Annotated in this window: 52 protein-coding genes and 1 tRNA gene (2 of these 53 cut by a window edge); 24 read left to right on the top strand and 29 right to left on the bottom strand. The window is 58.0% G+C overall.

Features of this window, described 5'->3' with window-relative positions:
- From IEW18_RS12000 to rpmH, 9 genes are all read right to left on the bottom strand, one after another.
- Positions 1-558, bottom strand: the 5' portion of a protein-coding gene (locus tag IEW18_RS12000; protein ID WP_188558087.1) for a hypothetical protein. 648 nt of this gene lie to the left of the window's left edge; 558 of the gene's 1,206 nt are visible here — the first part of the coding sequence; it begins with the start codon at positions 556-558; its stop codon lies beyond the left edge, outside the window.
- Between the two features lie 59 nt (positions 559-617).
- Positions 618-1,457, bottom strand: a complete 840-nt coding sequence (locus IEW18_RS11995) for an ion transporter (RefSeq protein WP_188558086.1) — start codon at positions 1,455-1,457, stop codon at positions 618-620.
- A gap of 18 nt (positions 1,458-1,475) precedes the next feature.
- Positions 1,476-2,813 (bottom strand): APC family permease, encoded by a 1,338-nt coding sequence (locus IEW18_RS11990; protein ID WP_188558085.1) that lies wholly within the window; start codon positions 2,811-2,813, stop codon positions 1,476-1,478.
- Positions 2,814-3,127: 314 nt separating this feature from the next.
- A complete protein-coding gene (locus IEW18_RS11985) occupies positions 3,128-3,637 on the bottom strand; it encodes a DUF2480 family protein (protein ID WP_188558084.1) in 510 nt (169 codons plus the stop codon).
- 70 nt (positions 3,638-3,707) lie between these two features.
- Positions 3,708-4,415 (bottom strand): tRNA (adenosine(37)-N6)-threonylcarbamoyltransferase complex dimerization subunit type 1 TsaB, encoded by a 708-nt coding sequence (gene tsaB / locus IEW18_RS11980; protein ID WP_188558083.1) that lies wholly within the window; start codon positions 4,413-4,415, stop codon positions 3,708-3,710.
- A gap of 33 nt (positions 4,416-4,448) precedes the next feature.
- Positions 4,449-5,009, bottom strand: a complete 561-nt coding sequence (locus tag IEW18_RS11975; RefSeq protein ID WP_188558082.1) for a hypothetical protein — start codon at positions 5,007-5,009, stop codon at positions 4,449-4,451.
- 73 nt (positions 5,010-5,082) lie between these two features.
- On the bottom strand, positions 5,083-6,792 hold the full coding sequence (locus tag IEW18_RS11970) for a S41 family peptidase (RefSeq protein ID WP_188558081.1): 1,710 nt from the start codon (positions 6,790-6,792) through the stop codon (positions 5,083-5,085).
- A 94-nt stretch (positions 6,793-6,886) separates the two neighbouring features.
- Positions 6,887-7,312: a ribonuclease P protein component gene (locus IEW18_RS11965; protein ID WP_188558080.1), complete on the bottom strand. Its 426-nt coding sequence runs from the start codon at positions 7,310-7,312 to the stop codon at positions 6,887-6,889.
- A 46-nt stretch (positions 7,313-7,358) separates the two neighbouring features.
- The gene (gene rpmH, locus IEW18_RS11960) at positions 7,359-7,517 is read right to left on the bottom strand and encodes a 50S ribosomal protein L34 (protein WP_088845492.1); all 159 of its coding nucleotides are present in this window, start codon (positions 7,515-7,517) and stop codon (positions 7,359-7,361) included.
- A gap of 235 nt (positions 7,518-7,752) precedes the next feature.
- Here rpmH and IEW18_RS11955 point away from each other — a divergent pair, with 235 nt between their 5' ends.
- Together IEW18_RS11955 and IEW18_RS11950 are read left to right on the top strand one after the other, a co-directional pair.
- The gene (locus IEW18_RS11955; RefSeq protein ID WP_188558079.1) at positions 7,753-9,486 is read left to right on the top strand and encodes a M61 family metallopeptidase; all 1,734 of its coding nucleotides are present in this window, start codon (positions 7,753-7,755) and stop codon (positions 9,484-9,486) included.
- A 187-nt stretch (positions 9,487-9,673) separates the two neighbouring features.
- A complete protein-coding gene (locus tag IEW18_RS11950) occupies positions 9,674-10,480 on the top strand; it encodes a hypothetical protein (RefSeq protein ID WP_188558078.1) in 807 nt (268 codons plus the stop codon).
- Between the two features lie 79 nt (positions 10,481-10,559).
- On the opposite strand, the gene IEW18_RS11945 is transcribed toward IEW18_RS11950, so the two are convergent.
- The 3 genes from IEW18_RS11945 to IEW18_RS11935 form a co-directional block, all read right to left on the bottom strand.
- Entirely contained in the window at positions 10,560-10,829 is a 270-nt protein-coding gene (locus tag IEW18_RS11945) for a hypothetical protein (RefSeq protein WP_188558077.1), read from the bottom strand.
- Between the two features lie 134 nt (positions 10,830-10,963).
- Positions 10,964-11,899: a PfkB family carbohydrate kinase gene (locus IEW18_RS11940; RefSeq protein WP_188558076.1), complete on the bottom strand. Its 936-nt coding sequence runs from the start codon at positions 11,897-11,899 to the stop codon at positions 10,964-10,966.
- Positions 11,900-12,059: 160 nt separating this feature from the next.
- Positions 12,060-12,133, bottom strand: a tRNA-His gene (locus IEW18_RS11935).
- A 266-nt stretch (positions 12,134-12,399) separates the two neighbouring features.
- Here IEW18_RS11935 and IEW18_RS11930 point away from each other — a divergent pair.
- Positions 12,400-13,830 carry a DEAD/DEAH box helicase gene (locus IEW18_RS11930; protein WP_188558075.1) on the top strand — a complete coding sequence of 477 codons (1,431 nt, stop codon included), beginning with the start codon at positions 12,400-12,402 and terminating at the stop codon, positions 13,828-13,830.
- Between the two features lie 209 nt (positions 13,831-14,039).
- Here IEW18_RS11930 and IEW18_RS11925 read toward each other — a convergent pair whose 3' ends face one another.
- From IEW18_RS11925 to IEW18_RS11915, 3 genes are all read right to left on the bottom strand, one after another.
- Positions 14,040-14,498: a hypothetical protein gene (locus IEW18_RS11925; RefSeq protein WP_188558074.1), complete on the bottom strand. Its 459-nt coding sequence runs from the start codon at positions 14,496-14,498 to the stop codon at positions 14,040-14,042.
- Between the two features lie 140 nt (positions 14,499-14,638).
- Positions 14,639-15,352, bottom strand: a complete 714-nt coding sequence (gene upp, locus IEW18_RS11920; protein ID WP_188558073.1) for a uracil phosphoribosyltransferase — start codon at positions 15,350-15,352, stop codon at positions 14,639-14,641.
- Positions 15,340-16,296, bottom strand: coding sequence for a GNAT family N-acetyltransferase (locus IEW18_RS11915; protein ID WP_188558072.1), 957 nt, complete (start codon positions 16,294-16,296; stop codon positions 15,340-15,342). Before IEW18_RS11915 ends, upp begins: the two co-directional genes overlap by 13 nt.
- A gap of 121 nt (positions 16,297-16,417) precedes the next feature.
- Here IEW18_RS11915 and IEW18_RS11910 point away from each other — a divergent pair, with 121 nt between their 5' ends.
- The 7 genes from IEW18_RS11910 to IEW18_RS11880 all read left to right on the top strand — a co-directional run bounded on the left by IEW18_RS11910 (position 16,418) and on the right by IEW18_RS11880 (position 25,193).
- On the top strand, positions 16,418-18,331 hold the full coding sequence (locus IEW18_RS11910) for a hypothetical protein (RefSeq protein WP_188558071.1): 1,914 nt from the start codon (positions 16,418-16,420) through the stop codon (positions 18,329-18,331).
- Between the two features lie 347 nt (positions 18,332-18,678).
- A complete protein-coding gene (locus IEW18_RS11905; protein ID WP_188558070.1) occupies positions 18,679-19,035 on the top strand; it encodes a hypothetical protein in 357 nt (118 codons plus the stop codon).
- 155 nt (positions 19,036-19,190) lie between these two features.
- Complete coding sequence (locus IEW18_RS11900; RefSeq protein ID WP_188558069.1) at positions 19,191-21,038, top strand: ABC transporter ATP-binding protein; 1,848 nt, start codon at positions 19,191-19,193, stop codon at positions 21,036-21,038.
- A 194-nt stretch (positions 21,039-21,232) separates the two neighbouring features.
- Positions 21,233-21,637, top strand: coding sequence for a hypothetical protein (locus tag IEW18_RS11895; RefSeq protein WP_188558068.1), 405 nt, complete (start codon positions 21,233-21,235; stop codon positions 21,635-21,637).
- A gap of 15 nt (positions 21,638-21,652) precedes the next feature.
- Positions 21,653-22,234 (top strand): D-sedoheptulose 7-phosphate isomerase, encoded by a 582-nt coding sequence (gene lpcA, locus IEW18_RS11890; protein ID WP_188558067.1) that lies wholly within the window; start codon positions 21,653-21,655, stop codon positions 22,232-22,234.
- Between the two features lie 256 nt (positions 22,235-22,490).
- A complete protein-coding gene (locus IEW18_RS11885; RefSeq protein ID WP_188558066.1) occupies positions 22,491-24,029 on the top strand; it encodes a YifB family Mg chelatase-like AAA ATPase in 1,539 nt (512 codons plus the stop codon).
- Positions 24,030-24,158: 129 nt separating this feature from the next.
- Complete coding sequence (locus IEW18_RS11880) at positions 24,159-25,193, top strand: quinone-dependent dihydroorotate dehydrogenase (protein WP_188558065.1); 1,035 nt, start codon at positions 24,159-24,161, stop codon at positions 25,191-25,193.
- Positions 25,194-25,308: 115 nt separating this feature from the next.
- On the opposite strand, the gene IEW18_RS11875 is transcribed toward IEW18_RS11880, so the two are convergent.
- Positions 25,309-26,430 (bottom strand): acyloxyacyl hydrolase, encoded by a 1,122-nt coding sequence (locus IEW18_RS11875; RefSeq protein ID WP_188558064.1) that lies wholly within the window; start codon positions 26,428-26,430, stop codon positions 25,309-25,311.
- 287 nt (positions 26,431-26,717) lie between these two features.
- Between IEW18_RS11875 and IEW18_RS11870 the strand changes: the two genes are divergently transcribed.
- The 3 genes from IEW18_RS11870 (at position 26,718) to IEW18_RS11860 (ending at position 29,204) form a co-directional block, all read left to right on the top strand.
- Positions 26,718-27,467: a porin family protein gene (locus IEW18_RS11870; protein ID WP_188558063.1), complete on the top strand. Its 750-nt coding sequence runs from the start codon at positions 26,718-26,720 to the stop codon at positions 27,465-27,467.
- A 330-nt stretch (positions 27,468-27,797) separates the two neighbouring features.
- A complete protein-coding gene (locus IEW18_RS11865; protein ID WP_188558062.1) occupies positions 27,798-28,499 on the top strand; it encodes a porin family protein in 702 nt (233 codons plus the stop codon).
- Positions 28,500-28,601: 102 nt separating this feature from the next.
- Positions 28,602-29,204 carry a porin family protein gene (locus tag IEW18_RS11860; RefSeq protein ID WP_188558061.1) on the top strand — a complete coding sequence of 201 codons (603 nt, stop codon included), beginning with the start codon at positions 28,602-28,604 and terminating at the stop codon, positions 29,202-29,204.
- Positions 29,205-29,291: 87 nt separating this feature from the next.
- Here IEW18_RS11860 and IEW18_RS11855 read toward each other — a convergent pair whose 3' ends face one another.
- The 8 genes from IEW18_RS11855 to IEW18_RS11820 all read right to left on the bottom strand — a co-directional run bounded on the left by IEW18_RS11855 (position 29,292) and on the right by IEW18_RS11820 (position 40,773).
- A complete protein-coding gene (locus tag IEW18_RS11855; RefSeq protein ID WP_188558060.1) occupies positions 29,292-30,656 on the bottom strand; it encodes a dipeptidase in 1,365 nt (454 codons plus the stop codon).
- A gap of 80 nt (positions 30,657-30,736) precedes the next feature.
- Positions 30,737-31,207, bottom strand: a complete 471-nt coding sequence (locus tag IEW18_RS11850; RefSeq protein ID WP_188558059.1) for a peptidase associated/transthyretin-like domain-containing protein — start codon at positions 31,205-31,207, stop codon at positions 30,737-30,739.
- A 22-nt stretch (positions 31,208-31,229) separates the two neighbouring features.
- Positions 31,230-31,871 (bottom strand): glycerol-3-phosphate 1-O-acyltransferase PlsY, encoded by a 642-nt coding sequence (gene plsY, locus IEW18_RS11845; protein WP_188558058.1) that lies wholly within the window; start codon positions 31,869-31,871, stop codon positions 31,230-31,232.
- A 161-nt stretch (positions 31,872-32,032) separates the two neighbouring features.
- The gene (locus IEW18_RS11840) at positions 32,033-37,222 is read right to left on the bottom strand and encodes a hypothetical protein (RefSeq protein ID WP_188558057.1); all 5,190 of its coding nucleotides are present in this window, start codon (positions 37,220-37,222) and stop codon (positions 32,033-32,035) included.
- Between the two features lie 377 nt (positions 37,223-37,599).
- On the bottom strand, positions 37,600-38,436 hold the full coding sequence (gene prmA / locus IEW18_RS11835) for a 50S ribosomal protein L11 methyltransferase (RefSeq protein ID WP_188558056.1): 837 nt from the start codon (positions 38,434-38,436) through the stop codon (positions 37,600-37,602).
- 90 nt (positions 38,437-38,526) lie between these two features.
- On the bottom strand, positions 38,527-38,904 hold the full coding sequence (locus IEW18_RS11830; RefSeq protein ID WP_229728713.1) for a 7(1) septoil knot domain-containing protein: 378 nt from the start codon (positions 38,902-38,904) through the stop codon (positions 38,527-38,529).
- A 158-nt stretch (positions 38,905-39,062) separates the two neighbouring features.
- On the bottom strand, positions 39,063-39,827 hold the full coding sequence (gene tpiA, locus IEW18_RS11825) for a triose-phosphate isomerase (protein ID WP_188558055.1): 765 nt from the start codon (positions 39,825-39,827) through the stop codon (positions 39,063-39,065).
- Between the two features lie 118 nt (positions 39,828-39,945).
- The gene (locus IEW18_RS11820; RefSeq protein ID WP_188558054.1) at positions 39,946-40,773 is read right to left on the bottom strand and encodes a TspO-related membrane protein; all 828 of its coding nucleotides are present in this window, start codon (positions 40,771-40,773) and stop codon (positions 39,946-39,948) included.
- Positions 40,774-40,964: 191 nt separating this feature from the next.
- Between IEW18_RS11820 and IEW18_RS11815 the strand changes: the two genes are divergently transcribed.
- Positions 40,965-41,204 (top strand): hypothetical protein, encoded by a 240-nt coding sequence (locus tag IEW18_RS11815; RefSeq protein ID WP_188558053.1) that lies wholly within the window; start codon positions 40,965-40,967, stop codon positions 41,202-41,204.
- 77 nt (positions 41,205-41,281) lie between these two features.
- Here IEW18_RS11815 and uvrA read toward each other — a convergent pair whose 3' ends face one another.
- Positions 41,282-44,116 carry an excinuclease ABC subunit UvrA gene (gene uvrA, locus IEW18_RS11810; RefSeq protein ID WP_188558052.1) on the bottom strand — a complete coding sequence of 945 codons (2,835 nt, stop codon included), beginning with the start codon at positions 44,114-44,116 and terminating at the stop codon, positions 41,282-41,284.
- Positions 44,117-44,287: 171 nt separating this feature from the next.
- Here uvrA and IEW18_RS11805 point away from each other — a divergent pair, with 171 nt between their 5' ends.
- Positions 44,288-45,022 carry a DUF1444 domain-containing protein gene (locus IEW18_RS11805; protein WP_188558051.1) on the top strand — a complete coding sequence of 245 codons (735 nt, stop codon included), beginning with the start codon at positions 44,288-44,290 and terminating at the stop codon, positions 45,020-45,022.
- A 13-nt stretch (positions 45,023-45,035) separates the two neighbouring features.
- Here IEW18_RS11805 and IEW18_RS11800 read toward each other — a convergent pair whose 3' ends face one another.
- On the bottom strand, positions 45,036-45,728 hold the full coding sequence (locus IEW18_RS11800) for an SGNH/GDSL hydrolase family protein (RefSeq protein ID WP_188558050.1): 693 nt from the start codon (positions 45,726-45,728) through the stop codon (positions 45,036-45,038).
- Positions 45,729-46,020: 292 nt separating this feature from the next.
- Between IEW18_RS11800 and IEW18_RS11795 the strand changes: the two genes are divergently transcribed.
- The 3 genes from IEW18_RS11795 to IEW18_RS11785 all read left to right on the top strand — a co-directional run bounded on the left by IEW18_RS11795 (position 46,021) and on the right by IEW18_RS11785 (position 49,124).
- Positions 46,021-47,505 (top strand): alpha/beta hydrolase family protein, encoded by a 1,485-nt coding sequence (locus IEW18_RS11795; RefSeq protein ID WP_188558049.1) that lies wholly within the window; start codon positions 46,021-46,023, stop codon positions 47,503-47,505.
- Between the two features lie 109 nt (positions 47,506-47,614).
- Positions 47,615-48,217, top strand: coding sequence for a hypothetical protein (locus IEW18_RS11790; protein ID WP_188558048.1), 603 nt, complete (start codon positions 47,615-47,617; stop codon positions 48,215-48,217).
- 154 nt (positions 48,218-48,371) lie between these two features.
- Complete coding sequence (locus IEW18_RS11785) at positions 48,372-49,124, top strand: copper resistance protein NlpE (RefSeq protein ID WP_188558047.1); 753 nt, start codon at positions 48,372-48,374, stop codon at positions 49,122-49,124.
- A 79-nt stretch (positions 49,125-49,203) separates the two neighbouring features.
- Here the strand turns inward: IEW18_RS11785 and IEW18_RS11780 are convergent, their stop codons facing one another.
- Complete coding sequence (locus IEW18_RS11780; protein ID WP_188558046.1) at positions 49,204-50,508, bottom strand: MFS transporter; 1,305 nt, start codon at positions 50,506-50,508, stop codon at positions 49,204-49,206.
- Positions 50,509-50,764: 256 nt separating this feature from the next.
- On the opposite strand from IEW18_RS11780, the gene IEW18_RS11775 reads away from it, so the two are divergent.
- From IEW18_RS11775 to nth, 5 genes are all read left to right on the top strand, one after another.
- The gene (locus IEW18_RS11775; RefSeq protein ID WP_188558045.1) at positions 50,765-51,193 is read left to right on the top strand and encodes a hypothetical protein; all 429 of its coding nucleotides are present in this window, start codon (positions 50,765-50,767) and stop codon (positions 51,191-51,193) included.
- 98 nt (positions 51,194-51,291) lie between these two features.
- Positions 51,292-51,849, top strand: a complete 558-nt coding sequence (locus IEW18_RS11770; RefSeq protein ID WP_188558044.1) for a DUF6799 domain-containing protein — start codon at positions 51,292-51,294, stop codon at positions 51,847-51,849.
- Between the two features lie 319 nt (positions 51,850-52,168).
- Positions 52,169-52,804, top strand: a complete 636-nt coding sequence (locus IEW18_RS11765; protein ID WP_188558043.1) for an RNA polymerase sigma factor — start codon at positions 52,169-52,171, stop codon at positions 52,802-52,804.
- On the top strand, positions 52,743-52,973 hold the full coding sequence (locus tag IEW18_RS11760; RefSeq protein ID WP_188558042.1) for an anti-sigma factor: 231 nt from the start codon (positions 52,743-52,745) through the stop codon (positions 52,971-52,973). The genes IEW18_RS11765 and IEW18_RS11760 overlap by 62 nt, the downstream gene beginning before the upstream one ends.
- A 108-nt stretch (positions 52,974-53,081) precedes the next feature.
- The gene (gene nth, locus IEW18_RS11755) at positions 53,082-53,801 is read left to right on the top strand and encodes an endonuclease III (protein ID WP_188558041.1); all 720 of its coding nucleotides are present in this window, start codon (positions 53,082-53,084) and stop codon (positions 53,799-53,801) included.
- A gap of 41 nt (positions 53,802-53,842) precedes the next feature.
- On the opposite strand, the gene IEW18_RS11750 is transcribed toward nth, so the two are convergent.
- Complete coding sequence (locus IEW18_RS11750; RefSeq protein ID WP_188558040.1) at positions 53,843-55,066, bottom strand: glycosyltransferase family 4 protein; 1,224 nt, start codon at positions 55,064-55,066, stop codon at positions 53,843-53,845.
- 2 nt (positions 55,067-55,068) lie between these two features.
- A complete protein-coding gene (gldB, locus tag IEW18_RS11745) occupies positions 55,069-56,079 on the bottom strand; it encodes a gliding motility lipoprotein GldB (protein WP_188558039.1) in 1,011 nt (336 codons plus the stop codon).
- Between the two features lie 108 nt (positions 56,080-56,187).
- Between gldB and IEW18_RS11740 the strand changes: the two genes are divergently transcribed.
- Positions 56,188-56,206 carry the beginning of a porin family protein gene (locus IEW18_RS11740; RefSeq protein ID WP_188558038.1) on the top strand. It continues 653 nt past the right edge of the window, so 19 of the gene's 672 nt are visible here — the first part of the coding sequence; the start codon lies at positions 56,188-56,190; its stop codon lies off the right edge, out of view.

Here is a 56,206-nt window from a genome sequence, read left to right as displayed (position 1 = left end):
ACGGAAGAAACTGAAGTTAAGCACCGACCAGAGCGAGGCTTTCAGGGCCGTAAACAGCTTGGGATTTTCCAGGGTGGCCGGCCGCGGCACCGTCCCGACGGGCTCCAGCCCCATCAGCACGTAGGTCTGGCTGCCGGGAAACATCGTCGTGACGTTTAGGAAATCAGGGCCGCTAAAAGGGTAAAATATAGTGGGGCTGGTAGCCCGTACTGAGTCCAGCTCCGTTTGGGCCCAGGCCTCAATTTTGGCGGTGCGGGTGGTGTGGTAATTGGTCCAGCTCTTGGCGGCGTCGGCGGCGTAGGTCTGCCAGGCGGGCTGAGCCGTGAGGGGCAGTAAGCTACCGGAGCGGCTAGTGGGTAGGCCCGCAAGGTAAGCGGCTACGTCGTGGGTAGCGGAAGTATCGGGGGCGGCGGGCTTGGGCGTGGCCGCGGGTCTGGTTGCAACCGTATCGGTGGGGGTAGCCGCAGGCTGCTCGGTGGTGGCCGGTTTTTTATCGGAGCAGGATGCCAAGAAGGCCAGCATAACCGGCATGACAAGCCGGACGACGGAAAAACGCATAGGTGTTGGAGTTGGAAAGGCCCGAAAGGTAGAAAATGTAGGCCGGAGCTTTCTACCGCTTAGAGCTTCTCTCCGCACCGCCAGCAGTACTCCGCTTCGGGCCGGTGTTCCGTGGCCTGGCACACGTGGCAGATAACCTGTTTGAAAGCGGGTGGCGCGGAGGCTGGAACGGTGGGCGTAGCCATCTGGGCCGAAACAATGCCAGTAGGGACGGCAATAATGGCGTAGCCCAGTATCATGAGCACGGAAGCCAGACTTTGCCCCAGCACCGTAACCGGCGAAATGTCGCCGTAGCCGACGGTTGTCAGCGTGACGATGGCCCAGTAAATGCTTTTCGGAATGCTGGTAAAGCCATTTTGGCCTCCTTCTACCACGTACATGAGGGTGCCTATGACGACAACCAGCGTCAGGACGGCCGTCAGGAACACCAGAATCTTATAGCGGCTGGCTTTGAGGGCGCGCACGATAAACTCACCCTCGCCTACAAAGCGGCCCAGCTTGAAAATGCGGAATACGCGCAGCAGCCGCAACGTGCGAATGGTGAGCAGGTATTGGCTTCCCGGCAGCACCAAACTGATTAAAGTGGGCGCAATGGACAGAAAATCAATGATGCCCAGCAGGCTCAGGGCGTAAGTAAGGGGACGCCGTACTACCACCAAGCGGGCAATGTACTCGATTAAAAACAGCACGGTGAAGCCCCACTCCACCGCCCGGAGGTAGGGCCCATACGCGGCATTGATGCTGCGCACGCTCTCAAGCATCACTACCACTACACTGAGCAGAATAGCCCACAGCAGCGCAATATCGAAGGCTCGCCCCGCAGGCGTATCCGATTCGAAGATGATGCTGTAGGCTTTTTGCTTCCAGCTGACGGCGGCTTGGGGCGGGCGTGTTTCCATACCGTGCGAAAACTCAGGCTACGGTTGAGGGGTAGTCTGGGGTTGAGTTGAGAAGCGCTTTCCCAGGAAGTATAGCCCCAGCCCCAGGGCCAAGGTGGCTACTCCGTACATTGTTTCCTGAGGATTGCGTTGGGCAATGAAGCGCAGCGTCCAGCCGTTGAGCAGCAGAAACAGCAGCGGTGTGAAGGGGTAACCCCAGGCCCGGTACGGGCGGGGCAACGCCGGTTGGCGCCAGCGCAGAATGAACAGGCCCAGCACCGTCAGGAACGTAAACAGGCTCAAAACAAAGCCGGCGTATAGCAATACCTGCTCAAAAGTGGCCGTCAAAATGAAAAGGACAGTTAGGGCGGTTTGAAACAGGGTAGCGCGCACCGGAATGCCGGCCGAACTTAGCCGAGCCAGCGGCCGGAGAGCCGGCAGGTCCTCCCCCATCACCTGCACGATGCGCGGGCCAGCGAATATCATGGAGCTAACCGTAGATACTAGCAAAATAGCAATGGCCCCGCCCATTAGCCGGCCCGCGGTGTTTCCGAACAAGTGGCTGGCCACCACGAAACCAACTTCTAACTGGCCGCTGATTTTGGCTAGGGGCGTTGAGTAGAGGAACACAAAATTCAGCCCTACATATAAAAGGAGTACGAGGCTGGTGCCGAGCAGCAGAATGCGGGGCAGGTTCCGCTGGGGCTGCGCAACTTCACCCGTGAGGTAAACAGCCGCGTTCCAGCCTGAATAGGCGTAGGATACATACACCAACGATACGGCAAAGGCCGGACTCAAAAGCTGCTGCCAGTCGGCGGCCCCACGAGGTACAAAGTGCAGGGGCTGGGGCTGGGCTACCACCAAACCAACTCCGATAAATCCCACCAATACCAGCACCTTAATGGTCGTGATGATTACCTGCAAGCGGCTGCCGGCCCGGCGGCTGGCTACGTGCACTGCCGCCAGCCCAAGCACTACCGCTACCGACAAGGCGGCAGGAGAAACCGTCGGCCACACGCTTTGGGCGTAGCGGCCCAGAGCCATAGCCGCCAAGGCGGTAGGCGCGGCAAACCCCACCGTGGCCGAAACCCAGCCCGAGAGAAACCCGAGTGCCGGATGGTAAATGCGCGAGAGGTAGTGGTATTCGCCGCCGGAGCGGGGCATGGCGGCAGCCAGTTCGCCGTAGCTCAGGGCCCCGCACAAGGCAATAATGCCGCCTACCGCCCACAGCATCAGCAAGGCAAAGCCACTCTTGATATCCAGCACCTGAAACCCGAGGCTGGTAAATACGCCGGTGCCCACCATGCTGGCCACTACAATGGCAATACCCGTTAGAACGCTGATTTTGTACGGATCAGAAGCAATAGGTGCAGACATGAGAGCGGGGTTAAGAAGCCAAAGATGCACAATGTGCCTCCTGCATTCGTCGGCAACCTGGGTTTTACCCTCTTTCTCAACTGCCGCCGCCTTCTGCTGTACTACCCTTGCCGGGGATTCGGAACGCGTCAACACGCGCAACTTCTACCGCCGCACGAGCAGTCACCACTTCCGTTGAGACGTCGCTTGTTCTTACCTCTATATCACTGGGCCGAATAGGTGGAGATATACATGAAAACAGCTCACGTGCCTGGCACGTGAGCTGTTTCGGGAAAGGGTAAGTGGCCGAGCAGACTGCTCAGCTGGAATTGAAACTATACTTTCGGGCGCTTGTACAGCGGTACGGTACTGCATGGCTCCCCGTACATCACGCTGCTAACCACAGGGAGCAGCTTCTGCATGATGGCCACGTAGGCGTAGGTCGGGACGGGTTTTTCGCCGCAGCCTTTCACTACCACCTTCGCGTCGTGGTACTGCTCCACGTCGATGGCGGCAATGGCCTCGTGGAATAGCTCCTGCTCCAAGGCTTCGAGGTTGCCAAACACGTAGCGGTGGGCGTGCTTCTGCAGCTTAGTGGCGAGCAGCATGTAGGCCCAAGTAGGCACAATGGCGTCGGCCGAGCAGATAATGGCTACGTTTTTTCCGTCGTACTGGCTCCAGTCGTGGGTTTTGATGAACTCGCGGAAATCCTTTTCCCGCAGCATCAGTCCATGAAACAGGTTTTCCTTGATGTCATATACTACCCGCTCCCCCGGATGGATGAACTCCTCGAGGTTAAGGGTAGTAAGGGCGCTTTGCGCCACGCGGTTAATAAATTCTTCCATGCTCAGCGCCGCCGCAGCAGCGAATTAGTAAGGTGTCTTTTCCTCTTGGGGTATCAGAGTAGCGAAACCCCTACAGACCGGGTTTGTTCTTGGGAGTTGTGGTGTAGACTTCCTTGAGGTAAAACGGCTCGTAGTACGCCACGCTCTGAAATTCCTGCCGCTGATAAGCCGCCACCCCCAGGGCTCCGACTGCTATGGCCGAGGGCTCAACGCCCGGTAGGAAACTAGCCTGCGCATTGTCGACCACCAGCGGTTGAAACTTGGTGGCTCCGCTACCAAAGCATAACAACGAGTGGTGGGCTAAATGTTCGGCCAGCGTAGTTTCCTCCAGCACCAGAGGGGTAGGCGCCAGCACCTGCGTGCCATCGTGGCGGTAGAGGGCCGTGTACACCTCCATCCGGCGGGCATCCAACATGGGGCAGTACAGGTATTGCTCGGGCCGGGCAGTACCACTTGCGACCTGGTGCGCCAGACTTTGCAGGGTACTTACGGCCAGCAGCGGAATATCCAGGGCATAACACAGGCCTTTGGCCGCCGCCGCCCCAATGCGCAGCCCGGTATAGGAGCCCGGCCCGTCGGAAACGGCCACCGCTGCTACGTCCTGCAGGGTATGCAAGGTATTTTCCAGCAGCTGGTTCACCAACACGCTTAGGTGCGAGGAGTGCGACTTTTCCAGTCGGAGTTCCGATTGCCCGACCAGTTTTCCGTCCGCCACGCGGTGCAAGGCCACGGAGCAAACCGGCGAGGATGTTTCAAGGGAGAGCAGCAGGGTAGGCATGAGGCAAAGGTAAGGCGGCTCCCGGGAAGCGTATCACAGTACTTTTTCATCAGTGCCAATCTGCCTCACCGCACGCTCTTCCCACTGTTTCTCTTCCCACAGCTTATTTAAGCGGGGCTGTATAAACCAAACGCCTATTGGCCAGAAAAAGCAGAGCAAAAATCCTTTGACAGCTTGGGCAGCATCAGGGCGGCGACCGGTTTGGCTGGCATAAAGCAGAGAGCCGGGAAACCAATGAATGTGTAAGTAGGCGAAGACCACATACAAGAAGACGAACCCACCGACTCCATCGGCATGCCAATTTGTTCCTGAAATATGAAAGTGAGGATCTTCGGTAGCCGTACTGTAGCCATATGCGCTAAGCATTAGGAAGGCATCAACCAGAAACCAGTTCATATTATAGCCATCCTGCTCGGGACGAAGCCGCATCAGTTCATTTGACTGTAATATCAGCCACGTGATTAAGCAAAAGGCACACAAAAACCCCAGTATGCCACTTAGAAAGCCGTCTTCAGTGTACCAAGACAAAAAATGAGGAACAAGTAAGAACATAAATACCTGCCAATGCTTAGCACGTAGCACCACGTCATTCATTTACTTAAGTATAAATAGAAAAAGCAGCCTCAAGATGAGGCTGCTTTTTCTATTTTCAATTGCATAGAGTGTCTTACTTGCCGCCGGCCGTACTGCGTTTGGCCTCAGGACGGGTTTTAGCTTCTACGGTGCCAGGCTTGAGAAGAGCGGAGTACCGCGTCTGGTCGTTGAGCACGTTCATTGCCATCAGGATGTTGGGGTCGTCGTCGAAGCTGGCTTCCACGCTGCCCTTTTGAAAGTAGTAGCGCGACACAATTTCCTGCTCCAGCAGTTCCCGGATTTCCGGCTTGAAGCGCATCAGGTCGTTGGCCTTGTTAGTTGTCACCTTTTTGCGCATGCCTTCCAGCTCGGTTTTCACGTCCTCGTAGTGCTTTTCCTCCTTCACTTTTTTAGTGAGGTCGGCCAGGGCTTTTTCCGCGTCGGTGCTGTAGCTAATATCCTTGCCCTTGAGGTAGTCCGTGAACTTCTGGTAGTCGGCGTCGGTGAGCTTGAACTGGCGCGCGGCGGCAATGGTCGGGTGCTCGGCGCGGTAGCGGGTGGCGTAGTCAAAGAGGTAGCTTTTCTGGAGCAACACGCGGGTGATGTCCGCAATTTCACGGTCCTGCACTTCCACGTCGGGTGCTACCCCGCCGCCGTCGTACACGGTACGGCCGGCTACGGTTTTGAAGGCCGTGCGCAAGGAGTCGGGCACTTTACCCAAAGTGCCATCATCAGCGCGGTGGCTATAGTCGATTTCCTGAATGCACCGGCCGCTGGGAATGTAATATTTAGCGGTGGTTACTTTCAGTTGCGAGTTGTAGCTCAGGGGCCGGGTGGCCTGCACCAGGCCCTTGCCAAAAGTCCGCTCCCCGACCAGCACGGCCCGGTCGTAATCCTGCAACACACCCGAAACAATTTCTGAAGCCGAAGCCGAGCGGTTGCTGGTAATAACCACAATTGGAATCTGGGTGTCCAGGGGCGCATCCAGGGCTTTGTAGGTCTTGTTCCAGTCAGAAACTTTGCCCTTGGTACTCACGATATCCTTACCCTTGTCCACGAACAGGTTGGAGATATTAACGGCCTCGTTGAGCAAGCCGCCGGGGTTGTCCCGGATGTCGAAGACGAGCTTTTTGGCTCCTTGCTCCTTGAGCTTAGCCACGGCCAGCCGTACCTCCTTGCCCGCGTCCACGGTGAAACCCGACAGCTGGAAGTAGCCGATTTCGGGCGTCAGCATGCCGTAGTACGGCACATTGTCCACCTGAATTTTGTCGCGCGTGATGTTGACTTCCACGGGCGCCTCCTGGCCGTAGCGCGTCACCATCAGCTTTACCTGGGAGTTGGCCTGCCCCTTGAGCAGCTTGCTGATGTCGGAGTTGGACTTTTTCTCCACCGTCACGCCGTTGATGCTCAAAATCTCGTCACCAGGCAGCAAACCGGCCTTCTGGGCGGGGTAGCCCTCATACGCCGCCTGCACCACCGTCCGGCCGTTGCGCTTCACGACTACGGCCCCAATTCCGCCGTACTGGCCGGTGGTCATGGTACGGAAGTCCTCAATATCGTCCTCGGGAATGTAGTTGGTGTAGGGGTCCAGGGATTTGAGCATGGCATCAATCCCGGTTTTCACCAGCTTGGCCGGCGGCACCTCGTCTACATAGTACGTGTTGACCTCTTTAAAGAGGGTGGCGAAGATGTCGAGGTTTTTGGCGATTTCGAAATACCGCTCATTATCGGAAGCCGAGCGGAAAGATACGAGTAGGGCAGCCCCACCGAGCAAGGCTACGGCTGCCAAGGATTTTTTACGCATAAACGGGGCTGAAATCAACTAAACGACCCTACAGTGTGCCTCGCTCCCGGTTTCCTGTTCCAAGAAGAACAACCGGATGACGAGTCATTTGTACCTAAGAACCGGCGACTCGCGGGGGAGTTGCACCGGCTTCGGTGAGCAAACGCTCTAGCCCTGAAATTAATTTTTTTTCAACCAGCGTGAAAGGCTTTTTTTCCTTACCCGTGTAGATAATGGCCAGCCGGTCGAGGCGGTGGCCGCCGGCGGCCTCTAGCAGCCGGTATTTGTTGAGCCGATAGGCCTCGCGCAGCAGGCGCTTGAGGTAGTTACGGTCAACGGCGCGCTTAAAGCTGCGCTTGCTCACGCTCACCAGCACCTGCGGGGGCGCCAACGTAGGCGTTTCGGTGGGCAGCCAAATCAGCCGCAAGGGGTATAAACCAAAAGAAGAACCCCGGCCGAAAAGCTCTTCAATGAGCTTCTTGCGGCACAGATGTTCTTCTTTCGGAAACGAATAGGAGCGCACGCCCGGCGTTGAATCCATGGACTCAGGCTCAGAGAGCGGCGACTGCACAGAAGCCGGCAGCGGCTTAGCGCTTATGACGACCTTCGTCGGATACAGTCAGGCGCTTGCGGCCTTTGGCACGACGACGAGCGATTACGCTGCGGCCGTTAGCGGACTCCATGCGCGAGCGGAATCCGTGCTTGTTGCGGCGCTTGCGCTGCGAGGGCTGAAAAGTACGTTTCATGGTATTGTTAAGTGACTCAGTAACAGGTAAGGCCGGCAAAGGTAAGGGGTTAGATTGGAAAAGACAATGCTTTACCGTGCTTTTTCCTTTCTGACTATGTGGATTTTACCGGAAACGCCGTCATAGAATGCTGGTTGTTTTCCGCCCGCAGCCGTATGAAAACCACGGGTATCCGCCCCGCAAATTCGTAGCTTTACGTTCAGGTTTACCGGCCCTTGCTGCCGTCCGCGCTTCCATGATTCACTACCACGTCTCGTTCGAGAACCCGCTTACCTTCTACGTTCAGATTCAGATGACCTTTGAAGTAGCCAATGACGCTACTTCCGAGTTAGAACTACAGCTGCCGGCGTGGCGGCCCGGACGGTATGAACTGCAGAACTTTGCCCAGAAGCTTCAGCACGTAGTAATCGAGGATGCCGCCTCCGGCGAGGCCCTGACTTCCCGCAAAATCACCAAGGACCGGTGGCAGGTAGCCGGAGCTGCCGGCCGCACCGTGCGGGTACGCTACAACTTTTACGCCCACCAGATGGACGCCGGCGGTTCCTGGCTTGATGAAAGCCAGCTGTATCTGAATCCCGTCCAGGGCTTTATGTACGTGGAAGGCCGCCAGCAGGAAACCTGCCAGCTGCTGCTGGAGTTGCCCGAGGGCTGGCAGATTGCTTGCGGCCTGCCCCAAAGTGGCCCCAACACCTTGCAGGCCCAGAGCTTCGACCATTTAGCCGACTCGCCGCTCATTGCCAGCCCTACCCTGCAGTACCGCAACTACGAGGTAAACGGCCTACCCTTTTACATCTGGATTCAGGGCGACTGCCCGGTGGACTGGACGCGCGTGGTGGAAGATTTCCGGGCTTTTAGCGCCGAGCAGTTGGCGTTGTTCGGCTCGTTTCCGGCCCAGGACTACCACTTCCTAAACCAGATTCTGCCCTACAAGCACTACCATGGGGTAGAACACCTGAATTCCACGGTTATTACCCTAGGGCCGGCCGAGCTGCTGATGTCCGAGGGACTCTACAAGGAGTTTCTGGGGGTAAGCTGCCACGAGCTGTTTCACGCCTGGAACATCAAGAGCATCCGACCGGCCGAGATGCAGCCTTACGATTACGCCCGAGAAAACTACTTCCGCACCTGCTTTATAGCAGAAGGCATTACGACCTACTACGGCGAGTACTTGCTGGCCCGCGCCGGCGTCCGCACCCCTGAGCAATATCTCCAGGAGCTGAACACGGTGCTGCGCAAGCACTACGACGATTACGGCCGCTACCACCTTTCTGTAGCCGATGCCAGCATGGACCTGTGGCTCGACGGCTATAAGCCCGGCATACCTGACCGCAAAGTATCGGTGTACCACAAGGGGGCGCTGGTGGCCTTGCTGCTCGATTTAACTTTGCGCCAGCTTTCCGGCCACAAACGCAGCCTCGATGACGTGATGCGGCGGCTGTGGGAAGAGTTCGGCAAAACCGGCGTGGGCTACACCGAGGAAGACTACCTACGCATCGTGAAGGAAGTTGCCGGGCGCGACATGCAGGCGTACTTCGACAAGTTCATTTACGGCACGGCCCCGCTGGAGGAGCCTCTGAACCGGGTGCTGGGCTTTGTGGGTTGCCGCCTTCGCCTCGACGAGAACGTGTCGGTTTCGGAAGGCACCTACGGCTTCCGGACGGTAGTAAAGAACGAGCGCACTGAAGTAACTGACATCCTGCCAGACTCACCTGCGGCCCTGAGCCTGACCGTAGACGACGAAATTATCGCCGTTAACGGCCGGCGGGTGGATATGAATCTGCAAAATCTGCTTAGTGACGGTGCCGACCACCACGAAATCACCGTATTCCGGCAAAACCGCCTGCTTACTGTGCCCCTGGTAGCCGACTCGGCCCACCGGTACTGGCAGAAGGTAACGGTAGAGAAGCTGGCCGCCCCTACCCCTGAGCAGCAGGCTAGCTTTAAGCAGTGGCTGAAACAGGATTATTAGGGTGGCTCCATCTCGAAATATTCCCCCGGCAAAATCAGATTTTCACTTGCTCCCCTACGCAGCTCCTGCGTTTTTTACCCCAGAATATTTCGCATAATCAGTGATTTGCGGAACTCCCTGCATGCGTTTTCCTTTTCGCTCTTTGTCCACCAGAAGTCGCGCATTTCGAATCAAGCCTACCCCTATCATGTTTCGGTTTCGTACCGTGGCGGCCGTGTTGCCGCTAGCCATGGCTTTGCCGGCTTGTTCACTGCGGATGCAACCGGCTGAGAAGCCGCGCCCGGGCATTGCAGTGCCTCCACTGCCCGCGCCCAAGCCCCCGCGCATCTACCGCTTAGAGCATCTGGATACGTTGGTGCAGGTGCCGGGCCGGGTACTGCGCATCTATCCGGCGGCGCGGCCCGTGTACGAACGCCTGCCGAGCCCGCACTGGGTACTGCCGCAAGCGGCTTCGGCTGCGGAAGAGGAATCTTTTCTGGACTTTGCCGCCGAGGAGAAGCGCCGACTGCTGAAAGCCGGGCCGCGAGTATTCCGCAAAGGTCGGGTGTTATTCTTGCGGCCTACCGCCAGCCGGGAAGTTCGCTTGGTAAGCAACCCCGTGGAAGATGAGCACAATATCACTTACGAATACCTGGCTACCCTTCCCGAAATAAAGCAATGGCTGGTATCGGTGCACCTTTACGAAGGTGGCTACTACATGCTCATCGATCAGCGCACGGGGCACCGTACCCAACTGATGGCCCCTCCCGTTATTGCGCCGGATGGGCAGCATTTTGTGTGCGGCAATTCCGATGTCCTTGCCCGCTTCGAGCCTAGTGGCCTGCAACTCTGGTCTATGAACGATGGTGTGCCCCACTTGCTCTGGGAGCGGCAAACAGAATGGGGCTGTACTCAACCTCGCTGGCTTGATAATAAAACTATCCTCTTTGAGCAGGACTTCTTCGACAAAGGTGACGTAGACACACGCGTGGTGCGGCTCAAGGTTATTCCTTAGCCCGTACTACCGATTGATTATACGCTAACAGGCCTCTCTGAAATGAATCAGAGAGGCCTGTTAAGTTGTAGAGTACTATTTACTTCTGCTTTTGTTGGCTAGGGTTCGGGTTGTGGCGGGGCTTGTTGGCCTGCGTAGTCCGCTCCTGCTCACTGTCGCCGCCGCCGGGGGCATTACTTCTGGTGTGGTTGCCTGCCTCGTTGAGACCATTCTGGTTATCGTTCTGTACCTGCGTACCGCTACCACGCGTGTCGGGGTCGACGGAAGGAGCATGCTGCAGGGCGTCGGGGCCCATAGCCGAGTCGCTTTTCTGATTCGAAACCGGGGAATCTTTTTTATGCTTAGACATGGCAGTAGAGGCTTAAGGATGAGAAATGTATTCTCTTTTACCCTGTTGCTTTCTACAAGGTTGCCAAAAGCAAACGGCCCCGTGCCGCTCTGGCTAAACCAGTAGCGCACAGGGCCGCTCAGAAAAGGCTGCTTTTAAGCAGTTTGTACAGCCGAAGTAGGAATTACCGCTACTAAGTCAGCAAACTGCTGCTCGCGGGCTTCAATTTCCTCGGTGGTCAGATTCAGCAGGCGCTCCGTACCGAATTTTTCCACGCAGAACGACGCCATGGCCGAGCCGTGAATCACGGCACGCTTCATATTGTCGAAGCTGATGTCGTCGGTAGCGGCCAAGTGGCCGATGAAGCCTCCCGCGAAGGTGTCGCCGGCGCCGGTTGGGTCGAACACTTCTTCCAGCGGCAAGGCCGGCGCGTAGAACACCTTGTTTTTGTGGAACAGCAACGCGCCGTGCTCACCCTTCTTGATGATGAGGTACTTTGGCCCCATGGCCATGATGATTTTGGCCGCTTTCACCAGGGAATGCACGCCAGACAGCTGCCGCGCTTCCTCGTCGTTGATGCTGAGCACGTCCACCATTTCGATGGTGGTTTTCAGCTCGTCCATGGCCACATCCATCCAGAAATTCATCGTGTCCATCACAATGAGTTTGGGCCGGTTCACGAGGCGCTGAATGACGAGGCGCTGAATCTGGGGCGTGAGGTTGCCCAGCATCAGGTACTTGCAGTCCTGGTAAGAATCCGGAATAACGGGGTCGAAATCAGCCAGCACGTTTAGTTCCGTCACCAGGGTCTCGCGCGAGTTCAGGTCGTTGGAATACTTACCCGACCAGAAAAACGACTTCTCTCCTTGCTTGATCTGCAGGCCTTCGGTATCTACGCCGTGCTCCTGGAGCAGGAGAATATCCGACTGCGGAAAATCGTCGCCAACTACGGCTACTACCTTCACGGGCTTCACGGAGTAGGAGGCCGATAGGCCAATGTACGTGGCAGCGCCACCTACAATTTTGTCGGTTTTGCCGAAGGGCGTTTCCAGGGCGTCGAAGGCCACCGTGCCGATAACAACCAGACTCATAAATCAGAGGGGGAAAAGTGGTTCATGTACTATTATTACTGCTCTGCAACGCTGCGTAAGCCGAAATCCTTCCGCAACTCGGCAAAAACAACCCGAAGTGAGCCGACTGGACAAATAAAAAAGGTCTCTACCGTAGCGGAGAGACCTTTTTTTGACGGTGGGTAAATAATGGGGCTCGAACCCACGACCTTCGGAATCACAATCCGACGCTCTAACCAGCTGAGCTATATCTACCGTGTTGGGTATTGTGACACAAAAGTAGGGGCTAGCGGGTTATTTGCAAACGATTGGGCGAGTTTTTTTCTCTCTGACCTAGAAGTGACGGGCCAGCAGCCTCCCCGGTGTGGCTTGCCTAAACCACCACCCCACGGGTACCCGGCGGCGGGCCAGCCTACTTGCTGATGCTTCCGGGCCTACCCTATTTCTGGGGCCTGACCGCCGCGCCACGTTCCCACCGCCCGGATTCCCCGTACCTTTGCGGTTCGTAATACGCTTTTGCCATGTCTGATACGCCGCAGCCCGTTTCCTTTGCCGACTTTAAGCTCAACAAGCAGCTCCTGACCGCCGTGGCGGAAGCAGGCTTTGAGCACCCCACCCCCGTGCAGGAGCAGACGATTCCGTTGCTGCTGGCCGGCCACGATGTGCTGGGCATTGCCCAAACGGGTACGGGTAAAACCGCCGCCTTCGGCCTACCCTTGCTGATGAAGGTGAAGTATGCCCAGGGCATTCATCCGCGGGCATTGGTGCTGGCCCCCACCCGGGAGCTGGCTATGCAGCTGGAGGCCCACCTGCAGAAGCTGGCCACGTACACCGACCTGCGCATTTTTGCTATTTACGGAGGTTTGGGGCCAAAAACGCAAATCGAAACCATTGCCCAGGGCGTGGATATTCTGATTGCTACCCCCGGCCGCCTGATGGAAATCTATCTGCGCGGCGACCTAGTGCTAAAGGAGCTGAAAACCCTGGTGCTGGACGAAGCCGACAAGATGATGGACATGGGCTTCATGCCTCAGATTCGGCGCATTTTGGAGATTATTCCGCGCAAACGGCAGAACGTGCTGTTCTCGGCTACCATGCCCGAGAAGGTGACGACTCTGAGCGAAGAATTCCTGGAGTTTCCGGTGCGGGTGGAGGTAACGCCTGCGGCCACGTCGGCCCAGAACGTAACCCAGAGCTTGTACGAGGTACCCAACCTGCTCACCAAAATCAACCTGCTGGAGTACCTGTTCCTGGACTGGGACACCTTTAACCGGGTCATGATTTTTACCCGCACCAAGGAGCACGCCGAGAACGTAGCCAGCTTCCTGCAGCGCAAGGCGCACGGGGAAGTACGTGCCATTCACGGCAACAAGGGCCAGAATGTGCGCATCAACGCCATGGAGGCTTTCAAGGCCGGAGATATTCGGTTTCTGGTAGCTACTGATGTGGCCGCCCGCGGCATTGATGTGCCGCAGGTAAGCCACGTAATCAATTTCGACGTGCCGCTGGTGTACGACGACTACGTGCACCGCATTGGCCGCACCGGCCGCGCCCAGCACACGGGCGCCGCCATTACCTTCGCCAACGAGGCGGAAATGCACCACATGCATAAAATCGAGGAGCTGATTCGGCAGCAGATTCCGGTGTTGCCCATTCCGCCCGAAGTAGTTATTGCCAAAACCTCCTTCGAGGAGCAGCAAGGCATGGACCGGGAAAAAGATGAGCGCCGCAAGCGGGAGGACCCCAACTTCAAAGGAGCCTTCCATGAGCGCAAGGAGTGGATCAAGCCCGGCGTCACGATTGATAAGCGCACGGGCCGCGAGTTTGTAGCCGGCCCAAACCGCAGCCAAAAGGGTAAGAAAGCCAACCCTTCTAAAGGCAAAGCCTCGTCCCACTCCTCCAAAGCCTTCCGCGCCGCCCAGGGTCGTGCGCGCAGCCGCCGCAGTAAGTAATTCGGTGATTTAGTGAGTGGTAGCATAATAAGCGAAGCGCGGCCATCCGTCCTTTACGAAGTGCTACCCCTTGAAAAGCACCAAGCCCTTAACGTTGCCATACGTTAAGGGCTTGGCGCTTTATTGGGTATCTAGTAAAGACTGCTGTGACGACGAGCGGCGCGGAGCCATGCTACCAGTTGCTGAATCACTACCTCCCCAACTCGCCGCTACCGGTAGTGGTCGAAGATGGGGAGGTGGCTGAATTTGACGGCCAGTAGGGTGAACGTAATGCCCCACAAGGCGGCACTCCAGAGCATGTGCACCAGAATACGCCAGCGGGGTACGTGCAGTTGGGTGGCAATAACGGTTCCCCCCACGGGACTAAATAGAATGGGCGTTAGAAAGGCAATGCCTACCATGCCGAAGCGCCGGTAAATGCGCACAATGGTGCGGGTGCGACGGTTGAACAGGGGTTTGCCCTTTTCCTCGCGTCGGCGGCGTTGGTGCAAGGCCCAGGCCCGCCCCAAGCCGGAAATAAGCACTACCGTCGTCATCATGCCGGCCACCGACAGTCCCCAGATCAGCCCGGGTTGCAAGCCGGCGGCTACCCCGGCAATGGGCGCCGCCACGAACTTGAACATGCCAATGGCAAAAACGGAAGCGTATTTGAGCAGAACAGGCAGCACAGTGGTACTTGGAAAAAGCGGAAGGCAACGTGCGTAAACGTACCCATGAAGATAACGGATTTACCCCAGCCGATTTCGCTACCTGCGGTTAGGCTTTTGTTAGTAAACCCGGCTCGGCCTCGCCGTCGGTGGGCCTGTTCTTACAGCTTGCTACCGTACGACAAGTCGCCGGCATCACCGAGGCCCGGGATAATGTAGGCTTGGTCGTTGAGGCCCTGGTCGATGGCGGCTACCCACAGCGTGGCCTCGGGCACTTCGCGGGTGACGTACTCCACGCCCTGGGGGCTGGCAATCACGGCGGCAATGTGTACTTGCCGGGGCGTACCGAAGCGCAACATGGCCCGGTACGTCTGCACTAGGGATTTGCCGGAAGCCAGCATGGGGTCAACCAGAATCAGCACCCGCTCATCCAGGCTGGGGGCCGAGAGGTAGTCGACCTGCACTTGCACTTGGGCCGTGCCTTCAATGCGGTAGGCGGCGGCAAAGGCCGAGGGCGACTGATCGAAGTAATTCAGAAAGCCCTGGTGAAACGGCAGGCCAGCCCGCAGCACGGTAGCCAGCACCGGAAAATCGTGGAGCAGCTTGCCGCTGGACTCGCCGAGCGGCGTGCGCACGGTTTGGTCAGTATAGCTGAGCTGGGAGCTGATTTTATAGGCAATGATTTCGCCGAGGCGCTGCAGGTTGCGGCGGAAGCGCAGCGAATCCTGCTGCACGGTCACGTCGCGCAGCTCCGCCAGGAAGTGGTTGGCAATGGAGGGCTCGGCGCACACCACGTGCACGCGGCTACGGTCGGCGGCGGGGGTAGCAGCGGCAGCCGCGGCAGAATCAGTCGGAGTGGGGGTCAGCGCATCCATTTCAGATACCAGGGGCGTTGGGTGAACGATAGGGCCGCATAGGACACGGGCTCGGCCCCGAAATTGGCGAAAAAACGAGCAATTGACGGTATCATTCCGCCTTCAAAATCCAAAACCAGCTCCGGCGTGTTGGCGTGGTGCTGAATAACCGCATCCAGTAATAGCAGCGGGGCCCCGGCTTTTTTGCCGGCCCCGGAGGCCGCGGCAAATAAATAAACCAGCCGAGTGCGGTAGCGCACAAACAAAGCCCCGGCCAGCAGCTCGCCGGTTTGGGGTTCCCGGACTTCCCGGATATCCAGGAGTTGCCGCTGACCAAGGGCTGTTACCAAACGGCGCATACGGATGTAATGGCGGGTTTTGAGGCCTGCTTCCGGCCCCTTGGTTTGCTGAAACAGCCGAAGCAAAGGCTCCGCGTTTGTCGTTTCTGTGACCTGAAGCGGAAAGCCGGCGGCTTGGTTGAGGCGCAGGCGGCGGCGGTAGTCGGCGGCATAAGCGGCCCGCACGGCTTCATAGCTGCCGTCCAGCCGCAAATGATAGGTATGCCGGTGCTGACACGTTACCGGCAGCGACGCGTCAGAGGGCAGCGCATTGGCATCGTTGAGCTGGGTATAGAACCGGGAGTAGCGCGCCAACAGGACGCCAAGATTCGCTAGTTCATCAGCATCCAGCGGCGGCGTTGCCTCGGTTTGGGTAAGCCAGCCCAGCTGCTGGGTAAAGGGAGGCTGGTAGACTTCGCGGCCCCAGGGGCGCCGTTTCACGGGCAGGGGCCACACACTCAGGTAGCGTCCACTGCCTTCTTCCAGCTCCACCAGCGCATCCCAGCGGCCGGCCGTGGCCTGCAGCCACCACGAGCAGGCGTAGGGTACTACCTGCCGGGCCGCCCCAACGCAGGCATCCCAGGCGGCGAGGTCGATTTCGTGGTGGCGGAGCAAGCGCGTGGGCATGAAGCAAAGGTACTGCGGCGCAACTTCCGGCGTTACTGGACTGCTTATCCGAACTGAATCTTACCGTAACTCCGTAGGTTTGCCTACCCGCGCGTCGGCTTCGGCGTAAACGGCTCTGCTTATGAGAAAATCCTACCTTCTACCGCTGGCGTTAACCGGCCTATTCACGGCTCCGGCCGCCGCCCAAGACACGCCCACCCGCCCCACCGACGGGCAAGGCAACTGGGTAACCTACGATGCCCCACCCAAACCCGCCCGGCCGTATAAATCAGCCGCTTGGAACCTGGGCACGCCGGGCCTGACCAAGACGACGATGGGCACTACCTACGTGCCCCTGGATGCGGATATTTATCGGCTTATTGATCGGTATGCCATCAAATACGGCTCCGATTCCCTGGCTGACCCGCACACCTCGGTGCGGCCCTACACGCGGGCGGCCGTGGCCCGGCTGGCCGAACGTATTCTGCGCGACTCCACCGCCGGCCTGTCGCGCCAGGACCGCTTTAATGTGCGCTACCTGCTGCGCGACAACTGGCACGATGCCCAACAGGACTCGGCCGTGAACCTGCGGGAGCAACCCGTTCTGAAGCACTTCTACGAGCGGCGCTCCGACCTCTACAGCCTGGAAACGCCCGATTTCTCCTTGCGGGTAAACCCCGTGCTGGGTTTGAGCCTGGGCAACAGCGACGGCAGCAAAAGCTACAGTTTCCTGAACACGCGCGGGGTGCAGGTAGAAGGCACCATTGACCAACGCCTGGGTTTCTACACCTTCCTGGCCGACAACCAGATGGCCGTGCCGCTCTACGTGCAGCAGCGCATTGAGCGCGACCAAGCCGTACCGCACGAAGGGTTCTGGAAGCCGTTCAAGAACACGCCGGGCCAATACGATTTCCTTTCCGCCCGCGGCTACCTGACTTACGCCGCCGGCAAACACGTCAGTCTGCAGCTAGGCCACGACCGAAACCAGATTGGCAACGGCTACCGCAGCCTGATTCTGTCGGATTACGCCTCGCCCTACCTGTTTCTGAAGGCAAACACGCGCATCTGGAAATTCCACTACCAGAACCTGTTCGCGCAGATGACGGCCGATGCGCCCAACCTCGATACGGATTACCAGCGCAAGTACCTGGCCTTCCACCACTTGAGTTTCGACATCAAGCCTAACCTGAACGTGGGCCTGTTCGAAAGCGTGGTGTACAGCGGGTATCAGACAGTCATTGACTATCTGGACCACGATAATAATACGAATACGCCTTCGATAGCTCAACCCCGACAGCGCCGCCGAGGTCTGGAACTGCAGTACCTGAACCCCATCATCTTCTACCGGGCGGTGGAGCAGGGTACGGGTTCTGAGGACAACGCTATTTTGGGTCTGGATTTCAAATGGAATATCAAGCGGCAAGTGCAACTCTACGGGCAGTTGGTGCTGGATGAATTCGTGCTTAGCCAGATCCGGAGCGGTAACGGCTGGTGGGCCAACAAACAGGCCTTCCAACTCGGCGGCAAGTACGTGGACGTGGCCGGCATCCGGAACCTCGATATCCAGGGCGAATTCAACTACATCCGCCCCTACATGTACCAGCACGAGGACAAATTCCGCAACTACCAGCACAACGCCCAGTCCCTGGCCCACCCCATGGGCGCCAACCTGTGGGAGCTGGTGGGCATTGTAAGCTACCAGCCTTTGCCCCGCCTGAACGTGGTAGCGAAGGGCTTTTACGTGAAGCAAGGGCTTGATCCGGTGGGTCAGAACTTCGGCTCCAACGTGTTGTTGCCTTACACCAACCGCCCACTCGATGCCAACGGCAACCTGCGGGAGTACGGCTTTGTGGTTGGCAGCGGCCCCACCTCCTACCTCTTCCACGGCGACTTTACCGCCACCTACCAAGCGGCCCACAACCTCTGGCTCGACGGTAAGCTGATTGTGCGTCACCGAACCCTCGACCAGCCCGTGCCCTTCTTTACCGCCGGCACCGACGCCCTAGCCACCGTGGCCCTGCGCTGGAACATTGCCCAGCGCCTGCACGAGTTTTGAGGAGGTGATGAAGTGATGGGGTAAATGGTGACAGGTGAAAAGTGAAGGGTGACAGGTGAGAGTGGTGCTGGGGTGAGGAAGGCTATAGAATGTCATGCAGAGGCGAAGCCGAAGCATCTCGCGTGCTGAGGTTAGCAGGCAATTGGTGTATGGGAGCGTAGCCCAGCGTGGGATTACTTTGGCAACATCAGCACGCGAGATTCCTCGCTGCCCTCGGAATGACGGTCTACTCTTTCCCCACCAGCATCACCTCCTCTCACCTGTCACCCTTCACTTTTCACCTGTCACTTTTCACCTCATCACCCCATCACCCCATCACCCCATCACCCCATCACCCAGCAAAAGCCATGCGCCATGAATCTGCCACCATGCTGCTTTACCGGCCAGTTAATCAGCAGGAGTTGGATTTAATTGCCGCCTCGGGGTGGCTGGAGTTTCCGCCGCGCCTGCCGGAGCAGCCCATCTTCTACCCCGTGCTAAATGAGCAGTACGCCGCCCAGATTGCCCGGGACTGGAACGTGCCTTACTACGGCGTGGGCTACGTGTTGCGCTTTGCCGTGGACGCCGACTATGCCGCCTCATTTCCGGTACAGAACGTGGGCGGCCGGGAACATGAGGAGCTGTGGGTGCCGGCCGAGGAGCTAGCCGAATTCAACCAGCATATCGTCGGCCAGATTGAGGTAGTCGGCATGTTCAAGGCCTGAAAGCCGTTAGATTTGACGTCAGTTTTTCCTCAAAGCCTCTTGCCAGCCTGGCAGGAGGCTTTCTTGCTTGTTAACGATGCCTCTCCCCCTGGCTATGCTCCCTTAACATGCGGCCGTGCTGGTAGCGCGCCGGATGCCCTACCTTTGCAGTCCCGATGAAAACCTACCTCCGCATTCTGCAGTACGCCCGCCCCTGGGCCGTCTTCCTGCCGCAATATCTGCTGTACACCGTGCTGACCATTATTTTCAGCATTGCCAACTTCACCCTCATCATTCCGCTGCTGAAGGTGCTGTTCGACAAAACCGGCAGCGTGGAAGTGCAGGCGCCCGACCATATTCCGGCGTTCCGGCCAACCATTCAGTGGGTCACGGACACGTTTAACTACTTTTTTGCCGATGTGCTGGCTGATCGGGGGAAGCTAGGGGCGCTGGCTTTTGTGTGCTTGGTGGTGGTAGGCTCGGTGCTGCTAAGCAATGTGTTTCGCTACCTGAGTTTGCGGCTGCTGGCCAAAGTACGCGCCCGCGTCATCCGCAACCTGCGCCGCGACTTGTACCACCGCATTATTGGCCTGCAGCTGGGCTTTTTCAGCGGGGAGCGGAAGGGCGACCTGATGTCGCGCTTTACCTCCGACGTGCAGGAGGTAGAAACGTCCGTGGTGAACACCATGACGGCCGTTATTAAGGAGCCGCTGACCATTATTGCCTACTTCGCGGTGCTGTTTCATATATCCTTGCCGCTCACGCTGTTTACCCTGATTCTGCTACCCATTTCGGGGGGCATCATTGCTACCGTGGCCAAGCGCCTACGCACCCAGGCCAAGCAAAGCCAGAGTACGCTCGGTACCATGCTTTCCGTAATTGACGAAACGCTGGGCGGCATTCGGGTTATCAAGGCCTTCAATGCCCAGGAATACATCAAAGGCAAGTTTGAGGACCAAAATGACCAGTATGCCCGTACCTCGCGCGCTATTGACAACACCCGCGACTTAGCCTCGCCGTTTTCGGAGTTTGCCGGCGTTTCGGTGGTAGCAGGCCTGCTGTACTTTGGAGGAACCCTAATTTTGGGCGGCCAGTCGGAACTGAACGGCGAGACGTTTATTGGCTACGTGATTCTGTTTTCGCAGGTACTCACGCCGGCTAAGGCCCTATCGTCGTCGTTTGGCAACATTCAGCGCGGGCTGGTGGCCGGCGAGCGGGTACTTAGCATTATTGATACCGAGCCGGTAATCCGGGACAAGCCTAATGCCCAAGTGCTACCCCCCTTCCAGGCCCAAATTGAGTTGCGCAACCTGCAATTCAGCTACGGCGACACGCCCGTACTCCAGGACATTAACCTGACCATCCAGAAAGGTAAAACCGTGGCCCTGGTCGGGCCCAGCGGGGGCGGTAAAAGCACCCTGGCCGACCTGCTCCCCCGTTTCTACGACCCTACTGGTGGCCAGCTCCTCATTGATGGCCACGATGTGCGTGACTGCACCATTCACTCCGTGCGCGACCAAATGGGTATCGTGACCCAGGAAAGCATTCTGTTCAACGACACCATTTTCAACAATATTCGCTTCAATACTCAGGCTACCGAGCAGGAAGTAATGGAAGCCGCTCGCATTGCCAACGCCCACGACTTCATTATGGCCTCGCCGGAGGGCTACCAAACGGTCATTGGCGACCGGGGCAGCCGCCTGTCGGGTGGGCAGCGCCAGCGCCTGAGCATTGCCCGCGCCATTCTGCGCAATCCGCCCATCCTGATTCTGGACGAGGCTACCTCGGCCCTCGACACGGAAAGCGAGAAGCTGGTGCAGGAAGCCCTGACGCGCCTGATGCAGAACCGGACCTCCCTGGTTATTGCCCACCGCCTGAGCACGGTACAGCACGCCGATGAAATTGTGGTGCTCCAGCACGGCCGCATTGTGGAGCGCGGCACCCACGAGCAGCTGCAGCAGCGCGAAGGCGGCCTCTACCAGCGCCTAAGCCTGATGCAGACAACCAATGCCGCCCTGGTGTAAGCCCAGGAGCAACTGAGCCTTCCCGCGGAACGTCAGCCATCAACTAAGTGGCGCGCCAGAACCGAAACGGACGAAAACGGCGGCAAACGGAGCCATGACCGGTTTCCCATTGCGAAAAACCTATATTTAGTCCGCGAATTTGGCTGTCCCGTATGAGGGCTAGTTATGTACTTCACCACAACCTGCTACAACTCATGCTTGCTCTCAAACGTCTGGTTACGATTCTGGTAATGGTGTTCCTGCTGCTGGCGCTGCTCGTGCTCCTGCTACCTTCCGTACGCGCCAGCTTTGTGGGCATGGCTGGCACTTCGGAGGCGCTGTACTTCGGGTTGCTTATTGCCGCGGTGGTGCTGCTGGGGTTGCAGTTGATTACGGAAAACCTCGATAGCACCCTGCTGCGCCGGGAAGTAGCCGTCCGCGAAGCCAAAATCAACGAGCTGAAGGCCCGGCTCTACGACCATCAGATGGAGCAGCGCACTTCCGCCGACCGCCCGCTGGGCGCCCCGCGCACCGGCACCACTACCCTCCCCGACGGCTACATCGCACCGGCATCGTCGGGCGTGCCTCCTTCGGATGCCGCCAACCAGCCCCTGGTTTAACTTTTACCGCGTATCGTGTCTTCTCTTTCTGATCTTATTCGGGCCGAGCTAACGGAAGCCCAGTCGGTTCTCGAACGTTTTCTGCAAGACCCGGCCAGTTTGCCGGCCATTGAACAAGCGGCCCGCCTAATGGCCGATTCCCTGAACCAGGGCGGCAAAATCCTGACCTGCGGCAACGGTGGCTCCCTCTGCGACGCCCAGCATTTCGCCGAGGAGCTAACCGGCCGCTACCGCCAGAACCGCCGCGCCCTGGCCGCCATTGCCCTTACGGAAGCCTCTCATATGAGCTGCGTGGCCAATGATTTCGGCTACGACCACGTATTCAGCCGCTTCGTGGAGGCACTGGGCCGCCCCGGCGACGTGCTGCTGGCCATTAGTACCAGCGGCAACTCCCCGAACGTGCTCCTTGCCGCCCAGGCCGCCCGCGCCGCCGGCATGCAGGTAGTAAGCCTGACGGGCAAGGACGGCGGCTTGCTGGCGGCTATCAGCGACGTAGAAATCCGGGCCCCGCACAGCGGCTACGCCGACCGGATTCAGGAAATCCACATCAAGGCCATCCACATTATGATTATGCTCATTGAGCAACTCGTGAAGTAGCAAGTCTGGCCACAAGCCACTACTGCCTGCGTATGCAGTTGAAGTAGCAAACGGCCGAATCCAGGTAGAGCAACGTAGCACTGTGCGTCTCTCTACCTGGATTCGGCCGTTTGCTACCTACCGCTATGTTCTTCTGTCTGCTTTATTGACTCTGCTGCTGAGTGCGAGTTGCTGAAAAACGCGGCGCAGTCAGGCCCCTGCTACAATTATTCTATCTTCGCTATTCCCATTCTCTTACCAATGTATTCCCGGAGTTATGCTTACCAAAACCTTCGGCTCGGCCGTGCAAGGGGTTAACGCTTATACTATTACCATTGAAGTAGTTGTATCGCAGGGCACGGGCTTTTTTGTGGTGGGCCTGCCCGATAACGCCATCAAGGAAAGCCAGCAGCGGGTAGAAGCAGCCCTGAAGTTTCGGGGCTACCGGATGCCGCGCACGAAGGTGGTCGTGAACATGGCCCCCGCCGATATTCGCAAAGAAGGATCATCGTATGACTTGCCCATTGCCCTGGGCATTCTGCACGCCTCCCAGCAGCTTACCACCGAGCGACTAAGCGAGTACATTATCATGGGCGAGTTGGCGCTGGATGGGGAGCTGCGGCCGGTGCGAGGGGTGCTGCCCATTGCCATCCAGGCTCGCAAGGAAGGTTTCAAGGGCTTTATCCTACCCCGCGGCAACGCACAGGAAGCCGCCATCGTCAATAACCTGGATATCATTCCGGTGGATACCATGCAGGAAGCCGTTGATTTTCTGGAGGGCCGGCAAGCTATTACGCCCGTAGTAATTGATACCCGGGACGTGTTCCAGCAACTAGCCAACCAGTACACCGCCGACTTTGCCGATGTGCAGGGTCAGGAAAACATCAAGCGGGCCCTGGAAATTGCAGCGGCCGGCGGCCACAACGTTATTATGATTGGTCCGCCCGGCGCGGGCAAAACCATGCTCGCCAAGCGCCTGCCCAGCATTTTGCCCGCCCTCAACATGCAGGAGGCCCTGGAGAGCACCAAAATTCACTCGGTGGCCGGCAAGCTGGGGGCTGATGCTTCCCTACTCAATACGCGGCCGTTCCGCTCCCCCCACCACACCATCTCCGACGTAGCCTTAGTTGGCGGCGGAGGCAACCCCCAGCCCGGGGAAATTTCCTTGGCCCACAACGGGGTATTGTTTCTGGATGAGCTGCCGGAATTTAAGCGCACAGTGCTGGAGGTAATGCGCCAGCCCCTCGAAGAGCGCCGCGTGACTATATCCAGGGCCAAGGTCAGCATTGATTTTCCGGCCAATTTTATGCTTATCGCCAGCATGAACCCCTGCCCCTGTGGCTACTACAACCACCCCGAAAAAGAGTGTGTGTGCGGCCCCGGCGTAGTGCAGCGCTACCTCAACAAAGTCAGCGGCCCGCTGCTGGACCGTATTGATTTGCACGTGGAAGTTACGCCCGTGACCTTTGACCAGATGACGGAAACGCGCCGCTCCGAGGACAGCCGCTCGATTCAGGAGCGGGTGGAGCAGGCCCGGCAGCGGCAGGCCGCGCGCTTCCGGGAGTTTGCCGAGATTCATTCCAATGCCATGATGCCTTCCCAAATGGTTAAGGATATCTGCCGCATCGACCAAGCCGGCCTAACCCTCCTCAAGACGGCCATGGAGCGCCTTGGTCTCTCGGCCCGGGCCTACGACCGGATTCTGAAGGTAGCCCGCACCATTGCCGATTTGGCCGGTACCGAAGAAATTCAGATTCAGCACCTAGCCGAAGCCATCCAGTACCGCAGCCTCGACCGGGAAGGCTGGGCGGGATAGAAGTGAGTTGGTGATTGAGTAATTGAGTTGTACTACCTCGCAAGGACGACTGAATCATTAACTCACTGACTCACGAAATCACCACCTCATTAACTCACTCCATCACCGAATCACCATCTTTGCAGGGCCATGTACAAAGCGCTGCTCAAACCGCTCTTTTTCCGCCTTGATGCGGAAGAGGCCCATCATCTGGTTTTCAACAACCTGAAACGCCTGTACCGCTTGCCGGGGGGCCAAGCCCTGTTGCGCAGCCTTTACGATTACCAGCACCCCAGCCTGGAGCGGGAGGTGTTTGGGCTGCCGTTTCGGAATCCGGTGGGCCTAGCGGCGGGGTTCGATAAAAATGCAGAGCTGACGGATGAGCTGGCGGCCCTGGGGTTCGGGTTCGTGGAAATAGGAACGGTTACGCCCCGGCCGCAACCGGGCAACCCGCAGCCGCGCCTGTTCCGGCTACCCCAGGATGAGGCCCTGATCAACCGCATGGGCTTTAATAACTACGGGACTGAAGCTGCCGCCGCCCGCCTGCGCCAGCGCCGCGCCTCCGGGCTAATCATCGGGGGCAACATTGGCAAGAACAAGGACACGCCCAATGAGCTAGCCGCCCAGGACTACGTGGCTTGCGTGGAAGCTTTGCACGAGGTAGTCGACTATTTCGTGGTCAATGTTTCCTCGCCTAACACGCCCAACCTGCGCCAGTTACAGGAGCGGGAGCCGCTTATTGCCCTGCTGCAACAAGTGCAGGAACGCAACCAGGCCTTACCGCGGCCCCGGCCCCTGCTGCTAAAAATTGCCCCAGACCTAACTGATTCTCAGCTCGATGACATTTTGCTGATTGCCCGCGAAACCGAGCTCAGCGGCCTGGTGGCTACCAACACTACCATCAGCCGCACCGGCCTAATAACGCCCGAGGCTCAGGTGACGGCTACCGGAGCGGGCGGCCTCAGCGGCCGCCCGCTCCGGCGGCGCGCCACGGAAGTTATCCGGTACCTGAGCAGCCGCAGCCGCGGCCAACTGCCTATTATTGGCGTGGGCGGCATTCATTCGGCGCAGGACGTACGGGAGAAGTTGGACGCCGGCGCCGCCCTCGTGCAGCTGTATTCCGGGTTTATTTACGAAGGGCCCGGGCTGGTTAAGCAAATCAATCAGGCCCTTACTACGGCCTGATTCCCGGAGCTTATTTGCTAGTTCTAGTCAGCAGGCTTATGCTCGGCTGTTCTGCTTGGGGCTGCTGGCGGGTAATATGGCTTTGTATAACTTCGAGCTCAACGCCAGCCGTTGTTTACAGCTTTACGCCTAGGCGCCACTCAATAACGTCGGCCGCACCGCGGTGTACTTTCAGGTCTATGTTGCCAAAGATTCGCTCCGTGAAATGGTATTTTAGCCCGAGCCGCTCGTAGTAAAAACTATTGGATTTGTAGGGATTATAGAGGTAGAAACCGAGGTGAGACACAAAGGCCAGCCGGCCAAACAACAGCTCGTGGCCTACGTAGGCACCCGCCTTTTTCACGTCGGGTAGCTGCTCGTTGGTGCGGGCCGTATCGCGCAGCTGGGCTTGCAGGCTCCGGTCGTAAAACCCTTCCAGGCCCGCTATGAGGTTGCTTTTGCGGTTCACGCGCCGGCCCACTGCCAGCGTCACGGAGTTCACCAGGTAGTGCCGTGGGTCGGTTTCATTGCGCTGCTTCCAGCCCAAAGAGGTACTCAGGTTCAGAAAATTACGCCCCAGGTCGGTGGGCGCCGGGGCCGGGGGCGTTGCCAGGGGGCGCAAGGGCCGCTGCTGATGATAATTGAGGCCCAGCAGCACGGTAGGCAGGTTAATGCCGAAATTGGGTTTGGTGGTAGCACCGTTGGAATAATGGTTCAGGCCTATTCCCAGCAACAAGCCCAACTGTTCGCTCAGGGCCACATCATACTCAATCCGGGTTTGAATCGTGGCATTCAGCCGGGAGCTGATAATGACGTTCTTGTGGTTGACAGCTTGGTCGAACCGCACGGGAAAGTAGCCTACCCCCGTTCCGATGCGGAAGCTCACTTCCTGGCGCTGAGTCCGCCAAAAGCTCTTGTTGATGTAGACGCTGGCCGCGTATGACTGCCCGAGCACGGGGTTATGGTAGTCGTAGTACACCAGGGCCAGGCCAACTTTGGGGTAGCGGTACCAGGCGTGCCAGGGCGCCGCGCCGTTCGTTTGGCGCTGCAGATTCACCTCCACCCCTGTCGGGTGCGATACGGCCAAGTGCTTAACTGCCGGCGTGTGGGCAACGATAAAACTTCCCTGCGCGTAGGCGCCCACTACCAGCGGAGGCCGGTTGCGGGTGAGGAGCTCCGGGGTTGTTTGGGCCTGGACATTTGCTAGGCTAGCTCTTGCTAGCAACCCTGCCAGTAGCACCCCAAATCGAATCATCATAACGCGGAAGGCCAACTGCTCAAAAGTAGTAAAACCTGTTGGAAGCCCTGAACCGCGGCCCCACGCCCGGCTTCTATGCTATGCCACCAAATGGTGTTGTAACAGATTGCTGGTGTTGCACTTCCTCATGAGGAGCTGTATTATCACTAGGATAATTCTCAAGTAATTCTGTACTCATCCGCAACTAACTGAGCCTTTTTTGCGCTATGAGGCCTGAAACCACGAGGAACGTGGCTGTGCTGGTCAGTGAAGTGGTCTTTGTAGGTACTTTCCCCATCCCCTATCCCATGAAAAAATTTGCAGCTCTTACGGTGGCCTTGGCCGCAGCTGGTTCAGTAGCTCACGCCCAGGATGCCGGCGGCTTCCGCATTGGTGTGAAAGCCGGGGCCACATATTCCAACATTTCTGGCGACAATGTTGGGCAGATTACTGGCCCTAACTACAGCACCGACTTGGCCGACTACAAGCTCGGCTACAACGCCGGGGTATCGTTAACGATTCCGCTGAGCAGCGACGGCTTCTTCTCCTTCTCGCCGGAGCTGCTCTACAACCGTAAGGGCTACGAAATCCAGACGGAACAAAATTCAGGTTTCGCCGCCGGCTCCAACATCTCTAAAATCGAGGTAGAGCAGAAGCGTGTGCTGCATTACGTAGACGTACCGCTGCTGGCAAAAATCAACGCTGGCGGCCTGTTCTTCGAGCTAGGCCCGCAGGTGAGCTACCTGTTTGGCTCGAAAAACAAGCAGCAGACGACGACCAAATACACGAACGGCCAAAAGGATAAGGTGGATGCCAATAGCGGCTTCCAGGACTACACCGGCATCAGCCGCGACGAGGCCTACAAATCCGACCTGTCGCAGTTCGACATCAGTGGCGTAGCCGGCCTGGGCTACATGACCGATGGCGGCCTGAGCCTAGGCCTGCGTTATGCCCGCGGCTTCAACTCCCTGATCGACACTAAAGACCAGGACAACGAGCCTAAAGCATTCAACAACGCCTTCACCTTGCAAGTGGGCTACCTGATTCCGACCAAGTAAGCAACTGACTTGCAACTTGTAATAATGGCTACTCCTGCTGTGGGGTAGCCATTTTTTTGTGGTGTGCAACCGGGTGCTGGCTTCGACTAAGGGTATTTTACCGGCAGTTGTGCGGGCTAGGTCACTACTGCAAACGAAGTCAGCCAACGTGATAAGATCAGCAGCTGAAGCAAAGAGTTTACGAGTCTGACTATCAAACATTTTTAAAAGATAGGCTCGGAACCAGGAACTTTCTCCGTGAGAAACGCACACGCTGGCACACTTTTCGACGTTAGCCCGACAATTCCACTTCTTCAACCCGTGGAATTGCCACTCAACCCTATTTGCACCATGAAAAAGACCGTCTTATTTGCCGCTACCCTGTTGGGAGTAGCCGCTGTTTCGTCCTCTTATGCGCAAGGTGTCCGTCTGGGCTTGCGCGCTGGCACTAACTATTCCAACCTGGCCGGCAACGTTCAGAACGAGAATACCTACAACAACAAATTTGGCTTCCTGGGCGGCGTCATGCTGAACGCGGACGTTACCGGCGACGGCTTCTTCTCCATTCAGCCGGAAATTCTGTATTCGCAGAAGGGTTTCGAAAACAAGCCGACTGAGTACACCAGCACGATTCTGGGGGTAGGCTACACGGAGAAGCGTGAGGGCAAAGTCAACTACAACTACCTTGACGTTCCGGTGCTGCTCAAGGTAAACGCCGGGGGGCTGATTCTGGAAGCGGGCCCGCAGTACTCCTACCTGCTTAGCGCTAACGATGAAACGAAAGTAACCCGCACGCGCCAGCCCAACGGCACACCCACGGTGACGGAAGCGGAAAACAAAAAAGACGTAAGCGGCTTCAAGCGCAGCGAGCTGGGCTACGTGGCCGGGGTTGGCTACCAGGCCGATAATGGCCTGAGCCTGAACCTGCGCTACACCGGTGCCTTCAGCGACTTTGTGAAGAGCGACAACGGCAGCTACTTCAACGGCGACCTGGCCAACGCCCGCCACTCCGCGTTCCAGCTCTCGCTCGGCTACCTGATTCCGAGTAAATAAACTATTCAGCACGTTTGCCCAAGCCCCGCTGAGCCTTCGTAGGGCTCGGCGGGGCTTGTTTGCTGGCTCAGGTTACTTTTATACCTCTTACATCTCTTTCCTATGAAAAAGGTTTTCTTTTCCCTCGTGTTGGTGGCTGGCGTTAGTGGTCTGGCGCAGGCGCAGTCGGTGCAGATCGGTATCAAGGCCGGCGCCAATTTGGCCACCATTTCGGGCGACGATGCTGACCAGAACAACAAAAACAGAGTTGGTCCTATTGGTGGAGTAGCTTTTCAATTCGGATTGGCGCCGAAAAACTTTATTGCCCTCCAGCCCGAAATTTTGTACTCAGTGAAAGGAACCCGCACGGAGAACGGCGCTGTCGAGTCCAAACTTACCCTGCACTACCTTGATATTCCCGTGCTGCTGCGCATCAATGCCGATGGGCCTTTCTTCGAGTTGGGTCCGCAGGTGGGGGTGTTGGTAGCCGCAAAAAATGAGCTACGCAGCGGCAGTTCCTCTATTTCCGGCACCGACAAAGAGCCCTACAACACCGTTGATTTGGGCGGCGTGGCCGGGGTTGGCTACCAGTTCAGCAGCGGCCCGAGCATTGGCATCCGGTATAATCAAGGATTTACTCCCATCTATAAGGATATTGCGGGCAACAAGGTCAAAGCATACAATTCTGTATTTCAGTTTCAGCTAGGCTACCTGTTAGGCCGTTAGCAGCAAGTTGTAAGCAGTGTTAAAGCAAGAGAGGCTCGTTTCCAACGCGGAAACGAGCCTCTCTTGCTTTAGGGAGTAAGCCGCTGTTTATTTCGTAGCTGCGGCGGCGTAGTTGCGGTAGAAGTGCGGAATGGTTTCGATGCCCTTCAGGAAGTTGAACACGCCGTAGTGCTCATTGGGCGAGTGAATAGCATCAGAGTCGAGGCCGAAACCAAGCAGCACCGTATCCAGGCCCAGTTCCGATTTGAACATGGCCACAATCGGAATGGAGCCGCCGCCCCGGGTAGGAATCGGGCGCTTGCCGAAGGTGGTTTCCATGGCATCGGCGGCGGCTTTGTAGGCTACCGAATCGGTGGGCGTTACGACCGGCTCACCGCCGTGGTGGGGCTTTACCACCACCGTCACGCCGGCCGGGGCAATGCTTTCGAAGTGCTGCTGGAAAATCTGCGTGATTTCCTCAGAGGTCTGATTCGGCACCAGACGCATGGAAATTTTAGCGTAGGCCTTGGAGGCAATAACCGTCTTGGCGCCCTCGCCGGTGTAGCCGCCCCAGATGCCGTTCACGTCCAGCGTGGGTCGGATGCCAATGCGCTCCACCGTGGTGTAGCCTTTTTCGCCGTAGGTAGCCGGCAAGCCAATGCTTTGCATGAACTCCTCATCGGAGTGGGGCACGCGGTTGAGCTCGGCCCGCTCCTGCTCGCTCAGCACGGCTACATTGTCGTAGAAGGCCGGGATGGTAATGTGGTTGTTCTCGTCGTGCAAAGAGGCAATCATCTTGCAGAGCACGTTGATGGGGTTGGCCACGGCCCCGCCGTAGAGGCCGGAGTGCAGGTCGCGGTTGGGGCCGGTTACTTCTACCTCGTGGTAGCTCAGGCCGCGCAAGCCGACCTCAATGCTGGGCTGCTCGTTGCTGAGCATGCCGGTATCGGAAATCAGGATGACATCGGCCTTGAGCTTCTCCTTGTTGTTGCGCACGAAGATGCCCAGGTTATTGGAGCCAATTTCCTCCTCGCCCTCAATCATCACCTTCACGTTGCAGGGCACGCCGCCTTCCTGGTTCATCAGCTCCAGGGCTTTTACGTGCATATACACTTGGCCTTTGTCGTCGCAGGCCCCGCGGGCGTAAATCTTGCCGTCCTTAATAACCGGCTCAAACGGCCCGGAGGTCCACAGCTCGTAAGGGTCGGCGGGCTGCACGTCGTAGTGGCCGTACACGAGCACCGTGGGCAGGCTAGGGTCAATGAGTTTCTCGCCGTACACGATGGGGTTGCCGGCCGTGGGGCACAGCTCCACGTTTTCCAGGCCTACTTCCTCGAAGCGGGCTTTCAGGTAGTCGGCGGCACGCAGCACGTCGCCGTGAAACTTAGGATCAGCGGATACGGAGGGGATGCGGAGCCAGTCAATCAGCTCACTCAGGAAACGCTCTTGGTTCTGCTCGAGGTAGGAAGCCATGCGGCGGTGGGGTTGGTTGGAAATGCGGAGGGTAAAAGTAGGGAAGGGATAGGTAGGAGGCGCGTAATAGTGCAACAATCCTAGTGAAGAGGACGAAAATCCGGCAGCAGCTCGTAGTTAATGATGATAGAGTCCCCTTGCTCAACGGTCAGGGCCAATGGCTGCGAAAAGAACAAGCCCACAGCTCCTGCCTGTAGCTTGTGTTTTCCGGGCGCTAAAGGCAATATGTAGTAACCATTTTCATCAGCACTGACATACGACTGTCGATTAAACCTACTGATAGCTCCAGGAAATGGCCGTGAAGTATTAATGCCCTCCAACACAACAATTCGCCCGCACGCTAAGGCTTCGTGGTTCGGGTTCGTTCGGCGCAGACGGGTATATCCGGAAGGTGGCGGACTTAGTACCACGGTTGAGCGACGAAGGATGCGGCGCATCTGCTTTTTCTCCAGCGTGGCAGGATTAGCTGCCTCCTGGGTAAGCACCAAAGTCCGCCGACAGGCAGAAAGGGTAATTGATAACAATACTGTTATTACAATCTTGAAATTCATAGAATAATATCATCATACGCATTTACCTCTTATCCCACGGCATGGGCACGCGGCTTTCGGTGCCGGCGCGCAAGCGGCCGATATTAGCGCGGTGGGTGTACACGAGCAGGGCGGCCAGCACGAAGCCAAACCAGAGCAGCAACGAGTTATCGGGGCGGAACTGGGGTAGCAGCTGGAGCAAGGCAAACACGAGGCCGGCCGTCATGGAGGACAGGGACACGTAGCGCGAAATCAGCAGCGTGACGATAAACACCAGAATGCACACGCCCACCGTGGCGGGGGCAATGGCCAGCATCATGCCCAGCACGGTGGCTACCCCCTTGCCGCCGCGGAAACCCGCCCAAATAGGGTAAATGTGACCAACCACGGCCAGTACGCCGCAGGCCAGCTGGTAATACAACAGCTGCTCGGGCAGAATGGCACCCTGGTTGAGCATGACCTGAGCCAGGGAGGTAGCGGCCCAGCCCTTGAGCACGTCCACGGCCATGACGAAGGAGCCGGACTTCTTGCCCAGCACCCGAAACGTGTTCGTAGCCCCGGAATTACCCGAACCATGCTCCCGAATATCGAGTCCGAAAAACGCGCGGCCGACCCACAAAGCCGTTGGGATGGAGCCAATAAGGTAAGCGGCCACCAACAGGCCAAGCACTAAGGGGAGATTCATGGGAAAGATGGGTAGCGTTTCGTCGGTATAGGCAAAGATATCATTGTCATTCCGACCGGAGGGAGGAATCTGGGTTCGTACCAATACGGCTAACCCAGATTCCTCCCTCCGGTCGGAATGACAAAAAAGCCCCAGCAGATTTTCTGCCGGGGCTTTTCAGGTTACTCGTCGCCGAAGGGGTCGTTGGCGTCCTTCTTCTTTTTCTTCTTGGATTCCTTTTTCGGTTCCTCGGCCGGTGGGGTATCGGTGGGCGGGGTAGCTTCTACCGCCTCATCCTTTTTCTTCTTTTTCTTGCCGGTGTCCTCGGCCGGAGCGTCGGTGGGGGCCGGAGCGGCTTCTACGGGCTCGTCCTTTTTCTTCTTTTTCTTGGCGGGTTCCTCTGCGGGCGGGGCGGCGTTGGGGTCGGCTTCCAGGGCCTCTTCTACCGGATCCTTTTTCTTCTTTTTCTTCTTGGCGCCCTCCTCCATGAAGTCGAAGTTACCAGAGCTCTGGGGCTGGGTCGTGTTGACTTTGCGCTTGCCGGTTTCCTTCAGGTAGTCCTTGCGGAAGTGGTTGAGGAAGGTTTGCACCTCCATGTCGTCGCCGAGGTAGAAGCCGTACTCGGTGGCCGTGTTATAGTCACCCTTGGCTTTCAGACCGATGATTTCGTCGAAGGAGCCGTGCTGGGCCTTGGCCAGCATCACGTTGTTGGAGTACTTGAGGTAGTACCAGGTCTGGGGCTCGGCTTCCAGGTAGAGCTCCACGGCGTCGCCGGTGCTTTCCTTCTTGATTTCGATGTAGCCGTCAATCAGGGCGTTGATGTCCTTCTTGCCCACGCTCACCAGGCCAATTTTGCCCACCGAGTACCACGACTTGAACTTCTCATTCCAGCGCAGATTCACCTGATTCAGCACCACCGTGTGCAGGAACTTAGCCGATACTTTTTGCAGGGGCACGTAGCCACCCTTGCGGGTGCTGTACTCCTGCACGGCCTTGTTGCCGATGAACTCACCCATTTTGTAGAGCTGGGCCGGCGAGCCGTCCAGCGCTTCCGGGGCGCCCTTGGCGTTCGTGGCCAGGTCCTGGGCCATGGCTTCCACGGCCTTCTCCGGCAGGTTAATGTCGAAGGTCAGGAAGGTGTTCAGGTCGTAGATGGCGCTGTCGGGCTTGGCGTAGCCCAGGCCGGCGGCCGTCAGGGTGTAGTCCTTATTGGAGTTGATCAGGTTGAGCTTGCCACGGAAGTCGAGCGCGCCCGTGGAGTCCGTTAGGGTCAGCACCGAGCCTTCGTACACGTCGGGGTCGGCAGGGTCGTGGCGACTGATGCTGTACTGGCCTTTCTTCTGATTGAAGCGCAGGTCGCCGTCTACCTCAAACAGGTTCATGTCCGTCACGCCGGGCTTGGTGGCCACAAACAAGGGGTAAATCTTGCCCGTGCCTTCCGACAGGAACAGGCCCGACAGCATGGGCGTCCCATCTTCCGATTTCGGCCCGTTCAGCTTGATGCGGATGCCCTTGGGGTCAATGGTATCCTGCACGGCAAACCAGTCGGAGGCCGTCGTCGACTTCACGAAGTTAAGCTTGGCCTGGCCGTCGAAGGTGAAGCCTTTTTTCTGGGAGTTCATCGTGACGCCGCCCCGGTAGGCAATGCGCGGGGCCAGGTGAAACTTGTCGGTAGCCTGCAAGCTGGCTACCGCAATAGTCGGTGGGGAGGCGGGCTGTTCGTCTTCCGAAGGCCCACGCTTAAGCAGCCCCTTCATGCCGCCCTTCGCCGCGCCGTTTTTGCCCAGCGAAGCCGTTATGGTCGCCATCGAATCGACGTGGAAGTTGGCGAACTTGATGGCGAATGAATCGGCGGAGGCGTTCTTGTAGCTGTACAGCGCGTTGCCCGAGAAGGCCATGCGCGAAAGCACCCGAATTTCGCCTTTGTACAACTGGTGGTACTTGCGCAGCGTGTCCATCACGATGCCCGCGTTCTGGAAAGCGCGCATCTCGGCGTTGGGCAGAATGTAAACTTTGCTGGAATCGGGGGTAATCCAAGCGTCGGCCGAAGAAATGCGGGGCACGCCGCCGGCCACCAGCCGGTAGCGGCTCAAATCGTACTGGCCGGTAGCGGCCTGGAACTTGAGGCCTTTCTGCTCGGGCTTGGTGCTGTAGAAGAAGGAGCGCGAGGAATCGGCGCCGGGCGCTACCCGCAGCTGCACCAGCTTCTTCTTGAAGTCCCACTTACCGCCCGAGAGCGTGGTGCGGTACTGAGAGTACGGCAGCTCAATGCTCGACTTATTGTCGCCTTCCTCGCGGGCAAACTCCGTGTTACCCGCCTTGAGGTCGTAGGTAAAGTTTACGTTGTTGGCCGTCAGGGCGGGCTTGTTCACCTCCGCCGACTTGATGTTCAGCGTGGCTTTCTTGCCCGTGTAACGGGTAGGCTTAAAGGCGAAGGACGTGGACCGGATAAAGGACTGGGGCCCGTCCATGCGGCCGTCGCCGTAGAGGCCGCCGGGAGTGTAAGTAAGCGTACCCTTGAAGCCGTTGTTGGTATCGTACAACTTGAACGACTCGCCCTGGGCTTGGGTGGTCAGGTACATGGAGTCCTGCTTCACGGCCCACTTCATCTGGTAGCCGGGCAGCAGGTTCACTTTCGCAAACTCCGTCCCGTTGAGCGGCCCCGGCAGAATGGTAGCCGTTTTACCTACCGTTACTACCGAGTCTTTGTAGAAGATGAACTGGTCGCTGCTGAAGTCGCCGGTGAGGTACTTCACGTTGCCCAGGCCCTGCAAGCCGCGGTTGCTCATGAGCACTTTGTTGAACAGCCGGCCTTTGCCCCCGTAGAGCGGGAACCCCTCCTTGGGCACGTTATACACGAAGCCCAGGGAGCCGTCGTCCTGCATGCTCAGCTTGGTCTGGAAATCGGGCATGATGCCGCCCGACACGAACGTGCCTTTAAAGCCCACGGCCGCCCGGTTTTTGTTGTTGAGCGAGTCGAGCTTGAAGGGCGGGATGTCAAAGTACACGGTGGTATCGTAGGCGCCGCCGAGCACCTCGGGCTTGTCGAAGTACACGTAGGCCCCGGTGCTGGCGTCGAAGGTGGGGTAGGCGCCCAGCTTCTTGCGGCCCGACTTGTTGTTGGGCGCGTTGATGTAGAGGCGACCGGCCGAGTTTTTCTTCTTGTTGGTCAGGGTCCAGTCTACGTCCTTGCGGGCCTTCATTACGGAGCCCTTCGAGCCCTTGCCCTTCACAATGATGGAGTCAATCTTGACCAAATCAATGTAGAACCCGTCGTAGTCGAACTTAAACTCCTTGCCCTTGAACACAAAGGCCGAAGCCACCACGGTGCCATTGAACAGCACCCCCCGGTTTTTCTGGATGCGGATAACGCTGGAGTCGGGCTTCACGAACACCGTCACGGAGTCATCGGAGAAGTTGAAGCGGTCCACGCCCCGCACAATCAGGTCGTTGGTGTTCAGGTCGAGGGTAGCGTTTTTGCCCGAGGGCGACAGGCTCTTGATGGCAATGTGGTCGTAGTCTTTTTTACCCCGCGACGAATTCACGTAGTGCATGGCTTTGGGTAGCAGCACTACCTGGTCGGTTTGCGGATACCAGGCTACGTAGCCGTCGCGGGCCAGGCCGGCTACGGCGGTGCGCACGTTGTCGGGCTTGAGCTTGCGGAAGGTGGCTACTTCCTGAATCGTGAACAGCCTCTTGTTGCCGTTTTCCATGCTGTAGCCCACCACCATCTGGAGCGGGTGCAGCTTGTTGATGGCCTTGATCTGCTGGTAGCGGGTGTTAGTGTAAAACTCCTTGGACTCGAAGTTGGCCGTTACCTGGTTTTTAGCCGTCAGAATGGAAAAGTCGATGTAGGGCGTACGCAGGGGCCAAGTCAGCAGCTCGGCCGTGACTTCCATCTGGTGGTAGGAGTCGTAGAAGGGCGTGGTTTTGTAGAGGCCGCTTTCCCGGGCCAGCTGCAGCACTTGCTTGGGCTTGTTGTACTTCAGCTTCACGCCGGGGTGAGTCAGCGAGTCCTGCTTGTCCTGGAAGATGGTAACGGCCGCGTGCGAGGCCGTAATCACGGAGTCGCCCAGTTCATACGCCCGCGAGGAAGCCCGGAACTTGGGCTTGCCGTCTACATCCACAATAATGCGCGACAAGGCTCCGTCCAGGGAAGCCGACAGCGCCCGGTTGCCCGACAGCGAGAAGCCGCCGAAATAACGAATGTTTTGCCCGATGTTTTTTACCCGCGCGTCGTTGGTATTGGACACGAAACGGGGGTAGCCGGTATCGGTAGTGGGTGTTTTGCGCTTCAGGCTGCGGTAAGCCAGCCAGCCCTGCACGGGCTGTTCCAGCACGGCCGGGTAGGTGAGCGTTACCGGCTGGGCCGTAAACTCGGGCCGGGTAATGTCGAAGTCGTACGTGGTCAGGTCGGCCGTAACGGGATTAGCATTTACCTGCCAGGCGTACTGCCCACCGTAGCCCACAAAACGGTTGCGAACGGGCATCACCGCGCCGCTGGTTTTGCGGATAAACACGGAGTCGCCCGACGAGGCCAGAAACAGGTCGGCGTCTTTGATAAGCAGCACCGGGCCGCGGGTAGAAGGCGCTACGTAAGCGCTGTAGGAAGGCGTTTGGTCGGTCCAGCCGCTCCCGTCGGCAGATTTGGCCGCCGTGCCGCTGTCTGTGTTCCAGGGGTCTTCGTCGCCCCAGCCGTTGTTTTTCTTTTTGGTATCCAGCTTCTTGGTAGAAACGGTGGCCGGGGCCGGCGTAGGGGCCGCCGGGGGCGCGGGCGGTGCCATGGAAGGCATGTCCGTTTCGTTGTAGGCAAAGCTGAACGTGCCGCCTACCACGCGCAAGGTGCTGTAGCGCGAGCGGTACAGAAACCGGGTGTCCAGGAACTGCGCAGCGCTGGCCATAAACTTCTCGGCGTCGGTCGGCTGCTCCTTTTCCAGGGCTTTGCCCGCCACGCTCAGAAACTCGGTCATCTGCTGATCCGAAAAATTCTGGACCAGTGCCCCGGCCGCAATGGCCGTATAGAAATGCTCGAAGTGGGGCTTGGGCCGAAACTTGCGCGCCAGCATGTACTGGCTTAAGGACACAATGTAGCGCTGCTGGGTAGCCGTGAGCTTGTTGCTGGCCCACAGTTGCTGCAGGCGCGTGCCGGCGGCTTTGGCCGCGCCGTTGTTGGTGGTAGCCATCATTGACTGCACATCCACCATGAACTGCTCGGGCTCGGAGCTAAGCTTGCCCGTGAACCTAGGCAGCGCTGGCGCGGCTGCCGGCGCGCCGGCCGGTTGTTTGGCAGGTTGCGGTTTCTGCTGCGCCCAGGCCGGAGCATGTATTCCCAACAGCAGCGCGCAAACCCATCCAAATAGAGTACGCTTCATATCAAATTCGTCAAAGCCTGATTAATCGCCTACAATTTCGACAAAACCCAGCACTTTTCGCGCCGGATTGGCCCGCCCCTCGCCACAATCATAGGGCACCTTTTTTTTATACCATTCTGATCGTCAGCCTAGTTCCAGCAGTGCCTAGTAGAGCTTGAGCTGTAGCGAGGAGGCAGGCGAAAAAACGACCCGTCCCAGGCAAAATTGTTGCCTGGGACGGGTCGGAAAATTTCTGCTAGGTGTAGCTGCTCTTACCCATCAACCAGTCATTCCGAGCAGCGCCGGGAGTCTGGGTTTCCTACTCAAAAAGTTGGCTTAGATTCCCCGCTTTGCTCGGAATAACTGGTAGTGACTAGGCCGTTATGCTCTGCTGGAACCTAGGCGGGCTGCCGGAACACGGCCGACACCCAGTGGTTTTGGGTGCGGTGGCTCTCGTACTGGAAACCAGCTTTTTCAGCCGCTGCTTGAATAAGAGGCAAGTCGTCCTCGTAGAAACCGGAAAACAGGATGGGCCCGCCGGGTTTTAGGTACTGGGCATAGGCACCCATGTCTTCCAGCAGTACATTGCGGTTGATGTTGGCCAGAATGATGTCGAAGGGCTCCTCCCCTGCCAGGGCCGTTACGTCGCCGAGGCGGGCCTCCACCTTGTCTTGCACATTGTTTTCGGCGGCGTTGTCGGCGGCATTCTCCGCGGTCCAGGGCTCCACGTCCACGGCCAGCACGTAGCGGGCCCCCAACTGCACGGCCATTACGGCCAGAATGCCGGTGCCACAGCCCATGTCCAGCACGCGCTTGCCGTGGTGGTCGATGCCGAGCTGGTTGGTAATCATCAGGGCCGTAGTGTCGTGGTGGCCGGTGCCGAAGGACATGCGCGGCATAATCACGATTTCGTGCTCGAGCTCGGGCCGGGCCTCGTGGAAGGGCGCCCGCACCGAAACTTTATCGGCAATAACCAGGGGCTGAAAGTTCTTTTCCCACTCAGCATTCCAGTTCTGGCGGGTAATGACGCGGTGCGAAAATTCCAGCTCGCCCAGGCCCTCGTAGCGGCTCATCACCTCAGCCACATTATCTGCCGAAAACTGGTCTTCATCAATGTAGGCGCAAAAGCCCTCGTCGTTGTCTTCGAAGGTGCTGTATCCTACTTCGGCCAGCTCAGCCACCAGAATATCCGACAGCTCGCGCGGAGCTTGTACGCGTACTTCAACGTAATCCATACCCAGAAAACTATCAGGAGTCAATCAAAACAAAACCGTCCCGCACCAGGGGCGCGGGACGGCAAAGGTCGGGGGAAAAAACGGGCTACCCTACTGCTTGCGGCAGCCGGCAAAGGCGCGGGCTTTCGTGTAGTGAAACGAGAAGTCGGCCAGGTTGCGGTTGTCCGTCACGAATAGCACATAGTCGGCAAAGTCGCGCGAGTCGGTGAGGTACCACAGGCCCACCTTATCGGCGAAGAGCTTGTTGGTTTCCTGATACACCAGCACATCGGCAAAGGCTTCCTCCGGCTCCTGGTACACTACCCCAAAGCACTGGCTCCGGCGGCGCGGGTCCGTTTCCAGATACACCGAACCGTAGAGGCGGCAGGGGTCTACGGAACGCACAACCGTTGCGGCCAAGGGGGTAGGCAAAGCGGGCCGGAACGGATTCAGGGCCAGCAGGCCGGAGAGAAGAAGGGTAGTAAGCATGAAAGGCGTAACGCGGGCAGGCTGGAAAAACGTTTGTCATCCGGAGCCCAGCAAAGGGCCACATCACGCGGGCACGAGTTTTTATGATACAGCCGTGCTGACGTGGTAAGGCCCCTTGCTGGGCACCGGATGACAAGAGCAAACTTGCTGCCGGATACTTAAAACGACTTGATAATTTCGGTGAAGTCGCGCGACTTCAGGGAAGCCCCGCCGATGAGGCCGCCGTCTACGTCGGGCTGGCTGAACAGCTCGCGGGCATTCTGGGCGTTGGCCGAGCCGCCGTACAGAATGGTGGTATTGTCGGCCGCCTCGGCGTCGTAGGCGCGGGCAATTTGCTCCCGAATAAAGGCGTGCACTTCCTGGGCCTGGGCGCTGGTAGCCGTTTTGCCCGTGCCAATGGCCCAGATAGGCTCATAGGCCACTACTACCTGGTCAAACTCCTCGTTGGAGAGGTGAAACAGGCCGTCTTTCAGCTGCTTCTCAATAAACTTGAAAGTATCCTCGGCTTCGCGGGTTTCCAGCGACTCTCCCACGCAGAAGATGGGCTTCAGGCCGGCGGCCAGGGCAGCTTTCAGCTTCTGGCTCAGCAACTCGTCGTCCTCGCGGAAGTATTGCCGCCGCTCCGAGTGGCCCAGAATTACGTACTCAGCGCCCACCGACTGTAACATCTGAGCGGAAACCTCGCCAGTGAAGGCACCACTTTCCTTTTGGTGGCAGTTTTGGGCGCCCAGGTGGAAACGGCCACCCTGGGGCAGCTGCTTGCCAATAACCGACAGAAACGGAAAGGGTGGACACACTACTACCTCCACCTGGGAGCCTGTTACTTCGTCCTGCACCATGTTGACAATTTCGGAAATCAGCGCCTGACCATCCTGGAGGGTGGTGTTCATCTTCCAGTTGCCGGCCACAATATTCTTACGCATAGCGGAAAGGGTTGGGGTTGGGATTGGCTTGCAAGTTATGATAATGAAGAATTAGGAATGAAGAACGAGGAATGAGGCGGTAAGGCAAGAGGACAGTAGATTTCCCACTCCTCACTCCTCATTCTTCATTCTTCATTCCTACTTCCTGGCCCCTACCCCACCACGCCAGCCCAAGCCCGACCAGCGCTACCAAACCGGCCGCGGCCAGCGCCATCCAGGCCAGCACGAGCGTATCGGCTTCCGGGCGGCGGGCGGCCCAGATACCCACTAAACCCCAGGCAACGGCCGCCGGGTAGGCCAACTCCCGAAACTGCTTGGTCACGTTCAGAGCCAGCCCGGCCGTAATACCGACCAACACAATGGCTAGCTCAATGCTGCGCTCCGCCCCTGGCTGCCACTGCGTGCCCAGAGCCAGCGTCACGTTTACTACCGTCGCCACCGAAATCCACCCCAGATACAAGCCAAAGGGCACGCTGCTGTACCAAGGCGCCTGCCCGCCCCGCACCACGTGGCGGGCCCGATCATAGACTACCGCCAGGCTAGCCAGAATGCCCAGCATCACGACCATGCTTAGCGGCAGCAGCTCATAGGCAAACACCACCAGCCACAGACCCGTCAGCAGGTTTGCCAGCACCAAGGGCCGGGCCACGGCGTCGGGCAGGGGGTTGCGGCGCTGGGCCGGCAGCAGCTGCCACCCGGCGTACGCCAGCAGGCTTAGAAAAATAACGCCCCAGATGCTGAAGGCGTAGCCGGCTGGCGTAAGCAGCGTGGGGTATTTATAGGAGACTTGCGCGTTGGTTTGCCCATTAAAAGGGTAGCGCTGGGAAACAAAGTTGAGCACAATGTTGCCCACAATGGCCCCCGACGCAGCCCAGCGCCAGGCGCGGCTTTCGGTGGGAGCCGTCAGGGCATCAAAGGCGGCAGCAGCAGTGGTAGAAACCGGCATAGGTAGTGGTAATGGCAGGGAAAGAACTGGCCGCAAGTACGTACGCAACCAGTGAAATTGAGGTGCTGCTGCTGCCGCTTCGCGCCCCATTGAACTCGCTTGCTTGTAGCTGCTACATATCCCCTAGCATTGCTATTACAAGCTGCCTGTCCATTTGTGTTATCATCTTATTTCACCTTTGTTTTTCTTTTATGCACAAGCACATGCTCTCCGCCTTGGCCCTTACGTTTTTCGCTGGTTTCGTAGCAGTAGCCCAAACCGCGCCCGCAGTAAAAGCCACCCGCACTACTGCCTCTACTACCGCCGAAAAGACTACTACCACTACTCGCCCAACGCAGGGCGCCGCTGCTACCAGCCCTAAGGTCACTCCTAAAGCCGAGGCCAGTACGCCAGCAAAGACCAGCAAGCCGGCCGCCGCCCAGTATTATTAGGCCCCAGCCACTACCACAGAAAAAGCCCCGGCACCTGCAGGTACCGGGGCTTTTTCTGTGGTAGCCAGTGCAAACGGTTAGAGCTTCTCAGCTAAGAAGCGGGCCGTGTGGTTGGTGTCTTTGAGTTTGATCATTTCCTCGGGCGTGCCTTCGAAGAGCAGATGGCCGCCGTTCAGGCCGCCTTCGGGTCCGAGGTCAATCACCCAATCGGCGCACTTGATGATGTCCATGTTGTGCTCAATGATGAGCACCGAGTTGCCTTGCTCTACCAGCGCGTTCAGGGCCGTCATCAACTTATTGATGTCGTGGAAGTGCAGGCCGGTGCTAGGCTCATCGAAGATGAACAGGATTTTATCGTTCTGCAGGGTGTTGCCCTTGGTCAGGAAGGAAGCCAGCTTTACGCGCTGGGCCTCGCCGCCGGAAAGCGTGTTGGCCGACTGCCCTAGTCGGATGTAGCCCAGCCCTACGTCGTCGAGGGGCTTGAGGCGCTCCACAATTTTGGGCTGGTCCTTGAAGAACGTGATGCTGTCCTCAATGGTCATTTCCAGCACCTCGTTGATGCTCTTGTCCTGGAACTTCACGTCCAGAATATCCTGCTTGAACTTGCGGCCCTCACAGGCTTCACAGGTCAGGTAGATATCAGCCATGAACTGCATTTCAATCTTGACCTGGCCCTCGCCCTGGCACACCTCGCAGCGGCCCCCGTCAATGTTGAAGGAGAAGTGCGAGGGTTTGAAGCCCCGGGCTTTGGCCAGCTGCTGATCGGCAAACAAGGTCCGGATGGCGTCGTAGGCTTTCACGTAGGTGACGGGGTTCGAGCGGCTGCTCTTGCCGATGGGGTTTTGGTCGACGAACTCGACGTGGGTTACCTGCCCGTTTACGCCCGTTAGGCGGTCGAATTTGCCCGTAGCCTCCCCGGCGCCACCGCCGAGCTGCTTGAGCAGGGCCGGCGCCAGAATCCGCCGAATCAGGGTAGACTTGCCCGAGCCGGACACGCCCGTTACCACCGTCATCACGTTCAGCGGAAACTTCACCGATACGTTCTTGAGGTTGTTTTCGCGGGCGCCGGTTAGCTCTAGGGCGTTGCGCCAGGGGCGGCGGGTTTTAGGCACGGCTACCTCTAGGCGGCCACTTAGGTATTGGCCGGTGTAGGTGTCAGACGCCAGCACCTCAGCGTAGGTACCCTGGAACTGGAGCACGCCGCCGCCGCTGCCTGCCTCAGGCCCGATGTCGATAATCTGGTCGGCCTGCTCCATCATCTTGTCCTCGTGCTCCACCACAATAACCGTATTGCCAAGCTGCTGCAAAGAACGCAGCACGCCAATAAGCTGCTCGGCATCCTTGGGGTGCAGACCAATGCTAGGCTCATCGAGAATGTACATGGAGCCCACTAGGGCCGAGCCCAGCGAGGTAGCCAGGGAAATCCGCTGACTTTCCCCGCCCGAAAGTGTGCTGCTCAGGCGGTTCAGGGTGAGGTAGCCCAGGCCCACGCGGTTCAGGTACTCCAGGCGGTTGGTAACTTCCGTCACGAGGCGCTCGGCTACTTTGGACTCGTGCTCTGGCAGGTCGAGGTTCTGGAAAAACTCCAGGGCCCGGCTCACGGGTAGCAGCACCAGGTCGGTAATGCTCTGGTCCTGAATCTTGACGTACTGGGCGTCTTTGCGCAGGCGCGTGCCGCGGCAGTCGGGGCAGGTAGTGCGGCCCCGGTAGCGGCTTTGCAGCACCCGATATTGAATTTTGTGGGTTTGACCCGCCACCCAACGGAAGTAGGCATCCAAGCCCTCGAAGTACTTGTTGCCTTTCCAGAGCAGCTGGCGCTCGGCCTCGCTCAGCTCGTTGTAGGGCCGGTGAATGGGGAAATCGAAGCGGATGCCGTTTTTCAGCAGGGGCTTCAACCACTCGCTCTGCTTGTCGGTGCGCCAGGGAGCAATGGCGCCTTCGTACACCGTCATGCTCTTGTCCGGGATTACCAGGTCCTCGTCGATGCCCAGCACCGAGCCGAAGCCTTCGCAGGTCTGGCAGGCGCCGTAGGGATTGTTGAAGGAAAAGAAGTTGACGCTGGGCTCCTCGAATACTTCCCCGTCCAGCTCAAACCGGTCGGAGAACGTGCGGGTCTCCTCGTCGAGCTTGGCCACGCAGGTACCGTGCCCCTCGAAAAAGGCCGTCTGCACCGAGTCCGACAAGCGAAACATCAGGTCTTCGTCACCGGGCTGAATGACGGCGCGGTCAATCATGATATACACGTCGCCCTGCACTTCGGGCTGGCCTTCAGCAATCAGCTCCTCAATGAAGGCGGTTTCGTTGTTTACCACTACGCGGCTGTATCCTTTCTGCAAGAGCAAATCCAGCTCCTTGCTCATGGGGCGTCCGTCTTCACTGGGCAGCAGGGGCGCCAGAATCATCACGCGGGTACCTTCGGGCAGACGGAAGAGGTAGTCCACCACGTCGGCCACATTGTCTTTGCGCACCTGCTCGCCACTAATAGGTGAGTACGTGCGACCCACGCGGGCGAAGAGCAGCTTGAGGTAGTCGTAAATTTCGGTACTGGTGCCTACCGTGGAGCGGTTGTTCTTGATGCTGACCTTCTGCTCAATGGCAATGGCCGGCGAAATACCCCGGATATAGTCCACGTCGGGCTTGTCCATGCGGCCCAGGAACTGGCGGGCGTAAGACGAGAGGCTCTCCACGTACATACGCTGCCCTTCGGCGTACAGCGTGTCAAACGCCAGGCTCGACTTACCCGAACCCGACAGGCCCGTAACTACGATAAACTTATTGCGCGGCAGCGCTACGCTCAGGTTCTTGAGGTTATGAACCCGGGCGTTTTTAATCAGAATAAACTCGCGCGGGTCGAGCTGGTCAATCGGGTCGGCCGCGGGGGCGGCTACTTGCAAAGCGGAGTTATCGGCCATAGGTCGTTTAACAGCCCGGGGCTAGGGTTTGGTTTCCGGCCGGGGTAGTTTGGGCAAGCGAAGGTACGGCGGGGGAGTTCAACAGAATTTACAACTACGCTTTCAGCCAAGAAGATTTCATATCTACCTTGCTGCTCGTATTCTTCATTATCATATTCTCTTCGTTTCCTGATGCGTTTACTGTTGGGGCTAGCTTTACTGCTGGGTAGTTTTTCACCGGCTCTAGCACAATTCAACAAGAAAGAAGCGGCCACGCAGTTAGCGAAAGCCGACCAGGTAGATGCCACCAACTTTGCGGCAGTCAAGGACCGTATTATGGTCCGGGTATATCCGCAGCAGGCGTTTGCCAAAATTGGCACCGCCAACAACGTAGTGCGCATAGATGCTGAAGGCACTTACACTGTTTTAGTGCTTGACATGGGCACTGTTTTCAAAGGCCTTGACAGAGCAACCTTCACTACCTGGGGCATTAGTGAGAACGAGGCCTTTGCACTCGGGCACCACAACGTGGGCAAGCAACAAGTAGAGGTTTCCTCCCGCCCTATTGGTGACAGCCTCAGCATTGGCTTGTATTTAAACGACGATTATGCCGCTGCCTACCTGCTCAATACTGAGCAGAATGGCAAAGCATATATCGGGAAATACGGGGCCGTGGTGTGTCTACCGGCCAGAGGAATTGGGGTTATTTACCAGATGAATGACCCGGTGTCGTTTGTGAAAATGATGCAAAGGACTCAGGAACTGATGCAGAAATTCTTTTCTACTCAGCCCGGCTCAATTTCGCCTGACTTCTACTGGTACTACCAAGGCAGATTCACCAAAATCAACACGCTCACCACCGCGCAAGGGCAATTCACTGTCATAGCTCCAGCCGGCTTGGCTGAATTGGCTGCCTCTCAGAAATAAGCGCGCCAGTGTACTACCGCTTCAACGCCTTCCCCACTACCCCCTCCCACACCTCGTACCCGGCGGGCGTCATGTGGAGGCTGTCGGATACGAACAGTTCCGGGCGGGGCCGGCCGTTGGGGCCCAGCATGGGGGTAGCCACGTTCACGTAGCGCAGGCGTTTGGGGTGCTGCTCAATGTATTCCCGGATGAGGCGGTTGGCTTCCTGCACCTTGGGGTAGAGCACCCAGCGCGAGGGGCTGGGCTTGATGGCCAGGAACACCAGCGGCACCTTGGGTAGCTTCTGCTGCATGAGCTGCTCGAAGGCCAGAAACGACTGAAACACTTCCTGCGGGGTAGCGCCGGAGCCAATGTCGTTGTCGCCCTCGTAGAGCACCACTTGCCGGGGTTGGTAGACTGCCACCAGCCGGTCGAAGAAGTACAGGGCATCGGGGAAACGGGAGCCGCCGAAGCCGCGGTTCAGGACGGGGCGGCCGGCAAAATCCTGCCGCAGCGTTTCCCACTTACGAATGGACGAGCTGCCGTAGAACAGAATAGGTCGCTTGGGCGGGGGCGTCAGGCTATCCTGCCGGGCGAAGGCGCGCAGTTCCTGGGTCCATTGCGCCGGGTTGACGGGAGTGATTTGCGCCCAGCCGCTGCGGGTAGCAACGGTTAAAAACAGCAGGAACGCACCGGCACGTACTCGGCGCAAAACACAGTAAGCCATCAGCAGAAAAGATAAGGAATACGGCAAGGTAACCCGGCGCCCGCAAAGCACCCGCCTTATTTTCTATACCCCAAGCAGCCAAGCCAGGCCCAAAATAAATATAGCATGCGCTATATACTTTCAAACAGGACAATACGGCCAAGGCGCTAAAAAATTTTAGCCCTTCTCACTACCGCCAATCCCTTTCTGCGGCTTCCGGCGTAACTCCGGTTGGCATGTATGCGTCAAGTTTGATATTTTCATACCTAGTCTGCGCGCTAAGCGGTAAAATACCCCTGTTGACTTTCATTTTATGAAGAAAACCCTACCCGCACTTTTCCTGCTTTGGCTACTATATTGGTTACCGCTGGCCTCTCTGGCGGCCGCCGACCAGCCCCCGTTGAACGGACAGTGGAAAGGCCCGTTGAAGGTGCCGGGCGGTCAGCTGACGCTGATTATTACCCTGGTTCCTTTGTCCAATGGCACCTACTACGCGGCGCTTGATGCGCCCCAGCAGCGCATCAGCCGCATGCCGGCCGAGGTGACCTTGAAGGGCAGCGACATTACCGTGAGCATTGAGCAGGCCGGCAGCAAGTTTGTGGGCAAAGTAAAGGACGGAGGCGCCACGTTTCAGGGCACTTGGTCGCAGCCCGGCCTCACGGCCCCGCTTACACTTACCCGCCTGAAGCCGGCAACCCAGCCCGTGGCCGCCAGCAAGCCCCGCCTCACCCCGCCCTACCGGGAGGAAGAAGTTAAATTCCTGAACACCAAAGCTGATTTGGCCCTGGCTGGTACGCTCACCATTCCGGCCGGGCCGGGCCCTTTCCCAGCTGTGGTGCTGCTCTCCGACAATGGCCCCCAGAACCGCGACGTGGAGCAGCAGGACTACCGCATGTTCGGGTCCTTGGCCGACCATCTTACCCGCCGTGGTATTGCCGTGCTGCGCTTCGATGACCGGGGCGTGGGCAAGTCTCAGGGCAACCATTTCACTACTACCACCGTGGACCTGGTGACGGACGCCCAGGCTGCCATGGTGTACCTGCGGGCTAAGCCCCTCATCGACCAGCGCTACATTGGCCTGATCGGGCACGGCGAGGGCGCCAACGTGGCGCTGCTGGCCGCCGCTGAGCAGCAGCCCGCTACCCCGGCCTTCGTGGTGGCGCTGTCGGGCTACGGGATTCCGGGCCGCGACGTGATTCTGCGGCAGCAAGTGGAAATTATGCGCCTGATTGGCTCTAACCCGGCTCAGGTGAAGGCCGCGCTGGAGCTGCACAAGGAAATGGTAGAAATCATTCGGCAGACGCCCAACGACAACCAAGCCCGCGGCAAGGTAGCCGCCACGCTGCGCTTCAACAACACCGACATGGACCCCCACATGGCTCGGGCCCGCGCCGTACAGCTTACCTCGCCTTGGTCGCGCTACTTCCTCGATTTTGATCCTACCCGCAGCCTGGCTGACGTGAAATGCCCGGTGCTGCTGCTGGGCGGCTCCAACGATTTGCAGGTGGACCCCAGCCAGAACATGGGCCCGCTGAAGCAGGGCCTGAAGAACGCCAAAGTGAAATCGGCAAAGCTGGCGGGCGTTAACCACTGGTTTCAGCCCGAAATGAAAGACTGGCCCCTCGTAAATGGGGAGCAGACGCCCACCTTCTCGCCCAAAACCCTGACGACGGTGCGGGAATGGATATTTGACAACACGGAGCGGCCCCAGCCCTTGCCCACCTCAGATGCTAAGACGGCTACTACCCCTAAGCCGGCCGCCAAACGAGCCCCTAAATCGGCCCAGGCCAGCCGCTAATCCAGTACGCTTCCCAAACCAGACAAAAGCGTCGAGGCTGAGCTTCGGCGCTTTTCTTTTGCCCATGCCGCACGGAACCTCCGCCTTGCTTTCGAGCTTATAGACTCCCATGCTAGCTCTGCGCACCGACTTACACGACATTCTCGCTTTTGGCATGCTCAGCCGGCATACGCTTGAAATTCTTCGTCACAAGCATGGCGTTAGCGAGGGCGAGTTGTTTTCGGCGCTGATGCAAGTGCTACGGGAGCAGCGGGCAGTAAGTACTACCCCTTGCCCCGCCCCGGACCAACTGGTGTGCCGGGCCGATGAGCACATTTGCCGGCACTGCGGGGAGATTCTGTGGAAGAAGGACGCCATGAAGCACCTATGGCAAGCCCACGACCTGGTGGTGCGTCTGCGACCTGAAGAACACTACACCACAGATGTACGCCTAGCTGCCCTTTACCGCGAAGCCCAGGCCGCCGGCACCGACCCAGCGCCGCTGGTAGCCGCCTGGGCCACGGCAGAGCAATTTCGGGGGCAGTTCGCGCCTGCGCCCGGGGCCGGCTTGGGCCGCTACCTGGTGCGCCGCCGGGGCTACACCATGTTGCTGGTAGGAGCTTCCTCACTCAATGGCCAGTATCACCGGCAGGATCTGAACCGCGACAACCAGCGGCGCGGCTTTGTCCGGTGTTTGCAAGGCACCTTCCTGTTAGTCCCGATGCGGGCTTAACTCAAGCACAGGTAAACCACTCAAAATGTGCATAAGACCTGTGTTATCCACAGACTTATCCACATTTCATACAATTATCTAGGCTAACCCCATTATTTGGCATCTATTGGAAACGAGGATGCGTAGGAAATTCTCTCCCTATATGTTCTGCCATATGACTTTCTCTCACTCCCTTTTAATTGCAGCCAGTGGTTTGTGTCTGTTGGCCTCCTGCCAGGGCCGGGAGCAGCCCTTTAGCACGGGCTCTGAAAATGCAGCCGCTGATAAAGACGCCGGCGCCGCTACCCTGCCCCTAGCTGGTATCTACGCCGATACCATGCCTTGCAACGACTGCCAGGGCATTGCCACCCGCCTCACCCTCCGGCCCGATAGCCTGTACGAGTTGCAGGAAACCTACCTTGGGCGCACCTCGCCGGTTAATTACCGCCGGGGCCCGTGGCGGGTGCGCGGGCAGGTGGTTACTCTGGAGCCCAGCGGCAACGACCCGGCCCGGCGCTACTCCGTGGAAGCGGACGAGTCGTTGCGCTTGCTGGATGCTACGGGCAAGCCCATGCAGGCAAATAACCAGGACTACACCCTGAACCGCACGGCCAACAGCGACCTGAGCGCCGCCGGTACTCGCCGGGAGTTTACGGGCAAGTTCACGTACCAGGCCAATGCCGCCAGCCTGATTGAATGCGGGTCGGATAAGCGCTACACCATAGCGCCGACCGGGCTTACCGCTGATTTGCAGCGCCGCTACACTACCACCCGCAAGGACGATGGCCAGGCCGTTTTTGTGCGGGTACTGGCTACGGTGCAAAGCCCGAGCGGTAGCGCCGAGGAAGGATTGGTGGTTGAGAAAATTCTGGAAATGAAGCCGGACCCCATCTGCCCTCAGGAGAAGAAACAAGCCTTTCAGCAGTAACCGGCCCATTAGTATCCACAAAAAAGCCCGCCCGAATATAGTTCGGGCGGGCTTTTTTGCGCAGCAACTAGCTTGTCAGCTACGCTTTTTGGGGCTGGGGCGTCAGGTCTAGCTGGCGCAGCTTATTGGCTTTTAGGGCCGTAACTGCCACGACAACCAACGTCATGGCGCCGCCGAAAACCACGGAGTTGACCACTCCCAGCAGTTTGGCCGCGGCTCCCGACTCAAAGGAGCCAATTTCATTGGACGAGCCGATGAAGATGTTGTTTACGGCCGATACCCGGCCCTTCATGTGCTCCGGCGTGAACGTGTGCAGCAGGGTAGAGCGCACAATCACCGACACGGAATCAAAGACACCGGTCAGGAACAGCAGCCCCAGGGAAAGCCAGAAGTTGGTGGACAAGGCAAAGCCGATGGTAGCCAGGCCAAACCCGGCTACGGCCCACAGCAGCTTGCGCCCGGCCCACTTCCGAATGGGAAAGTAGGTGAGGCTCATGGCCATCAGCACCGAACCCACGGCCGGCGCGGCGCGCAGGTATCCTAGCCCCTCAGCTCCTACCTTGAGAATATCATCGGCAAAGATGGGCAATAGGGCCACGGCTCCGCCAAACAGCACCGCAAACAAATCCAACGACAGGGCCGCCAGCACCAGTTGGTTGCCGAAGATGAACTGCACCCCACTTAGCAGGCTTTCCTTTAGGCTGAGCTTTTCGCCCTCCCGCACCGGTAAGGGCCGGCCCGCAATGCTAATAAAAATGCTCAGGGCTACGGCCATCAGAACAGCATCCACGGCGTAGGCCGTGGAAATACCAACGTTGGTCTGGTGCCGGCCAGCCAGCCCCACAATCAGGCCCCCAATAGCCGGCCCAATTACGGACGACGCCTGCCAAGTAGTACTATTCCAGGTAATGGCATTGGACAGCACTTGCCGGTCGGGGAGCAGCTGAGGCATAAACGAGAACAGGGCTGGCCCCAAAAAGCCCCGGGCAATGCCGCTCACGAAGATAACCGCGTACAGAGGTAGAGTGTAGAAAGCATCTTTCTGCAACAAAGCCAGCCCCGCCGGCCGCGACAACAGCCACAGGGAAACCGAGCAAAGCAGCAGCACCGCCACCGCCGACACGATGATGTTTTTGCGGCGTACAGAGTCGGCTACGTGGCCAGCGTACAAGGATACCACAATGCTGGGAATGGCTTCGGCCAGCCCAATCAGGCCCAGGGCCAGCGGATCATTGGTGAGCTTGAACATCTGCCAGCTCACTACTACCCCTTGAATCTGCGTGGCCATGACCATGGCGGCGCGGGCAGAAATCAACCGCCGAAAATCAGGAATGCGCAGGGCGGCGTAAGGATCGTGACGAGGGGTAGCAGCAGAAGCGGACATAGAACAGGAAAGCGAAAACCAGCGAGCGGGCAAAGGTAGCTCCCTTACAGCCGGTAGGGCAGCAGCGCCGTACTTTTACTGAATTGTCCTTGCCGGGCCGTCCGCTTACGCAGGCCCTTTTGCTTGCGTTATCGTATGCAACCAACGCCTTTGGTTTGTATTATACCCTCAGTAAGCTATAGGCCGAGCCGCCGACACAGCCGATAAGTGGTTTGCTGTACGTCGTATATTTTCCGTTTACCTACTCCTCCCTACTATGCCCTCAGCCCCACCCCCTACCGCCGCCGATTACGTGGAGTTTCACCGCCGGGATGAGCTAGGAGTGCTGATCATCCGCTGGACGCGGCCTGTTTCGGCTGCGGAGCTGCAGCAAAGCTATGAGGCTGCCTTAACCCTAGCGCGGCCGGCATCTACCCGGTATTGGCTGGCTGATTCGCGGGGCCGGGGCCCAGCCAGTGAGGACGACACCCACTGGGTCCTGACTCAGTTTATGCCGCGCGTAGCTGCCGTTCTGCATGGCCGGGTTTATCTGGCATTCCTGGTTTCAGCCGCGCAACTCAGCCCCGAGGAGCAGCAAACTGGCTCGCCCATGGTCTTCAGCGACCTTGCCCACGTTCGGCTCTTTGCCACGGAAGAAGCGGCCATCCATTGGCTTCACAGCCGCCAGCATCTCGACAGCGCCTAGGCTACGGCGCAGAGGTTGGCCATAAAGGAGGGCTACCCCGTATGCTAGCGTATTTCTCGCTCTTTCCTTTTCCCAAGCTTTCTATGTTCTCTTCCGCTATGCTCCTTCGTTCCCTCGTACTGGCCGCCCTGTTGTCAGGGGGCAGTGCTTTTTCCGCGGTTGCCCAAACTACTACCTCGACAACGGCGGCTACGCTGAAAGACGGAGCCTTCGTTCGTAATGGCAAGATATACCGCCTGCAAGCGGGGAAAGTCACGCCCCTGACTAGCCCTTTGCGTTTCAGCAACGGCCAGACGCTGCAGCCCGATGGTACCCTGATTAGCAAGAACGGCTCCCGGCGCCGCCTAGCCGATGGCAAAGCCGTAAATATGCAAGGCGACGTGGTACTTTACCGCGACGACATGATGACGGCCGAAGCCATTGAGCGTCATGATGAGGTAACCACCGGCTCGAAACCCACTGTAATCGAAATTCCTGCTACTGCCAACGTTATAGCCCTAACCCCAGAGCTGCAGCGTACCAGCCAGCGCCTCGAGCAGCTCCGGCAGCTCACTGATCTGCTAGCGGAGCGGGCCGCAGGGGCGGCAGCAGGTACTAAGGCCTCTGCGGCTTCCGAACAGCAAATTCAACAACTTAGTCAGCAGCTCCAACCATAGCGCACGGTTCTTGCTTCCGGCAGTATCCAAATAAGCTGGAGTTTCCTTATCTTAGGAAACTCCAGCTTATTTGCCTTATTATCAATCCATTATATTCATAAACACTATTTCATTAAGAATTGTATATACTGAATATTTTGGTTTCAGACTACGTGAAAAAAATTTTGGCTTTTCCGGGCTCAAGGCATTGTGTTTGGGCTGGCGGTTCTCTACATTTGATTTCACTGAGTTCCTTCTACTCTCTTCACTTCTCCTCGTTTTCACCGGCAACTGCACTCTATGGCCTAAAGCTCTACGTCCCCTAACTTTCGTAGTCTTTATGGAAACCATGCAGCCGAGCGACTCCGCTCTTATTTCGCTCTATATTGCCGGCCAGGAAGAAGCCTTCGCTCAATTACTTGAGCGGCACAAAGCCCGCGTATTTACTACCATTATGCTGATCGTGCGCGACGAAGACGTGGCCGAAGATCTGCTACAGGATACCTTTATCAAGGCCATTCACACCATGAAGGGCGGCCGCTATAATGAAGAAGGAAAATTCTCCTCCTGGATTTGCCGCATTGCCCACAATCTGGCTATTGACTGCTTTCGTCGGGAAAAACGCAGCCCTTTATTGAACCTTGATACAACAAGTCATGCGTTCAACTCGTTGTCGTTGGCAGAAGAGGGTGCTGAGGCTGCGCTTACCCGGGAAGAAACCCACGCGCGGCTTCGGGAGCTGATTCAGGAGCTGCCCGCGGCGCAGAAAGAAGTCCTGATCATGCGTCACTACGGCGACATGAGCTTTCAGGAAATTGCCGATGCAACGGGGGTCAGCATTAACACAGCGCTGGGGCGTATGCGTTACGCGCTGATTAACCTGCGGAAAAAAATGGCCGCGCAACCCGTTTTCTATGATCAAAACGTTTACCCACGAGAAGCTACTCCGGTACGTGTACAACGAATTGCCGGCTAAAGAACAGCAGGAAGTAGAACAGGCCCTGGTGCACGACGCCGACTTGGCCGCTACCTGCGCCGATCTGCTCCTGGCCCAACGAACCCTGGATGGGGCCCGCTGCACGCCCAAGCAGAGCACTACTAACTCTATCCTGCAGTACTCCCGTACTTTCCTGAAGGCCGGGTAGCATCTTCTTAGGGGAAACTTCTTGTCCTTACCCGCCTAGGTTTCTGGAAACCCAGGCGGGTAAGGACTTTTTTTGCGTGTATTTTGCGCGGTATTCATTCGTTGCAGCATGCGTAAGCCTGAGCGGTACCGCCATTTTCTGGAGTATTTCACCACCAATTTTCCGGAGCCGAAAACGGAGCTGGTGTACTCAAACCCCTACGAGCTGATTATGGCCGTGGTGCTGAGCGCGCAGTGTACCGATAAGCGGGTAAACCAGATTATGCCCGCCTTGCTCGAGCAGTTTCCTACCCCCGAGCAGTTGGGCGCCGCCTCCCCCGAAGACATTTTCCCGTTCATCCGTAGCGTTTCCTACCCCAACAACAAAGCCAAGCATCTGGCCGGCCTCGGCCGCTTGCTCATGGAGGAGTTTGGGGGCGAAGTGCCGAGCACTATTGAAGAGTTACAGCGCCTGCCGGGCGTGGGCCGCAAAACGGCTAACGTGGTAGTATCGGTTATCTACAACCAGCCGGCTATGGCCGTTGATACGCACGTGTTCCGGGTATCTCACCGGTTGGGACTGGTGTCGCGCACGGCCACTACCCCTCTGGCAGTAGAGAAAGAGCTGGTGCGCTACATCCCCCAAGACTTAATTCACAAAGCCCACCACTGGCTTATTCTGCACGGACGTTACATCTGCGTGGCCCGGCAGCCCAAATGCGGCATCTGCCCATTGAAAAGCTGGTGCAAGTATTACGCAGAGGTAGTGTCAAAGCAGGAGTCGGGGTTGCAAAAAAAGCCTCAGAAGACCCAGAAAACGCCAATCAGCCCCGACGACAGTACAACATAGTATATAAGTAGTCATAGGCGGCACATAAGCAATCAGTATGGTCATTCCCTAGCTTGCTCAAGAATGCGCTGGACTGTTTGACCTATTTGTTGGCGGTCAAACTGAGTAGCCGCAACCTGTTGGCCCGCTGCACCGGCAGCCTGCCGTTGGGCGGGGTTGCTCAGCACTTCCACCAGCAGTTCGGTTAGCTTTTCTGCATTGCCGGCGGGCGAAAACCAACCGCACTGGTGCTGCTCTACCAAGCTTTTGGTCCAGCCTTCATTCGTGACAATAACCGGCGTTCCAACGGCTAGGCTGTCATAGAACTTGGCGGGCGAGTTGGCGTCGAGCACTGGGAGCCCGAGAAAGGAAACAACCGATACATCGGCCAGCCGGAACCAGGTGAATACCGCGTGGCGGGGCTGGGCGGGCACCAGCTGAATTGCGGAGCAGCGGCTAGCTGCCGCCCGCAGCAGGGGTTCATCGTAGCCGTGGCCCATAAACAGCCAGACGGCGTTGGGGCGCACCAGCGCCAACTGCTCGGCGGCGGCAACCAGTGTGGGAATATCGTTGGCGCGCCCGAACGTACCGGCGTACAGAATCACCTGTCGTCCTTCCAGGCCCTGCTCCTGCCGCAAAGCAGCTACTGCCCCTTCCGTGGCCGCGGTCGCTAAATCCAGGTCCGTTCCGTTAAGAACCGTGTGCACCTTACCCGGGTCAAAGGTCCAGGGAGAGGTAGCGCCTGCCCCAACTTGCCGAACATAGCTCGTCATGTCAGGAGACAGGGTCATGATGGCCTGCGCTTGCTGGTAGAGTTTGCCCTCCAGCTTGTACAGCTGTTGCCGGGCCAGGGCACTGGGCACCGCACCCATGGCAATGGGAAAGGACGGCCACAAATCCTGCACTTCAAACACCCACGGCACCCGGCGCAGGCGGGCAACTTGCGCGGCGGCCCAGGCGGCGGTGAGTGGCGTACTAATTCCCCAAATGACATCGGGTTTATCAATGCGCAAGCCTTCCCGCAGGGCGTAGACCGCGTACTGCCCGAAGGAAAGTACCCGGCGGGCCGGGCCCATGTTGTTGTGGTAGAATACCGCCGCGGCCCGCATTTCCACTCCTGCCGGCAGCCACGGGAAACGCTCCGTCAGGCGCTGTGGCTCCCAGGTGCGGGTGGTAATAAGCGTAACACGGTGCTGCTGGGCTATCTGAGTCAGCAGCGAGTAGTGCCGGCTAGTAGCTGGGCAGTCGGGGTTGGTATGATACTGGCTGAAGACGGCAATGTGCATGGCTAGCTGATCCGGCCCCGGTTCTGCTTCGGGCGGTAGCGCGACTCATTGAGGATGCGCTGGGCGTTTTTCTCGGCCATCAGTTGCGGCAGCGTGACGTTCGGGTGGTCGGCCATGTACTTGCGCACAATCTGCCAGCCAATCCAGGCCCCTACCCTACCGGGGCACGTCTTGTCGATTTCCGGGATGTTGGGCCGCTCCCCGATGTACTTTTGAATGGTAAAGGGGGCCGTATTGTAGAGCAGGTTTTTGTCGATGAAGTGGGCCCAGATTTTCCCTTCGTTGAAGCTTACCCCGGCCATTTCCTTGTCGGTGTAGCCCATAATTAGGGAATCGGGGGTGCAGGGCAGCACTTTTTCGGCGAAGTACAAGGACTTGCCAAACTGCACCATCTCGCCCAGCATGGTTTGGTTGGTGAGCTGTTTCTGGTTGTACTTGCTGCTGATGGCCAGCGCCGCGGTAGGCAGCACGTGCTCTGGGGTGTAGCGCCGCTGAATGTAGCCCGGCACATTGGGCCGGTAGGCGGCTTTCGGCCCCACGAAGAAATCAGTGCTGATAACCAGCAGACTATCGTTAACGAACAAGTCTTGGCTCAGGCCGCTCACGAAGGTTTTCACGGGCGGAACCCGAAAACTGGGAAAGTAGTAGCGAATGTGCTGAAACATGGGCTGCAACTGCTGCTGCAGCTCCTCCGCGCGGAAAGTAGTATCAGCCTGGGCGCCTAGCTTTTGCAGACCGGAATTGGTAGCCAGGCGGGCCAAGGTAGTGCTGAGCACGCTGGTAGGGTACTGCCCGCTCTGCAAGAACTGCCGGGAGAATAAGCCGTGCTCTTGGATGAAACGCTCCGCGTCCGCCGGATTTTTGATCTGAAAAAAGGGCTTCTCCAGGCGTTCCAACGCTACCGGCGCCGAAACCTTAGCAACTTCCGGGTCTAGTTCACAGCTTTCTTGACCTTTACTACAGGCTGTCAGGCCCAATCCGGCGGCCATCAGGAGTGCCAACAAGGTCCGCATACGGGCAGGAATGTGCATCACGCTTCTATCTTTAAGGCGAAATTAGCCAAAACGAAACGGCTCACCGCCGCGGCTTCGTGTTTCCCTCACTGTAATTCCGCAATTGCCATGAAAAAAGCCCTGCTCG

Source organism: Hymenobacter glacieicola (assembly GCF_014640315.1).
Lineage (GTDB): Bacteria > Bacteroidota > Bacteroidia > Cytophagales > Hymenobacteraceae > Hymenobacter > Hymenobacter glacieicola.
The sequence above is the reverse complement of the archived record's forward strand: the minus strand, read 5'-3'. Positions and strand labels throughout refer to the sequence as shown.

What these genes read in the sequence shown, in the direction of transcription:
- IEW18_RS11995 (WP_188558086.1), bottom strand. Translation starts at nt 1,457, where the DNA reads ATGGAAACACGCCCGCCCCAAGCCGCCGTCAGCTGGAAGCAAAAAGCC.
- IEW18_RS11990 (WP_188558085.1), bottom strand. Translation starts at nt 2,813, where the DNA reads ATGTCTGCACCTATTGCTTCTGATCCGTACAAAATCAGCGTTCTAACG.
- IEW18_RS11985 (WP_188558084.1), bottom strand. Translation starts at nt 3,637, where the DNA reads ATGGAAGAATTTATTAACCGCGTGGCGCAAAGCGCCCTTACTACCCTT.
- tsaB (WP_188558083.1), bottom strand. Translation starts at nt 4,415, where the DNA reads ATGCCTACCCTGCTGCTCTCCCTTGAAACATCCTCGCCGGTTTGCTCC.
- IEW18_RS11975 (WP_188558082.1), bottom strand. Translation starts at nt 5,009, where the DNA reads ATGAATGACGTGGTGCTACGTGCTAAGCATTGGCAGGTATTTATGTTC.
- IEW18_RS11970 (WP_188558081.1), bottom strand. Translation starts at nt 6,792, where the DNA reads ATGCGTAAAAAATCCTTGGCAGCCGTAGCCTTGCTCGGTGGGGCTGCC.
- IEW18_RS11965 (WP_188558080.1), bottom strand. Translation starts at nt 7,312, where the DNA reads ATGGATTCAACGCCGGGCGTGCGCTCCTATTCGTTTCCGAAAGAAGAA.
- rpmH (WP_088845492.1), bottom strand. Translation starts at nt 7,517, where the DNA reads ATGAAACGTACTTTTCAGCCCTCGCAGCGCAAGCGCCGCAACAAGCAC.
- IEW18_RS11955 (WP_188558079.1), top strand. Translation starts at nt 7,753, where the DNA reads ATGATTCACTACCACGTCTCGTTCGAGAACCCGCTTACCTTCTACGTT.
- IEW18_RS11950 (WP_188558078.1), top strand. Translation starts at nt 9,674, where the DNA reads ATGTTTCGGTTTCGTACCGTGGCGGCCGTGTTGCCGCTAGCCATGGCT.
- IEW18_RS11945 (WP_188558077.1), bottom strand. Translation starts at nt 10,829, where the DNA reads ATGTCTAAGCATAAAAAAGATTCCCCGGTTTCGAATCAGAAAAGCGAC.
- IEW18_RS11940 (WP_188558076.1), bottom strand. Translation starts at nt 11,899, where the DNA reads ATGAGTCTGGTTGTTATCGGCACGGTGGCCTTCGACGCCCTGGAAACG.
- IEW18_RS11930 (WP_188558075.1), top strand. Translation starts at nt 12,400, where the DNA reads ATGTCTGATACGCCGCAGCCCGTTTCCTTTGCCGACTTTAAGCTCAAC.
- upp (WP_188558073.1), bottom strand. Translation starts at nt 15,352, where the DNA reads ATGGATGCGCTGACCCCCACTCCGACTGATTCTGCCGCGGCTGCCGCT.
- IEW18_RS11915 (WP_188558072.1), bottom strand. Translation starts at nt 16,296, where the DNA reads ATGCCCACGCGCTTGCTCCGCCACCACGAAATCGACCTCGCCGCCTGG.
- IEW18_RS11910 (WP_188558071.1), top strand. Translation starts at nt 16,418, where the DNA reads ATGAGAAAATCCTACCTTCTACCGCTGGCGTTAACCGGCCTATTCACG.
- IEW18_RS11905 (WP_188558070.1), top strand. Translation starts at nt 18,679, where the DNA reads ATGCGCCATGAATCTGCCACCATGCTGCTTTACCGGCCAGTTAATCAG.
- IEW18_RS11900 (WP_188558069.1), top strand. Translation starts at nt 19,191, where the DNA reads ATGAAAACCTACCTCCGCATTCTGCAGTACGCCCGCCCCTGGGCCGTC.
- IEW18_RS11895 (WP_188558068.1), top strand. Translation starts at nt 21,233, where the DNA reads ATGCTTGCTCTCAAACGTCTGGTTACGATTCTGGTAATGGTGTTCCTG.
- IEW18_RS11885 (WP_188558066.1), top strand. Translation starts at nt 22,491, where the DNA reads ATGCTTACCAAAACCTTCGGCTCGGCCGTGCAAGGGGTTAACGCTTAT.
- IEW18_RS11880 (WP_188558065.1), top strand. Translation starts at nt 24,159, where the DNA reads ATGTACAAAGCGCTGCTCAAACCGCTCTTTTTCCGCCTTGATGCGGAA.
- IEW18_RS11875 (WP_188558064.1), bottom strand. Translation starts at nt 26,430, where the DNA reads ATGATGATTCGATTTGGGGTGCTACTGGCAGGGTTGCTAGCAAGAGCT.
- IEW18_RS11870 (WP_188558063.1), top strand. Translation starts at nt 26,718, where the DNA reads ATGAAAAAATTTGCAGCTCTTACGGTGGCCTTGGCCGCAGCTGGTTCA.
- IEW18_RS11865 (WP_188558062.1), top strand. Translation starts at nt 27,798, where the DNA reads ATGAAAAAGACCGTCTTATTTGCCGCTACCCTGTTGGGAGTAGCCGCT.
- IEW18_RS11860 (WP_188558061.1), top strand. Translation starts at nt 28,602, where the DNA reads ATGAAAAAGGTTTTCTTTTCCCTCGTGTTGGTGGCTGGCGTTAGTGGT.
- IEW18_RS11855 (WP_188558060.1), bottom strand. Translation starts at nt 30,656, where the DNA reads ATGGCTTCCTACCTCGAGCAGAACCAAGAGCGTTTCCTGAGTGAGCTG.
- IEW18_RS11850 (WP_188558059.1), bottom strand. Translation starts at nt 31,207, where the DNA reads ATGAATTTCAAGATTGTAATAACAGTATTGTTATCAATTACCCTTTCT.
- plsY (WP_188558058.1), bottom strand. Translation starts at nt 31,871, where the DNA reads ATGAATCTCCCCTTAGTGCTTGGCCTGTTGGTGGCCGCTTACCTTATT.
- IEW18_RS11840 (WP_188558057.1), bottom strand. Translation starts at nt 37,222, where the DNA reads ATGAAGCGTACTCTATTTGGATGGGTTTGCGCGCTGCTGTTGGGAATA.
- prmA (WP_188558056.1), bottom strand. Translation starts at nt 38,436, where the DNA reads ATGGATTACGTTGAAGTACGCGTACAAGCTCCGCGCGAGCTGTCGGAT.
- IEW18_RS11830 (WP_229728713.1), bottom strand. Translation starts at nt 38,904, where the DNA reads ATGCTTACTACCCTTCTTCTCTCCGGCCTGCTGGCCCTGAATCCGTTC.
- tpiA (WP_188558055.1), bottom strand. Translation starts at nt 39,827, where the DNA reads ATGCGTAAGAATATTGTGGCCGGCAACTGGAAGATGAACACCACCCTC.
- IEW18_RS11820 (WP_188558054.1), bottom strand. Translation starts at nt 40,773, where the DNA reads ATGCCGGTTTCTACCACTGCTGCTGCCGCCTTTGATGCCCTGACGGCT.
- IEW18_RS11815 (WP_188558053.1), top strand. Translation starts at nt 40,965, where the DNA reads ATGCACAAGCACATGCTCTCCGCCTTGGCCCTTACGTTTTTCGCTGGT.
- uvrA (WP_188558052.1), bottom strand. Translation starts at nt 44,116, where the DNA reads ATGGCCGATAACTCCGCTTTGCAAGTAGCCGCCCCCGCGGCCGACCCG.
- IEW18_RS11805 (WP_188558051.1), top strand. Translation starts at nt 44,288, where the DNA reads ATGCGTTTACTGTTGGGGCTAGCTTTACTGCTGGGTAGTTTTTCACCG.
- IEW18_RS11800 (WP_188558050.1), bottom strand. Translation starts at nt 45,728, where the DNA reads ATGGCTTACTGTGTTTTGCGCCGAGTACGTGCCGGTGCGTTCCTGCTG.
- IEW18_RS11795 (WP_188558049.1), top strand. Translation starts at nt 46,021, where the DNA reads ATGAAGAAAACCCTACCCGCACTTTTCCTGCTTTGGCTACTATATTGG.
- IEW18_RS11790 (WP_188558048.1), top strand. Translation starts at nt 47,615, where the DNA reads ATGCTAGCTCTGCGCACCGACTTACACGACATTCTCGCTTTTGGCATG.
- IEW18_RS11785 (WP_188558047.1), top strand. Translation starts at nt 48,372, where the DNA reads ATGACTTTCTCTCACTCCCTTTTAATTGCAGCCAGTGGTTTGTGTCTG.
- IEW18_RS11780 (WP_188558046.1), bottom strand. Translation starts at nt 50,508, where the DNA reads ATGTCCGCTTCTGCTGCTACCCCTCGTCACGATCCTTACGCCGCCCTG.
- IEW18_RS11775 (WP_188558045.1), top strand. Translation starts at nt 50,765, where the DNA reads ATGCCCTCAGCCCCACCCCCTACCGCCGCCGATTACGTGGAGTTTCAC.
- IEW18_RS11770 (WP_188558044.1), top strand. Translation starts at nt 51,292, where the DNA reads ATGCTCCTTCGTTCCCTCGTACTGGCCGCCCTGTTGTCAGGGGGCAGT.
- IEW18_RS11765 (WP_188558043.1), top strand. Translation starts at nt 52,169, where the DNA reads ATGGAAACCATGCAGCCGAGCGACTCCGCTCTTATTTCGCTCTATATT.
- IEW18_RS11760 (WP_188558042.1), top strand. Translation starts at nt 52,743, where the DNA reads ATGATCAAAACGTTTACCCACGAGAAGCTACTCCGGTACGTGTACAAC.
- nth (WP_188558041.1), top strand. Translation starts at nt 53,082, where the DNA reads ATGCGTAAGCCTGAGCGGTACCGCCATTTTCTGGAGTATTTCACCACC.
- IEW18_RS11750 (WP_188558040.1), bottom strand. Translation starts at nt 55,066, where the DNA reads ATGCACATTGCCGTCTTCAGCCAGTATCATACCAACCCCGACTGCCCA.
- gldB (WP_188558039.1), bottom strand. Translation starts at nt 56,079, where the DNA reads ATGCGGACCTTGTTGGCACTCCTGATGGCCGCCGGATTGGGCCTGACA.